Below are 53646 nucleotides of genomic sequence, written 5' to 3' on the forward strand. Positions count from 1 at the left end.
CGGCAAGCAGATCTTGGGCCGAACGTCGAAGATGGGGCAACGGGATATCCGGCGACTACTTATAATCGGCGCAATGTCAGTCATTCGATGGGCAACCCGCAAAGGAACAACCCCGCGCCCCAGTCGTCTAACCTCTATTGCGGAAAGTTCCTTAGCACGTCTTGGCATGCGACCCCACATTCAACCCGCCCAAAAATTTGTAGTTAGTTGCTACGTCATGTGACTGGTCGATACAGCGAAAATACGTAAATACATGTTTTATATTGATATATCATATAGGGTGCTACTAGGTGCTACGTGAGAATGGAGTTCGTCGCCCGCTCTAGCTTTTGCCTGATTATGGCCTTTTCCCCGATCCTGCCCCCTGTGGTCGATCTGCCCCCTTGACCCCGGCGCCTTGCCCGGCCAAGAACCAAACCCAAACGACGAGGGAACCCGACGAATGGCACGAACGCCCAAGGCTGCCGCATTGCAGGACCGCGAAAAATCGAAACGCCTTGGTATTTTGGGCGAGCTTTGGCCGTTTCTGCGCCCCTATCGACCGCTTCTGGCCGGGGCGATCCTGGCACTTGTTCTTACGGCGAGTGTGGCGCTTGTCCTGCCGCTGGCGGTACGCCGCGTGGTCGATAACTTCGGTGGCGAAGATGGCGCCATTCTGGATCAGTATTTCGGCGCGGCGCTGTTGATTGCGGCGCTTTTGGCGGTTGGCACCGGGCTTCGCTATATGCTTGTCACCCGGCTTGGCGAGCGGGTCGTGGCCGATATCCGCAAGGCGGTGTTTGACCGTGTGATCACCATGAGCCCGGCGTTTTTCGAGCGGCTGATGACCGGCGAGGTTCTAAGCCGGATCACCACCGACACCACGCTTATCCTCTCGGTCATAAGCTCGTCTGTCTCGATCGCGCTGCGTAACCTGTTGATTTTCCTCGGCGGTATGGGGCTGATGCTCATCACCTCGCCCAAGCTGACCGGCATGGTCCTGTTGATTGTGCCGCTTGTGATCGTGCCGATCCTGACGCTGGGGCGCAAGATGCGGGTGCTGAGCCGTGAAAATCAGGATTGGATCGCCAATAGTTCCGGCAATGCCTCCGAGGCGCTGTTGTCGGTGCAGACAGTGCAGGCCTTTACCCATGAGGCCGAGAGCCGCGCGCGCTTTGCCGATGTGACCGAGCGCAGCCATGACGCCGCGCGCCGCCGCATCAACACCCGCGCGCTGATGACTGTGATCGTGATCTTTCTTGTGTTTACTGGCGTCGTCGGCGTGCTTTGGATAGGCGCGCGCGATGTGCGGGCGGGCGGGATGACCGCCGGGAGCCTTGTTCAATTCGTGATCTATTCGGTCATGGTCGCCGGGGCCGTGGCCGCGCTGTCGGAAATCTGGGGCGAGTTGCAGCGCGCGGCCGGTGCCACTGAACGTCTTGTCGAACTGCTTCAGGCCGACGACCCGGTCAAAGACCCAAGCGCTCCAAAATCCGTCACCCGCCCGGTCAAGGGCGCGATTGACTTTGAGGGTGTGCGCTTTGCCTATCCGTCGCGGCCCGAAACCCTGGCGCTTGACGATCTCACTCTCTCGATCAGGGCCGGTGAAACCGTGGCCCTTGTCGGCCCGTCGGGCGCGGGCAAGACCAGCGTGATCCAGATGATCCAGCGGTTCTATGATCCCGATGAGGGCCGCGTGACGCTGGATGGTGTGTCGCTTGCGGATATGGCGCGCCATGATTTCCGCCGCGATCTGGCGCTGGTGCCGCAGGACCCGGTGATCTTTGCCGCCTCGGCGCGGGACAACATCCGCTTTGGCCGCCTTGACGCCAGCGATGCGCAGGTCGAAGAGGCCGCCCGTGCCGCCGCCGCTTATGGTTTTATCAAAGCGCTCCCCGAAGGCTTTGACACCTATGTCGGTGAGCGCGGCGTGATGCTCTCGGGCGGTCAGAAACAGCGGATCGCCATTGCCCGTGCCATTCTGCGCGACGCGCCGGTCCTGTTGCTGGACGAGGCGACATCCTCGCTTGACGCGGAAAGCGAGCGCGCGGTGCAGCATGCGGTCGATGCCATGGCGCGCACCCGCACCACGATCATCGTCGCCCACCGTCTGGCCACGGTCAAAAAGGCCGACCGGATCATCGTCATGGATCAGGGCCGGATCGTGGCGCAGGGCACCCACGATAGCCTTGTGTCCGAAAATGGTCTGTACGCCCGGCTTGCGCGCCTGCAATTCACCGATGGCGAGGCCGCCTGAGCGTGGCCATTCGCCCCTTGCCGTGCGCGCGGCAATTTGGGATAACAAGCGAAGAATTGACAGGAGTCGCCGATGTCCGCGCGTATTTACCAACCCGCCCGTAACGCCATGCAGTCCGGCACCGGCAAAACCAAATACTGGGTGCTTGAATATGTCTCGGAGCGCGCGCGCGAGGTTGATCCGCTGATGGGCTGGACCTCGTCGAATGACACCCAGGCCCAGGTGCGCCTGCGCTTTGACACCAAAGAGGCCGCGCTTGATTACGCCAAGGCGCAGGGCATCGACGCGGTGGTGCAAGAGCCCCACAAGCGCAAACCCAACATCCGCCCGGGCGGTTATGGCGACAACTTCGCCACCGCCCGCCGTCAGGTCTGGACACACTGACGCAAGCGGGTTTTGCCGCAAACGAGCCAAGCCGATTTCGGATTTGAAGGCTTTTGCCGGGAATTGCAAAGCATGTTGATGCCGATCAAGGACCGCTGAGCGGTTTTCTTTTATGATTGTGAGAGCAATCTTAAAGGAGACGTTGAATGAGTGTGAAACCCGTTGGCCAGGCGGCCCTGCCGGACAGTGAAAAATCCGACGATCTTGATCAGGTCACCACCCTGCGCCAGTCCTTTGAGAATGGCGAATACCCCTATGATACCAAAATGGGGCGCGCCGAATATGAGGCCATGAAAGCCAAGCTTCAGGCCGAGTTGCTCAAGGTTCAGATCTGGGCGCAAGAGACCGGGCAGAAGTTTGTGCTGCTGTTTGAGGGGCGCGATGCGGCGGGCAAGGGGGGCACGATCAAGCGCTTTACCGAGCATCTCAATCCGCGCGCGGCGCGGGTGGTGGCGCTCAACAAGCCCACTGATACCGAACGCGGCCAGTGGTTTTTTCAGCGCTATATCGAACATCTGCCGACCTCGGGCGAAATGGTGCTTTATGACCGCTCTTGGTATAACCGCGCGGGCGTTGAGCGGGTCATGGGCTTTTGCGAGCCGCATGAATACCTTGAATTCATGCGCCAGACGCCGGAGCTTGAACGGATGTTGGTGCGCTCTGGCATCCGGCTTTACAAATACTGGTTTTCGGTCACGCAGGCCGAGCAGAAGCGTCGCTTTGACAGCCGCGCCACCGATCCGCTGAAACAGTGGAAGCTTAGCCCGATCGACAAGCAGAGCCTTGGCAAATGGCAGGAATATACCGACGCGAAAGAGGCGATGTTCTTTTACACCGACACCGCCGATGCGCCCTGGACCGTGGTCAAATCCAACGACAAGAAACGCGCGCGGCTGAATTGTATGCTGCATTTCCTCAATTCGCTGGATTATCCGGGCAAAGACCTTGAGGTCGCCCATGCCCCCGATCCGCAGATCATCTCGACCGCGCAGCACGTGTTGCACGGCGCCGATCAGATTCTCGGTAAGTCGCTGCACCCCGAAGATCGCAAGGCGCGCTGATTTTCGCGTATCGACGACAGGCGCGCGACGAGTGCTGTTGCCCGCGTGGGCGGGCTTGCGTAAAGATGCAGTTATGACTCTGATCCGCCGCATCGCGCTTGTGCTCTGTCTTTGCCTGCCTGTCGGTGGGCTAGGGGCGCATCCGCATGTTTTCGTGGATGTGGCGCTGACATTCACCGGGGACGGCGCGGGCAATCTGTCCCGCGTCAAGGTGACCTGGAGCTATGACGATTTCTTTTCTCTGCTCATTCTCAGTGACATGGGGATGGACAGCGACGGCGAAGGCGTGCTCACCGAAGAGGAGCTGACCCGCCTCAAGGGCTTTGATCTTGTGGAATGGCCCGAGGGGTTCGAGGGCGATCTTTACATTCACCAGGGTGAGGAAAAGATTGCGCTTGATCACCCTGTACCCACCGCCGTCGCGCTTGAGAACGGCCGGATCGTCGCAACGCACGAGCGCACCTTCGGCCCGGTGCCGGGTGATGGTCTCAAGGTCGAGGCCTATGATCCGACCTATTACGTGGACTACAGGCTGACCGGATCGGTCACTTTGCCGAAGGGATGCAGCTCTGACATTCGCGAACCTGATCTTGACGAGTCGCAACGCGCCTTTCGCGAAATGCTCGGCCAACTCGGCGCAGAAGAGCAATATGACCCTGTCGAGGTCGGCAACCTTTTTGCCCAGACACTTTATCTGTCATGCGCCGCCCCGTCCTGAGCCTTGCCGCACTCGCGCTCATTGGCGTGGTGATGTGGCTCTGGGGTTTTGGCGGGGCCTCTGTGGTTTCCGGCTGGGCAAGGGCCGGGCAGGCCGAGACGCAACAGGCGATGGCGCGGCTTTTGCGCAGTCTGCGCGCCGGTGATCCGGGGGCGCTTGCGGGGCTTTTGGGCCTGTGCTTTGCCTACGGGTTCTTTCACGCGGCAGGGCCGGGTCATGGCAAGATCCTGATCGGCGGTTATGGCATGGCCGCACGGGTCAGCGCGTTGCGCCTTGCGGGGCTCGCGCTTGGCTCCAGCCTCGCGCAGGCCGCCTCTGCGGTGGTGCTGGTCTATGCGGGCGTGTTCTTCTTTGATCTGACGCGGCAGAACATGACCGGGCTGGCTGAGGGTATCATGGCGCCTGCCAGCTATGGTGCTATTGCCGTTGTCGGCGGATGGCTCGCGCTGCGCGGGTTGCGCCGGTTCCTGCGCGCGCCGCGCCCTGCGCCGCATGGGCATGACGGCCACTGTTCCAGTTGTGGCCACCGGCACGGCCCCAGCCCTTCCGAGGCTGCTGCTGTGAACAATTGGCGGGACGGTCTGGCCCTTGTCGCCGCCGTGGCGATCCGGCCTTGTACCGGTGCGCTTTTCCTGTTGATCCTGACCTGGCGTATGGGCTTGGGGATGGCGGGCATTTTTGGCACCTTCGCCATGGGGCTGGGCACGGCGAGCGTGACCCTTGCCGTGGCGCTTGCCTCGGTCACGCTGCGCGAGGGTACGCTGGCGCGGCTTTCTACCTCCGGTCAGGGCCGCGGGCTTGCGCGCGCGCTGCCGCTGCTGGAGCTGACGGCGGGTGTGGTGATCACGGCACTTTCGCTGCAACTGATGCTTGCGGTGCTGTGACGGGGCTTGCGTGCGGGCGCGCGCGCGTCTAACGCCAACCACATGCACCACCGTCTGACATATCGCCAGCACGCGCGCGCGACGCTGCTGCTTGGTCTGCCTCTGATTGGCAGCCACGTGGCGCAATTTGCCATCAACCTGAGCGACGCCGTCATGCTGGGGTGGTATTCGGTCGAGGCCCTGGCCGCCGAGGTTCTGGGCGGGACGCTGTTTTTCGTGCTGTTCATCATGGGCTCGGGCTTTGCCTGGGCGGTGATGCCGATGGTCGCCTCGGCCCAGGCCTCGGGGCAGGAAACACAGGTGCGCCGGGTCACCCGCATGGGGCTTTGGGCCTCGTTGCTTTACGGCGTCACGGTGATGCCGGTGATGATCTGGTCAGAGGCGGTTTTTGCCATGTTGGGGCAAGACCCGGACGTGGCAAACCTGGCCGGGCAGTACCTTGGGATTGCAGGTTGGGCGATCCTGCCCGCCCTTTTGGTGATGGTGCTCAAATCCTATCTCGCGGCGCTGGAGCGGACCGGCGTCGTGCTTTGGGTGACATTGGCCGCCGTGGTACTGAATGTCGGGATCAATTACCTTTTGATTTTCGGCAATTTCGGCTTTCCCGAGATGGGCGTGCGCGGCGCGGCGGTTGCCTCGCTTGTGGTGAATATTGCCGCCCTGCTGGCGCTCTGTGTCTATGTCAGCGCGAGCGCGCCGGAACATGCGCTGTTTCAACGGCTCTGGCGCCCCGACTGGGAGGCGCTTGGCGCGGTGTTCCGGCTTGGCTGGCCGATTGGCATCACCAGCCTTGCCGAGGTCGGGCTATTTGCGGCGGCCTCGGTGATGATGGGCTGGCTCGGGACGCTGTCGCTGGCGGCGCATGGTATTGCGCTTCAGGTGACATCGGTGGTGTTCATGGTGCATCTTGGCCTTTCGAACGTGGCCACGGTGCGCGCGGGCCAGGCCTTTGGGCGTGGCGACGGGCCGGGGCTGCGCGACGGTGCCAAGGTGGTGCTTTGCATGGCTGGCTTGGTCGCACTTGTCACGATGGTGATCTTTCTGGTGTTGCCCGACCCTCTGATCGGGGTGTTTCTCGATCCGCAAGACCCCGATCGCGCGGCGGTGATGGCGGCGGGGCGACATCTTTTGGCGGCGGCGGCGCTGTTTCAGCTGGTCGATGCGGCGCAGGTTTCGGCACTTGGCCTGTTGCGTGGGGTGCAGGACACTCATGTGCCGATGGTGATTGCCGCCCTCAGCTATTGGGCGGTCGGCGTGCCGGTCAGTTATGGTCTGGGGTTCGTCTTTGGCTTTGGAGGCCCCGGCATCTGGCTTGGTCTCGCGGCGGGGCTGGCGCTGGCGGGGGTGTTCATGCTGGTGCGCTTCTGGGGCTGGTCGGCGCGCGGGGTGGGCACGCGGGACAGTTGAGTATTTGGGCCAAGAAGAAGCCCCTCAGCCGTCTTTCAGCAAGCGATCCGCCGTTTTGCGCACCAGCACCGTGCGCAGGTCGTGCATCGCCAGCAACAGAGCATCGGTGACCTCTTCAAGCTGGGACTCGGTGGCGCGCGATTGCGCCCAGTGGGTGGTGGTGTTGAGGTAATCCACCGCCCGCAGAATATCGTCGATATCGCGATGTTCGATCAGTTTGGCCCGCTCGGCCATCCAGTCGCTGATGGCGGCGATATCCTCGTCGCTGAGCGCGCGGTCGCCATGCGGCTTGATTTCGGATTTGCGGATGTTGACGACGGCGATCTGTTCCATGTCGATACGACGCTGGCGGTTCTCGGTATCAACCCGGAACACGAAGGCGCCGTTTTCACGGACCCTGAAATAATAATCTGGCAGGTCGTCCGCCATGGATACCCCTTACCGCAAGTCTGCGCAAAACGTCTGAATGCGGGCACAGGCCTCTTTCAGCGCGTCGTCAGAGGTAGCGTAGCTGACCCGAAAGTTTGGCGAAAGCCCAAAGGCCGCACCGAACACCACGGCAACGCCGGTTTCTTCCAGAAGGGCGGTGGCGAAGGCCTCATCCGTCTCGATCAGCGTGCCGGCCTTGCTTGTCTTGCCGATCAGCCCGGCAATCGACGGGTAGACATAAAAGGCGCCATTCGGGGTCGGGCAGTCGATGCCGTCAATCGCGCTCAGCATGCTGACCACAAGATCGCGGCGGCGTTTGAACATGGCGTTATTGGCGGCGATGAAATCATGGCTGCCGTTCAGCGCCTCGACAGCCGCCCATTGGCTGATGGTGCAGGGGTTCGATGTGCTTTGCGACTGAATCTTGCGCATCGCGCCGATCAGATCCTGCGGCCCCGCCGCATAGCCGATCCGCCAGCCGGTCATCGCATAGGCCTTGGACACGCCATTACAGGTGAGCGTGCGCGCGTAAAGCCCCGGTTCGACCTGTGCCGGGGTGCAGAATTCAAAGCCGTCATAGGTGAGATGTTCATACATGTCGTCGGTCATCACCCAGACGTGGGGGTGGCGCATCAGCACATCGGTGAGCGCCTTGAGCTCGTCCCAGGTATAGCCCGCCCCGGTGGGGTTGCTGGGCGAGTTGAAGATGAACCATTTGGTTTTCGGGGTGATCGCCGCCTCAAGCGCCTCGGGGCTCAGCTTGAAGCCGGTCTCGATGCCCGCGGGCGCGATTACCGGCTCGCCGCCCGCAAGCAGCACCATGTCGGGATAGCTGACCCAATAGGGGGCGGGGATCACCACCTCGTCGCCGGGGTTCAGGGTCGCCATCAGCGCATTGTAGAGGATCTGTTTGCCGCCCGTGCCGACGCTGACCTGCGCCGGGGTGTAATCGAGGCCGTTGTCACGCCTGAACTTGGTACAGATTGCCGCCTTGAGCTCGGGGATGCCATCGACGGCGGTGTATTTCGTCTTGCCCGCCTCAATGGCGCGGATGCCGGCCGCCTTGATGTGATCGGGGGTGTCAAAATCCGGCTCGCCCGCGCCGAGGCCGATGACATCGCGCCCGGCGGCTTTCAATTCCTGCGCTTTGGTGGTCACGGCAATCGTAGGCGAGGGTTTGACCCGCGACAGGCTGGCGGAAAGGATGGACATCACGTACTCCGGTTTGAATTCGCTCGTAAGATGTCATAGGTTGCCGCAAAAGGTTGATCAAGCACGATCACTGGAAAGGAATATCATGACGACCGATACAGACGACAGCTGGTTTGACCCGGACACGACCACGTTTGGCGACCGGGTTGCAGGCGCGCGCGAGCGCAGTGGCATGACCCAGACCGAGATGGCGAAACGTCTTGGCGTAAAGCTCAAGACCCTCAAGGGCTGGGAAGATGACCAGTCAGAACCGCGCGCCAACAAGCTCTCGATGATGGCGGGACTGTTGAATGTTTCGCTGTTGTGGCTGTTGTCGGGAGAGGGCGAAGGCCCCGATGGCCCTGCGGCCGGCGATCTGTCGCCTGATATCAACGAAATGCTGACCGAGATTCGCGATATTCGCGCCCAGCTTAGCCTGTCGACCGATCGCCTGGGGCGTCTTGAGAAAAATCTGCGCTCGAAACTGCGGGAAGAAGCGGGTGAGTGAACGGCCCGAGCATCGCCTGAAACGGCTTCGCATGCGATCCATGCGGCGCGGCATCAAGGAAATGGACATCATTCTCGCCCGCTATGCCGAGGTTCGGCTTGCGGCGATGGATGCGGGCCAACTTGATGAATTCGAAGCGCTTTTGGACGAAAACGACCAGGATCTGTATCAATGGGTGACGGGCCAGGTGCCCCCGCCCGCCCCTTTTACCGGGCTGGTCGGTGATATCGCCGAGGTCGCCTGTTCGGCAAAGTAGATTGCATTTTAGCTGCTATTGCCACAGTTTAACCGATTGTTGTGCATTTTGGGTCAGTTTCCAATCCGAGCAGTATGCACGGAGATGGACATGAGTTTTCACAGCCCCCTGAACGCCCCGACGGATCACAAGACGTTCATCACGGATTATCTTGATGCACTATCACTGGTTGAACGCCTGCACCGGTTGTTGCTTGATGTGATCAAGGATGAATTCGAGCGCGTTGGCGTTCTTGAGATCAACGCGGTTCAGGCGCTGCTGCTGTTCAATATCGGCGACAATGAGGTCACCGCCGGTGAACTCAAGACGCGCGGATATTACCAGGGCAGCAATGTCAGCTATAACCTCAAGAAGCTGGTCGAGATGGGCTATATGCACCATCAGCGCTGCGAGGTGGATCGCCGCTCGGTTCGGGTGCGCCTGACCGAAAAGGGCCGCACGATCCGCGATGTGGTGTCCGGCCTGTTCGAGCGCCACGCCGAAGGGCTTGAGGGGCGCGGTGTGCTTGGCCCTGACGGGCTTGATCAAATTGCCACGTCACTGCGCCGGGTCGAGAGATATTGGACCGATCAGATCCGCTATATCTATTGAGGCGGGATATGCGGGGCAGGGGACAATGCGCCCAGAACGATATCGTTGATCTCGCGGTACAGCTTGCGTGCCATGGCGGATTGAAAATCCTCGAACCCCTGCGCGACCTCGGTAAAGGCACGGGGGCCGCGCACGACCTGGCGTTGGTAATAGTCCAGAACCTCGATGTCATGGCCAAGGATCACGAGACCGTTGACGGTGATCCCATCGAGCGGAAAATGCTGATAGGCAAGATCGGGGCCGAAGCCGTCATTATTGATGCCATCGCCGGAGATGTCGATCACCCGCCGGTCGCAGTCTGGCGCGCGCGCCATCACCTGCGCGCCGTATCCAAGACCCGAGCCAAGCGCGGTAGGGTAATCGGAGGTCCGGCGTGTCATCGCCGCCAGAACAGCGACAGCCCCCGTGATATCGGCGTCTCTGCGCAGCATGGTCCAGTCGAGATGCACCTTTTGCTGAAAGCGGCCACTCCATTCATAGACGCTCAGGGCGACATCGCCGGGGGCGCCACGCAGGATCGCATGGCGCACCTCGGGCGCATCGAGCGCCGAGGCAAGCCCGATCCGTTGAAGATCATATTCGCCGGGGTCCACCGAAGAGGACACATCAAGCGCCAAAACCAGCGCCAGACGACAGGCGGCGGTGGCCTGACCTGTCGTCACCAGCGCCAGAAAAAGGGCGGCGAGCCTTACCAATGACCGATGTTTTCCATGCTCGCCCAAGGTTCTGCCGGGGCCAGCGGGTCGCCCTCTTGCAGCAATTCCACCGAAATATTGTCAGGGCTGCGCACAAAGGCCATGCGGCCATCGCGCGGCGGGCGATTAATCACGACGCCATTGTCCTGCAAGTGCTGGCACATCTCGTAGATATTTTCGACAGAATAGGCCAGATGGCCAAAATTGCGGCTGTCATCGGGCAGCGCCTCATCGCCATCCCAGTTATAGGTCAGCTCGACCGGGCATTCCTCTTGCCCTTCGGGGGCCATGAAAAGCAGGGTAAAGCGCCCGCCTTCATGGTCCATACGGCGGGTCTCTTTCAGGCCAAGCAGGCTGTAGAACGCAACCGAGGCCTCAAGGTCTTTCACCCGAACCATCGTGTGCAGATATCTTACGCGCATCGTTTTCCTCCGATCATTTCTGTTTCGAGCAGAGGATAGTGGCGGCTGCGCGCATGTCGAGGGCAAACCGGGCCTGGGCAACGCCGGATGGTCTAGAAAACCGACTTCAGACCAAGAGTAAGACCGAATTCTTCGCTATCGAACAGTGAGATATTCGAGCTGGTCTGCGTTGCGTTGAATCCGACCGTGGGGGCGAAGCCAAAATAATCCAGATCTGAAAGAAAGACCGATACCCCAAGTGTCTTGCGTCGATCACGTCGCTTAACGGTCGTCAGAAGCGGCTGGTCGAAGTCGCGTGCCAGATAGGCAAGGGAAAACGTCGGCACCACACCGCTGCCGATATCACCGGGCGAGTAATATCCAAATATCTGCGCCGCCTGATGCTCGATCAAGGCCGACCGTGACGCAGTGTCCGACAGCGTGAACTGGACCCCCATCATACCCTTTTTCTTGAGTTTGAAGTGCAGACGTCCGGTCAGGTCGATGATGTCCGCCGAGCGCGCGCTGACGTCCTTGCGCTCTTCATGCTCAAGCCCAAGTTTGAACCCGAGGATCGTTTGCGGTGTCACGCTCATGTCACGCCCAAGCTCAAAGCGGGTGTAATCGGACAACTGATTATTGCCGCTCCAGTTGCGGCCTTGGATCAGGTCATAGGTCATTCGGGCGCGTCCACCGTTCTGGATGTGATCGAGCCCTAACTTAAGCTCAATCGCGCGGAAATCGTAATCGTTGCTGCTTGCGGTGGGCACCTTGCGTTTGGATTTGTCACTCAGGATGAACTGACGCTCGTCCAGATGAACCCCGGCCGAAAAGCGGAGGGTGTTGGTCAGGTCGAAGCGGCGCGTCACCTCGATATCAGTGCCGACTTCATAGCCTGACAAAGGCACCGCCGCCGGGTCGATAAAGACCAACCCGCCAATCTCGAGCTGGTTGGAAGTTGGCCCGTTATTGACGTTGGACGAAGGCGCGAAGCGCAGCCCGATCTGCACATTCCAGGGGTTCGCATTGCGCGCCTGTTGAAATTTTTTCACCGCCGCCTGGCGCATGCTTTCCTTCGGGGCCGCCTCGGCCGAACGGCGCGACCAAAACTGGGCCTGGGTGTATTTTTCGCCAGATATAAGCGCCTGCGAGACGGTATAAGATGAGGTAAAACGATCATTGTCAGTTTCGGCGACACGAAATGCCTGCTTTGCAATCTTTTCGGATTCCTCGGCGTTGCCTAGTGATAACTCGGCCCGCGACAGGATCAGCAGGGCGACATAGTCGTTTTCATTTGATTGGAGGATGCCTCTGGCCACCGCGCGTGCCGCACGTGGACGTCGGTTGTTGAGCAGTTCCGATGCAAAGACCCGTGCCTCCGGGATCGAAAGCCGCTTTTCCTCGGTTTTGGCTGTCGTGCCCGACAGGCCAAAACAGGCGGCCAGAAGGACCGCGGCGATCTGGGGAAGCGGAACGCGTGCCATTCTTGCTTACGGGATAACCTGATCCGCACCTATCACGCCAAGTTCGCGGGCGTTGAAATCACTTCTGAATTCCTGAGTGTCGATCGTGGTCGAGGTGATTACGGCGCCGGTCGGCAGGTCTGCGGCCTGAACCCTTACAACAGGTGTTTCAAAACCTGCGTCAACCAGTGCCTGCACTGTAACTCTGGCTTCTGGTGTCAGTGCGTTCGCGGTGCCAGTGGTCGTTCCGGTGGGGGTCACCACCTCGAATTCGACTGTTTCAAAAGACACAGTTTGAAGCTCTGCAACCCCTTCGATCAGCGTTAACGCACCAATTTCTTCACCATTCACGCCAGCGATCAGACCTTCATAGCTGCCGTTGTCGCGAATATTGCCATCAGGGGTAAACGTGTTAGCGGTTCCGCCCTCAAATACCCCGGTTTCCGTGTTGAAGGTCACGCTGTTTAAGATCAGGTTAGGCAAGCCAGCAAGCGCCGTGCCATCCGGCAGAGTCCGTGTGCGATTTGACACCGAACCGACGATATTTCCCTGAAGGCCGGCGGCCGGGTCAAGATCGTTGATATCCAGCAACAACTCGGCATCACCGGTCACAAGGTGAAGGCCGGTTCTGTCGTCGAATGTCCGCACTCCGGCATAGACGCCAGTGTAAACGTACTCGCCATTGGCCGGCAGGTTAAAGCTGTCGCGTTTGATGTTTGCGCCGCCAAACCCGAAATCGCCCCATTCCGCGCCCGCCGCCGCCGTGGCTTCCAAGTCGTCACGCTTGACGAATACGGCATAATGCTGAATGCGCCCGGTCGTGGGCGTCTTGCGGCTGGCAAAGAATTCCGCCTCGTTGCGGCTCCCGATATTGTCGTAAATCTGTTCTGGGCCGTCGAACGGCAGGTTGTTGATGATAAGCTGGTTGTTGACCTCGTCAAAGGTCACGCTGTTCATTGTCAAGTCTTGACCTGTATCGAACAGGAACCGGGAATTCACGTCGACATTGGGGTCAGTGGGATCAATGTTCGGGTCTTCGGTGGTCGTGTCGGTCGGCTCCGCTGGCGCATCCCCTTCAAAGGGGTTTGATCCGCTGCCACAGCCGCCCAAGAGGGCAGCAGCCGCCAAGCCTGCCACTAGGTATTTCATGATGAGACTGCCCTCAATTTGATCGTTTTTTTGTTCTTTGAGGGCAGACTCAAGTGTAACTGCGCAAAAGTCAATCTTTGATGCGACCCGAGGTTGCAGAAAACACGGGACTGTGGCCAGCACACATATACCCGATATTGGCTTCCCACGGGGCCTATCCGCAAGATATAGTTGGCTCCGACTCATTCTAGTGATGGAAGGCCCCAGCATGCCCCTTAGCAAAGACCAACAGGCAGAAATCGACGCCCAACGCGAGACGTCCCATTCCACCCTGCGCGCCACCGCTCCGGGGATGGAAAAGCACCTTTATACTGCCCATCCGGTTCTGGATCACGGCTTCGTGCGGGTGATTGACTACATGGGCGACGACAACGCCATCACCCAGGCCGCACGCGTTTCTTACGGCAAGGGCACCAAATCGGTACAGAACGACGAGGGCCTGATCCGCTATCTCATGCGGCACTGGCATTCGACCCCGTTTGAGATGTGCGAGATCAAGCTGCACGTCAAACTGCCGGTTTTTGTCGCCCGCCAGTGGATCAGGCACCGCACCGCCAACGTCAACGAATATTCCGCCCGCTACTCTATCCTTGACCGAGAGTTTTATATTCCCGCCCCCGATGCGCTCAACGCGCAATCGGTGGTCAACAATCAGGGTCGCGGCGAGGCGCTCTCGGGGGACGAGGCGCAGCGCGTGCTGAAATACCTGACCGACGACGCGATGCGCTGCTATGACCACTACGAAGAGATGATCTCGGACGAGGGCCAACAGGGGCTCGCGCGCGAGCTGGCGCGGATGAACCTTCCGGCCAATATCTATACGCAGTGGTACTGGAAGGTCGATCTGCACAACCTGCTGCACTTCCTGCGCCTGCGCGCCGATGCCCACGCCCAATACGAGATCCGCGTCTACGCCGACGCCATCTGCAAAATCACCGCCGACTGGGTGCCCTATGCCTATAAGGCCTTCGAGGATTACCGCATGGGGGGAGCGAATTTGTCCGCCACCGCCCTTGAGTGCGTGCGCCGGATGCTGAAGGGTGAGGCGGTGACGCAGGAGACCTCGGGCATGTCGAAGGGGGAATGGCGAGAGTTTGAGGGGGTTATTGGGTGAGGCTTTGAGTAGCCATAAATACCATGGAACCAACGCAGTTAGCATATGAATTATCCGTCAAGCAGCTCAATTTGCAAAGAGAGGATTTGCGGAATATTAGAAATCAAGCAGCATTTGCCGCTGCGATTTCTGGACTGATTGCAACAGTATTTTCCAGCATGATGGGATCAGAAAACGTATCGAGATTGTTAGTTGGAGATGCGTTTTTAGGGCTTAACGTAGAAAGCGTCTTGCTATTCTTCACTTTTGGGGGATCGCTAGCTTTCGCAATACGTGTGCAAATCAATTGGCAAAAAGTTACGTTCGATCTCAACCCACTATATATTCTATCCTCTTTTGATGAGGGGATAACGGCTGAAGCAATCCAATGTACGCTAGCAAAAGATGCCGACCGTTTTTTTAATGAAAATGAGTCCGTCGTCGATGATGCAAAGTTTAATTTGCGAATGAGTTTAATTTTGTCGTGGTCACAAATTCCTGCTTGGCTACTGCTGATCTACTAAACAGAATAAGAGGTTTGAGAATGGCTGAAACAGAAAAGAAACCAATTGAGCAACCGATTTCGTCTGGAAAGCCGACATATCGCGAAATCATCAAAGAAAATGACAATAGCCTGTCTAGGAAAATGCCAAAGGATCAAGACAACTGATCTCACGTTTGAGCATTTAAGTAAGCGTAGGGTGGGTGAAACCCACGCGTTTTGCGGATGACTGGATTCGCATCGCGTGGGTTTCACCCACCCTACATGAACCCGCCCGGCAATGCCGGGCCGCGCCCGATCCACCCCATGGGCGGGCGCGTTTGCGGCGTTGCCTACGTAAAACCCATCCAATCCCCGGCCCCCTGCGTAACCCGTACAAACACCCAAACGGACCGGACACATGCAAATCCTTATCCTCTACCTCGTCACCGCGCTCGTCTTTCTTGGCCTTGATGCCATAATGCTCAAAACCGTGATGCGCCCGCTGTTTGAGGGGCATATCGGCGATATGTTGGCCGACGATCTGCGGCTGGTGCCCGCGGCACTTTTCTACCTTTTCTATGTCGCGGGCGTCCTGTGGTTTGTCTCACTCCCCGCCCTGCGCGCGGGTGCGCCGCTCAATGCGCTTTTGGCCGGCGCCTTTCTGGGCGCGCTGGCTTACGGCACCTACGAGTTCACCAACCTCGCCACCCTGCGCGGCTGGCACTGGCAGATGGTCGCGGTTGACGTGACATGGGGCGCGGTTCTGACCGGCGTGTCGGCCTTCGCCGGGGTCATCGCGGCGCGCGCCTGGGGTTAGGGCGGGCGCGGTGTTCTGTGCAAACTGCACCGATTTAAACGTAGGGTGGGTGCACCCCACGCGTTTCTCTGCCAAGGTTCTGAGAATGGTGCCACCGGATACGAACTCATGCCACCATCCGGAAGGACCGAAATAAAAACGCCGGAATCTAACCTCAAGGAGTTCAGCGCCAGGGCGCTGTTGCGGCCGCCTCTAAAATGCTCCCGTCGGATAAGGACCAGCCGCGCCCTGAACGCCTTGGCGCAGATGGCGGCTAAGTATCTGAAGTTTAAAGCGTTTTGGAAAAGTGGCAGCCCGTAGGGTTGTTGCAGTTTCCAGCGAAAACAACGGCGTAGGTTGTCCAACCGGCCCCAAGTCCCCCATTGATAACAAAGCGGAAAAGCCCGCTTTGTCCAACGCAAAAAAGCGGTCCAGTTTCAGCCAATTCATGAAGCCGGAACACAAGCGCATGTCGCGCATGATCGGCTACACCCTGACCCTCGGCGATGCTGACGCATGGGCCGGTTTCACGACCGTGGCAATGGCGCGCCTGACCGTCGAAGAGCGCGCCGCGTTGGCATGGGCGGCACTCCGGGCGCTCGATACCCCGGAACAGGCCGAGCAGGTCGCAGAAGCGGTCCTGTCCTTCGCCGATTACCCCCTGCCGACCTTCCTCAATCCGATGGACGATGCGCGCTGGTGGGCTTCTTTCGCTTCTCTGAAAGAGCGCAAGGCGTATGCGCTGGCAGCCTATGAGGCCCTGCCCATGCGCGAGCAGATGGCGTTCCGCAACCATATCTCGGAAGTGGAGATCGCCGCATGAAGATGCTTGTTCACCGGACTGCGGACGGCGCGGCTCTGCCCTTCATCCTCGATGACTTGAAGCTGCACCTTCGGGTTCCCGATGACGCCGAAGATACGGCGGTGCAGAACATCGGCCTGACGGCGGCGGCAGAGATCGAGCAATTCGCCCAGATCGCCCTGCTGACCCAGACGATCCGCGTCACGATCTTCAACCCGGCGCAAGAGTATGGCTTGAGCCTGCCCATCGGCCCTGTGGCGGACGATGACCTGCCGACCGTGACCATCGACGGCGAGGCGTTCACCGCCTTTGACTTTGTGGGCGGCAACCGTCCCTACATCCGATGGCTGGCGAGCTACTACGACCTGACCCCCAGCCGCATCATCATCGAATATCAGGCCGGGTTCGGCGCGGGCGCATCGGACGTTCCGCCCGACCTCGCTCAAGCCCTCATGGATCAGGCCGCGCTGCACTATGACGGCAGGTCGCCGATGGACGCCAAGTCCCTGACGACATCGCCGCACATGGCCCGCGTGGGCGCTCGCTATCGCGGGGTGCAGGTATGACCGACCGTGAGCTTGATGAACTGCTGACGATCCGCTGGCCCATGGTCATGCGGCGCGTGATGGCGGACGGCACGGACGAATGGCTCAAGGGCTTTGTCCGGTCCATCGCCAAACACGGGAAGCGCGCGTCGTGGCGTCCCACGGGGAAGCAAGAGCAGATCATGCGGCGGCTGGTGTCCGAGCTGGGCACCGCCCCCGAGCGTGATGTTGAGCTGATCGAGAGGTGAGAAAGACGAAGCCCGCCGTTGGCGCGGCGGGCTATGCGGCAGTCGGCGTTCACGGGTTAGCCGGGGCTGACGCATCACAGTGCTACCGGGTAACGGGCCAAAGCACAAGGGCAGCTATTCCGCGTCGTGCGGTCTCTCCAAGCCCTAAGGCCCCACTGCCACCCTCTACGGCGGTGAACATGGGAGAGCGGACCGAGCCGAGGGAAAGGCAGGTCTGGCCTAAGCGGCGGCCCGGCTCCGGTGAGCAGGCAAGATCGCGGCGGTCAGGGCGGGAGGCGGGTTTTCAACCCCGCTGGAGTAACCCGCTTTCTGACCGTCACAGCAACCCTCACCAGTGAGCAGAGGGCAGAGAGAGCAACGATTGAACGAAGAGATACACGCGAGAGTGAACACGATGACCGAGGCAGCGAAGAAAGAAAGATCATGGCGCAAGGCGGATGGCTCGATCCTTCCGCCCGCGCCGCGTCGTTCGCAGGATCACACGCCCGACCTCTTCGCATCTGGTTCCAATGCCGCGACTTTGGCCCGCCCGTGTAACCGTGTGTCTGACTCTTCAATTTTCGCGCCCGGCGCAGAGCTGGAAAACGCGGCCCCGGCAGAGAGAGCTATGCAATTCATGCATAGCCTTCATATCCCCGAGGGGCCGAACGCCGGAAAGCCCGTCACCCTCGCACCCTTTCAGCGCCAATTCATCGAAGGCGCGATGGCCGACACGACCGCCAACGCCATTCTAAGCATCGGGCGCGGCAACGGGAAATCCGCGATCACGGCGGGCCTTGCGCTCGGCGGTCTGATCGGGGTTTGGGATCGCCAGCCCCGCCGCGAGATCATCGCAGCCGCGCGGACCCGCGATCAGGGGCGCATCATCTGGGACTTTGTGGCGGGCTTCATCGCCAGCCTGCCCATGGAAATCCGGCGGCACTTCATTTTCCGGCGCGCCCCCCGGCTTGAGATCGAATATGAGGGCGACGGCGGCGGGCATATCCTGCGCGTGATCGCGGCGGACGGGAAATCGGCCCTCGGCGGCGCTCCGACGATGGCGATCCTTGACGAGCGCGGGCACTGGGCACTTGATCGCGGCGACGAGCTGGAACACGCGCTGCTGTCCGGTTTGGGCAAGCGCGAGGGCCGGGCTTTCCTGATCAGCACCAGCGCCAGCGACGACACGCACCCCTTTTCCCGCTGGATCGACGATCCTTCGCCCGGCTCCTACGTCCAAGAGCATCGGCCCGCGCCCGGCCTGCCCGCCGACGACGCCGAAAGCCTGCTGATCGCCAACCCCGGCGCGCCTCATGGCATCGGCGGTTCTCTGGAATGGCTGGAAGCTCAAGCCAAGCGGGCCATTGCGCGGGGCGGTTCCAGCCTCACGAGCTTCCGGCTCTACAACCGCAATGAACGCGTGTCCGGGGAATCGCGTGACCTGCTGATCACCCTGGACGAATGGCTCGGCTGCGAAACCTCGGCACTGCCGCCCCGCGAAGGCGGCGTCGTGATCGGGATCGACCTCGGCGGCTCGGCCTCGATGACGGCGGCGGCGTTCTACTGGCCCGAGACGGGGCGGCTTGAATGCCTCGGCACCTTCCCGTCCATGCCCAGCCTCTTGGATCGCGGCCAGACGGACGGCGTGGCCGGACGCTATGTCGAGATGCATGACCGGGGCGAGCTTTCCGTTCTCGGCGACAAGACCGTGCCCGTCGCGCCGTGGCTGGTCGAGGTGATGCGCCATGTCGAGGATCAGCCCGTCATCGCGATCACGATGGATCGCTACAAGCAGGCCGAGCTGGGGGAAGCGATCAGCCGGGCGGGCATCCGCGCGCCGCTGGTCTGGCGCGGTCAGGGCTTCCGGGACGGCGGCGAGGATGCAGAGCGGTTCCGCCGCGCCGCCTTCGACGGGCTGGTGAAGGCCAAGCCGTCCCTGCTGCTGCGCTCCGCCTTCGCGGACACGGTGTGCCTGCGCGACCCGGCAAACAACATCAAGATTGCGAAGGCCCGATCCACGGGCCGGATCGACGCGGCGGCGGCATCGGTTCTGGCCGTTGCCCAAGGCGCGCGGATCGCAGCTCAACCCAAAGCGAAAGCGAGGATGCAATGGTTCTGAACGCCGGTAGCCTCAACCGCCGCATTCAGCTCAAGCGCGCGACGACGACACAGGATGGTTTCGGCGGAACCATCTACGAATGGCACGACCACGGCCCGCCGATCTTCGCCAGACGGCGCGATGTGTCTGACGCCGAGCGCCTGAGCGCCGCCGCTTGGGACAACAAGCTGGTGGTTCGTTTCGTCATCAGGTCCACCAGCTTTTCGCGGGGCCTCAAGCGCACAGACATGATCGCGCATGAGGGCGTGCCCTACGGGATCGACGGCATCAAGGAGGTTCCCGACAACCGGGGCTTTCTAGAAATCACCGCGATCACGTCCGAGGGCTTGGAAGTCAATTCACCATTCGAGGTTTGAGCCTGTGAGCATCCGCAAAGAACATCATCGCCATTCCCGGAAGATCACCCGGACGAAACGCTGGAAGGCGCTGCGGGCCGAGATCCTCGAACGGGACCGCTACCGCTGCCGGTCCTGCGGCTGCGGCGGGCGGCTCGAAGTGGATCACGTCAAGCCGGTCAGAACACACCCCGAGCTGTCCTATGAACCGCGCAACCTTCAGGCGCTTTGCCCCGGTTGCCACACCAGAAAGACAAGGATCGAGTGCGGGCATCCCCCGCCCCGAGAGGACCGCCAGAACTGGCGGGAAGCAGTCGAGGCGCTTGAGCGGCCCGGCACCCCTATTGAGCAGAAAGGATAAACCATGCTCGAATCTGTGAAGATCGCCCGGCGGCAAAGCGAAATCCGCCAGAACCTCGCCGAGCTGGCGGGCAAGGAAACCCCGTCCGAGGACGAAATCCGGTCCATGGAAAAACTGGACCTTGAATATCGGTCCAACGAAACCCGGTATCGCGCGGCCCTGATCGCCGAGGACACCGAACGCCGGGACGCGGGCGGCGAGCTGGAAACCCGCACGGCGCAGGAATGGGCCAACCTCATGGCCGGTTTCGAGATGCGTCAGGTGGCGCTGGCCCTTGATGAGGGGCGGCAACTGGACGGCCACACGGCGGAAATCGTGTCCGAGCTGCGCAGCGCGGGCGGTTTCCGGGGCATCCCCGTTCCGTGGCAGGCGCTCGAAGTCCGGGCCGGTGAAACCGTCGCCAGCGGCACCCCGAACCCGATCCAGACCCGCCCGATCATCGACCGCCTCTTCCCGGACAGCGTGGCGGCGCGCATGGGCGCGCAGATGATCAGCATCGACGCGGGCGCGCTGGAATGGCCCGTGACCACCTCGGCAGTGACGGCAGGCTGGGCAGACGGCGAGACGGCCAACGTGGCAGGCCCGACCACCTATGCCACGACCGACCGGGCCATGTCGCCGGACCACAACCTCGGCATTCAGATGCGCATCACCCGCAAGACCCTGAAACAGTCGGGCGCGGCGCTGGAACAGGCGGTGCGGCGCGATATGAGCGGGGCCATGGGCGCGGCGATGGATCAGGCCGCGTTCCTCGGCACCGGGGCCAACGGCCAGCCGCTCGGCGTCATCACCGGCGCGGCCACCTACGGCATCACGTCCACGGCGGTGGATGCACTGGCGAGCTGGGGCGCGTTCCGCTCGGCTGTCACCCGGTTCATGACCGCCAATGCCGCCGGTTCGCCGGACGCCGTGCGGGCGCTGATCCGGCCCGAGCTGTGGGACTATCTGGACAGCGTTCTGATCAGCGGCACGGCGGTTTCCGAGTGGGACCGGCTGGTGAAAAACCTGCCCTCGGCCAACATCGCCATGACGAACAACGCGCTTGCCGCGCCGTCCGGCACCCCCGAGGCAACCTCGGCCCTGCTGACCACCGCGGCGGGCGGCGTGGCCCCGCTCTTCATCGGCGCATGGGGCGCGGTGGACATGATCCGCGACCCCTACAGCGATGCACAGTCCGGCGGGCTGCGGATCACTGCCCTTGCCACCATGGACGTGACCGTGGCGCGCCCGGCCCAGCTCGAACTGCTGACCGGCCTCGAACTGGCAGCGTCGTAATGCTCTGGGGCGCTCATGTCGGCAGCCTTGAGCTGCGCACCGAGGGCGGGGAAACCCGCCTTCGGGCAACCTTCCCATATGGCCGGGAAACCGTTCTGGCCGAGCGCGTGGGGGCAGGGCGTGAGCGTCGTGAGATGATCGCGGCCCGTGCCTTCGCGGATCGGCTCGAACGCGGCGAGGACGTGCATTTTCTGGCCGGTCACGACTTCAACAAGCCGCTGGCGTCACGTTCCGCCGGCACTCTGACCCTGACCGAAACCGATGACGCGCTGACCGTTGAAGCAACGATCAGCGCCGATATGAGGCAGGTCAGCTATGTGCGGGACTTCCTGTCCGCCCATGCGGCCGGGCTGGTGCGAGGGCTGTCCCCCGGCTTCCGCGTCCGGCCGGGCGGCGAGACGGTCGAGGAACGCGGCACCGCGATCCTGCGCACGATCCGGGCGGCTGACCTGATCGAGATCAGCGCCGTCACGAAACCCGCCTATCCGCAAGCCCAGATCGAGGCCCGGAACTGGCAGCCCATCGGCGAGGTGGCAAAGCGCATGACGCACCGCCCCGCCGCAATTCGGTGGAGGTGACAATGCTCGGATGGCTCATGAATAAGCTGCGCCCGATCGAGGCGCGGTCCAGCGGCTCGGGATACACCGCGCAAGTGATGGCGGCGCGTGACAGCTTCATCAGCGGGCGGCGCGGCGTGGCCGAGCTGACGGCGACGGTGCAGAGCTGCGTCAGCCTCTGGGAAGGCGGCTTTGCCATGGCTGACGTGACCGGCACCGACCTGCTGACCCGGCAGACCATGGCGATGATCGCCCGAGGGATCGCGCTGAACGGCGAGGCGGTCTATCTGATCACAGAGCTGGGCCTTGTCCCGGCAACGGATTGGGACGTGACCACCCGCGACGGCAAGCCCCGCGCCTATCGCCTGTCCATCCCCGAGGCGGGCGGCGGGCGCACTGTCACGGCCCTTGCCGCCGAGGTTCTGCACCTGCGAATCGGCTCGGACAACCTGACGCCATGGATCGGCACCGCACCGCTGCGCCGGTCCAGCCTCACGGGCGGGATGCTTCATGCGGTCGAGGCCGCGCTTGCAGAGACCTTCGAGAACGCCCCGCTCGGCTCGCAGATCGTGCCCTTGCCCGACACTGGCGCCGATGACATGGCCACCATGCGCGGCGCATTCAAAGGGCGTCGCGGTTCAACGCTGGTGATCGAAGGTGTCGCCCAGGCGACGGCGGCGGGCATGAACCCGACCATCGGCCAGAAGCCCGATCAGCTTTCGCCAGACCTGTCCAAGAGCATGACAGACGAGACGCTGGCAGCGGCGCGCGAGGGAATCGGCATGGCCTACGGCGTCCTGCCGTCATTCTTCAACCGTGCGGCCACCGGCCCCGTGATCCGTGAGGCGCAACGCCAGCTCGCAATCTGGACCTTGCAGCCCATCGCTGCGATGCTGGCAGATGAGGCGACGGCCAAGCTCGGGGCCGAGGTGACGATTGACACGATCCGGCCCTTGCAAGCCTTCGACGCTGGCGGACGTGCCCGTGCCCTTTCGGCGATCATCAAGACGCTGGCCGAGGCGAAGGAAGCGGGCATCCCGCCCGGCGACGTGTCCGGCGCGATGCGCATGGTTGATTGGGAACGGTAAGGCGATCAGTCGCCCTTCAAGCTGGCCTCGAAATCAGAGTGCAGCTTGGCAAAGTAGGCTTTCTGGCCCTCGGCGTCGATCAGGGAGTGAAACAGGGGGGATGCGGTGTTGATGACCTCGCATCCGTTCACCTCGATCAGGTTGCCTTCCCGGCCCGTGACCGTCACGCTGATTGACCCCTTGTCATAGCCAGCGTCGGTCAGCTCAAGCATGACCAGCGTATATTTCTTTCCGACCTCAATCATCACTCGCACCTTCCTTCAATCTGACCCCGACGCCACCGCCGTTTTTCGCGATGAACTGCACCCCGGCGTCCTCAAGGGCTTTCTGCACCTTCATCAGCGTGTCGAGCCTGACCCGGACCACCTGTCCGCCCTTCGCTTCCATATTCCGAACGGTGTTGATGCTGACCGAGGCGCGCTCGGCCAGCTCGGCTTGCTCCATCTCAAGCAGCACCCGCGCGGCGCGGATTTGGGTTCCGGTCATACTCATGTGGTGATGATACCCAAGGAAGTGGTTGACAGCAATAAAATAGTAAATATGGTGATGATACCCAAATTGAAGGGCTAAACCCACAAGAAAGGGGAGATCATGACCAACATTGATGACCGTATTGAGCCGGTGACGGTATGGGAAAACGAGGAAGCCAAGGGCCACGCACTTTGCGCGGAATATCTCTTTCGTGAGCATGTCGAGCATACACAGGCTATGCGGGACCGCCACGCGGCCTATCTCGCCAGCCTGCCGACCGATCCGCAAGAGGTGATCCGCGCCGCGCTTAAGCTCATGCATCCGACCGGCGACGACTACCCAGACGGGATCGAGGAAGCCTTGCACCTGTCCTATGCACTTGAGGCGCTGGTGAAGGAAGGCGACTTGGACGCCAAGGGGCGAAGCCGGGACGCGGCGCTCTACGTCGCTTCGCAAGTGTCCTACGCGATGCACCGCGCCACCCGCCAGCTTGACCGCATTTCCGACATTCTGGGCAACCCCGGACGGATCGAGCGGGACAGGTAGGTCTGCTAACGGACCTTCAAACATTTAGGCTTGACGCCTCACCTAAGAGAGCGGTAATCATTTAGCATGAAACAGGCTCAATTCATCACCCTCATGTCCGAAAGCCTCGGAGTCGAGGAAAAGACGATCAAGATGATCGTCCGCATCCTGCGCGAAGCCGGTCTGTTCACGACTGGTGCCCGAGGCGTGAATGCCCCTGACATCACACCGCTGGATGCAGTGCGCGTCGTCATCGCGGTTGTGGCTTCCACGTCGCCCAGCCGCGCGGTGCGGGACGTTAGGTATTTCGGCGCGCTCAAACCAGACCGCCGGGATGAAGAGTCGGCTTCCATTTGGGGACTGGCTTGGGTCGATGCGAACAAGACGCTAGAAGATACTCTTTTGGACTGTCTTTCAAATCGGGTGCCTTACGAAGAAATTTCTATGGGAGTGTTGAGCCTTTCCGAAAGGGGCGAAGCGCACATCGCCACCGATAACGGACGGCAGGACTACCACCAGCGCGAACAATGGCAGGCGGTCATGGCCGAATATTCGGCCTCGAACGACAGCCCTAAGAACAAGGCGGTTCTTGAGGCATGGGAAGCCATGCACCGCATCTCGAACACGAAAGTGAACCGTTCCGCTGAAATATCGTTGGAAGAGTTGCACCAAATCGGTTTCGAGATTTTGGGCTGGGAGGTGGACTGATGGCTGCCCGTCCCGCCCTTGTCTCGCAGACCGAAATCAAGCGCACCCTGCAAGCGGCTCTGTCCGCTGGCCTGCGCATCGGCAGGGTCGAGGTGGATCACGCCACGGGCCGGGTTGTCGTGTTCCCCGAGGGCGCGGCGGCGCAAACTGCTGGCCCCGATCCTGACGAGCTTCTGCGATGACGCGGCGCAAGAACCCATATCCCGGCGTTCGCAAGAACGTGGTCAAGGGGCGCATCTACTGGAAGTTTGAGCGCGGTGACTTCCGCATCAATCTGCCCGGCCCCTACGGGTCGGCGGACTTTCTGGCGGCATACGAGGCCGCGCTTGCCGGTTCCAAGCCCTCGAACGCATCGACGGCCCTTGCGGGCACCCTCGCATGGCTGATCGAGCAATACTTGCGCAGCCTGCGGTTTCAGAACCTTTCCGACAGCCGCAAGCGGACGATCCGCCTAGAGCTGGATTGGCTGCGGAAAGAGGCGGGCAAGTATCAATTCGAGCGGCTGGAAGTCCGGCACGTCGAAGCCCTCATGTCGAAGAAGAAAGGCCCGACCGCCGCGAACACGGTCAAAAAGAACATGTCGATGCTGTTCAACTTCGCGGCCAAGAAGCTCGGCTACACCGGCCCGAATCCGGCGCGCCATGCCGAACGGATGAAAACGAACCCGGACGGCTTCCACACATGGACAGACGCCGAGGTGAGCCGCTTCCTTGATCGGCACGGCCCGACCACTAAGGCGCGGCTGGTGATGCTGCTGGCCCTCAACACTGGCATGGCGCGGCAAGACCTCGCCCGCGTCGGTCGCCAGCACGTCAAGGCGGGCCGGATCGCCTATCGCAGGCACAAGACCGCCGTGGCGGCTGACATGCCGATCCTGCCCGAGCTGGCCGAGGAGCTGCGCCACGTCCCCAAGGACCGGCTGCTGTTCGTCACGCAGGACAAGAGCGACAAGCCCTATGCCGTCGCATCGCTGGGCAACTGGTTCCGCGACAGGTGCGCCGAGGCCGGTGTTCCCGGATCGCTGCATGGCCTTCGGAAGGCCGGGGCCACCAGACTTGCGGACGCCGGGGCGTCGGAATGGGAGATCGCGTCTTACCTTGCGCACTCCGACACGACGCAGGCAGCAGTCTACACCAAGAAAGCCAACCGGGCGCGCCTCGCCGACAGCGGATTTGCGAAGCTGAATGCGGGGAAAGTGTCCAACCTATCCGATGAGTTGGACAGGAAGGAAGGAAAAGCCAATGAATAACAACGCACTAGCGCAAGATGTGGCAGCCCGTAGGGGAATCGAACCCCTCTTTCCAGGTTGAAAACCTGGCGTCCTAACCGATAGACGAACGGGCCAGCGTTGGCGTGTCGCGGTACTAGGCAAAACCGGCGGGCTGCGCAAGGGGGATTTTGTAAAAACTTCGCCTTGGCCAAAGAAAATTCGGCTGGCTTGTGATGCCGGCTACGCGCGGGCGGATTTCAGGGGACAAGAGCGGCCGGGGCGGCGTCTTCGAGGCGCAATTGCACCGACTGTCGGCCATTCCAGGTGTTGATCTCAAGCCGCCCGGCGAGATGAAAGCGCGCGCCGCCATGAGCCATCAGGGCAGGGCCCAGAGGGCCGTCGAAGGCGCCAAAGGCAATCGCATCAAGGCTGGCCCCCATGCCATCGCCAAAGCGCAATTTCAGATGGCTGTCGCCGACCTGTTTGGCAAAAGTGATCTGACAGTCGGGAAAGACATAGCGTGGCCCCGGCGCGCCTGCGCCAAACGGGCCGGCGGCGTCGATCTGGGTGACCAAGTCGAGTATCGCGGCGCCGGGCATAAGTACCCCGTCAAGCCTGAGATCTGCGGGCCCAAAACTGCCCGCGCCCTGCTTTTCCAACAGTTCGGACAGACGCGCCATTGCCGGTTCAAGCTTGTCGCGCGCCACGCTCAGACCGGCAGCCATCTTGTGCCCCCCGCCCTTGATCAACAGCCCCTCGGCGGCGAGCCGCTGAATGGCGGCGCCAAGATCAATGCCCGCGACCGAGCGCCCCGAGCCTTTGCCCTCATCGCCATCAAGACCGATCACGATGGCGGGGCGGTTGGCGGCCTCTTTCAGGCGGCTGGCGACAATGCCGACAACGCCGGGATGCCAGCCTTCGTCGGCGGCCCAGACCAGCGGTGCGTCAAAGCCGCGTGTTTCGGCCTGTTCCATTGCGGCGGCGCGCACCTCTGCTTCGACGTCGCGGCGTTCTGTGTTGAGCTGATCAAGGCGTTCGGCCATTGCGCGGGCCTCGACCGGGTTATCACAGGCCAGAAGCCGCGCGCCAAGATCGGCGCGCCCGATCCGCCCGCCGGCATTCACCCTTGGCCCAAGAAGGAACCCAAGGTGATAGGCGTTGGGCGTGGCATCCATTCGCGCCACATCGGCCAGGGCCACAAGGCCGGCCCGTTCGCGCCGTGCCATGATCCGAAGACCTTGGCGGACAAAGGCGCGGTTGACGCCAATCAGCGGCGCCACATCGGCCACCGTGGCCAAAGCCACCAGATCGAGACACCCCATAAGATCCGGCCCGCTCTTTCCCGCCTCGCGCAATTGGCGCCCGGCTTCGACCAGCATCAGGAACACGACGCCGGCGGCACAAAGATGCGCCAGATCGCCGGTTTCATCCTGGCGGTTGGGGTTTACCACCGCCCAGGCCTCGGGCAGGGTTTCCCCGCCAAGATGGTGGTCAAGGATGACCACATCGGCGCCCTTTGCGGCGGCCACTGGCGCGTGGCTGAGGGTGCCGCAATCAACGCAGATGATCAGGTCATGACTCGCCGCAAGATCGGCCATGGCGGGCTCGTTGGGCCCATAGCCCTCGTCGATGCGATCGGGGATATAAAGCGTCGGGGCGGGCTGCTCCATCTGGCGCAGCCAGTCGATCAACAGCGCCGCCGAAGACCCGCCATCGACATCATAATCGGCAAAGATCGCGATTTTCTGACGCTTCTCAACGGCCAGCAGAAACCGTTCGGCGGCCCTTTGCATATCGCGCAGGCTGCGTGGGTCGGGCAAGAGATCGCGCAACGCAGGCGTGAGATAGGCCTCGGCCGCCTCTGCCGCGACCCCAAGCCGCGCCAGCGTCTGACAGAGCGGGCGGGGCAGGGACGTGGCCTGCGCCATCGCTTCGGCCTGGCGGTCACGCTCAATTCCGGGGCCGCACCATTGCCGACCGCTAATCGAAGTCTCGACACCAAGAAAACCGGTCATATCACGCGCGCCTGTTTCTTCTGGCCGGAAATATCCCGGGGGAGTCGCCCATCGGGCGACGGGGGCAGCGCCCCCGAGATGAACCCGCGATCAAGCAATCGGGTTGCGATAGATCATCCGGCGCAACGATCCGGTGCGCGAGCGCATGAGCACGGTTTCGGTTTCCACGTAACCGGGGCGGCGTTTGACCCCTGCGGTGATTGATCCGTCGGTCACCCCGGTGGCGGCAAAGATCACGTCACCGGTCACCATTTCATCGCGGGCATAGATGCGGTCGAAATCGGTGATGCCGGCCTTGCTGGCGCGGGCTTTTTCGTCGTCATTGCGAAACACGAGGCGGCCCCACATCTGCCCGCCCATGCATTTAAGGGCACTGGCCGCCAGTACGCCTTCGGGGGCGCCGCCGGTGCCCATGTACATGTCGATGCCGGTGCGTTCGGCCTCGGCGCAATGGATCACGCCGGCCACATCGCCGTCAGGGATAAGGACCACCGCCGCGCCGGTTTCGCGCAACTCGGTGATCATCTCCTGGTGGCGCGGGCGTTCAAGCACGCAGACGGTGATTTCCGAAGGGCGGCAATCGCGCGCCTTCGCCAGGGCCTCGACCCGCTCGCGCGGCGACATCGCAAGCGACACCACATCGGTGGGATAGCCCGGCCCGATCGCCAGCTTTTCCATATAGGTATCAGGGGCGTGCAACAGCGTGCCGCGCGGCGCCATGGCAATCACGGTCAGGGCGTTCGGCATCGCCTTGGCGGTCAGGGTGGTGCCTTCCAGCGGGTCAAGCGCGATATCGACGCCGGGGCCATCGCCGGTGCCGACCTCTTCGCCGATATAAAGCATCGGCGCCTCATCCCGCTCGCCTTCGCCAATCACGACCACGCCCTTGATGGCCAGCATGTTAAGCTGTTCGCGCATGGCATTTACGGCGGCCTGATCGGCGGCTTTCTCGTCGCCGCGCCCGATCAGATCGGCACAGGCCAGAGCGGCCGCCTCGGACACGCGCGCCAGCCCAAGAGACAGCATCCGGTCATTAAAAGCAGGCTCATTGGTCATGATAAGCGGGTCCTTGTAAAACGGGGGTCGAAAAACACTAGCGCCCGCCCCTGCGCCACACAAGGGTGGGCGCGGCGGGGCCGGGGGGGGGGGGGGGGGGGGGGGGGGGGGGGGGGGGGGGGGGGGGGGGGGGGGGGGGGGGGGGGGGGGGGGGGGGGGGGGGGGGGGGGGGGGGGGCGATTATACGGTTTCGATACGCAGCGCGACCGGCTCGGCGGCCAGAACGTCAAGCTTGTTGATGCCCGATAGGGCGGTATCAAGCGCGTTGCGGGTTGTCTTGTGGGTGACCACAAGCACCGGCGCGGTTGTGTCATCGTGGCGATACTGGCGCATCCGGTCGATCGAGATCCCGGCCTCGCCCAGAAGGGTGGCGACTTTGGCAAGCGCGCCGGGCTTGTCGTCAAGCGACATGCGCAGATAATAGGGCGCCGGAGTTGCGCTGCTGGCGGCGGTGGCCCTGACAAGGCCTGCGGCGGGTTGTCCAAAGGTCGGCATGCGAAAGCCGCGCGCGACATCCATCACATCACCCATCACCGCGCTTGCGGTGGGGCCCATGCCGGCACCGGGCCCGCGCAGAACGATCTGTTCGACATTGTCGCCCTCAAGCACCACCATATTGGTGCCGCCTTCAAGCTGTCCAAGCGGGCTCTTGGCGGGGACAAGGCAGGGCGACATGCGCTGTTCGAGGCCGCGGCCGGTCATCTGGGCCACCCCCAGAAGCTTGATCCGATAGCCCATATCGGCGGCGTGGCGGATATCCTCGATGGTGACTTTCTCGATGCCCTCAAGGGCAACCGCGCCGAAATCGACCTGGACCCCAAAGGCAATCGCCGAAAGCAGCGAAAGCTTGTGCCCGGCGTCGATGCCGCCCACGTCAAGCGTCGGGTCGGCCTCAAGATAGCCAAGCTTGTCGGCCTCTTCAAACACCGTCTGATAGGGCAGGCCGGCCGAAAGCATGCGCGTCAAGATATAGTTGCAGGTGCCGTTCATCACCCCCATCACGCGGGTGATGTCATTGCCGGCAAGCCCTTCGGTCAGGGCCTTGATCACCGGAATGCCGCCCGCGACAGCGGCCTCGAAGCGGATCACGCGACCGGCCTCTTCGGCGGCAAGCGCAAGGGCGTGACCGTGATGCGCGAGCATCGCCTTATTGGCGGTGACCACATCCTTGCCTGCGGCAATCGCGGCCTCGGTCGCGGCCTTGGCGGGGCCGTCGCTTCCACCCATCAACTCGACAAAGACATCGACATCATCGCGCTTGGCCAGGGCGACGGGATCGTCTTCCCAGGTGTAATCGGCCAGGTTGACGCCACGATCCTTGTCGCGGGTGCGCGCCGAGACGGCGGTTATCACGACAGGGCGGCCCGCGCGGGCGGCCAGAAGCTCTGCTTTCTGGCGGATGATCTTGACGACACCGGTGCCGACCGTGCCCAATCCGGCGATGCCAAGGCGCAGGGGTGTGTTCATGGGGCTCTCCGATTGTCACTGTAAGGGTTTGGATGCGCGATGTAACGGGTTCGCGGGGGCCTTGCAACGCGGCTTGGGCGGATTAAGCGGTGGATTTCGCTATTTAACGCCGGTTTGCATGCGTTTCCGGGTTTCTGCGTCGACAACGCTCCCGCCAAGGCGGGCCGCGCGCGCCTTGAGACGCGCGGCGCGCCCGGCAAGGTCGGATGAGGTTTCAGGCGCGATGGTCTCTGCGGGAACCTGGCCGGTGATCGCTTCGACCGGTACAAGCGCCGGGTAGGCCGCAGCGCGGGCGCTTTCGCTGACCTCAAAGGTCGGGAAGGGCTCGCAGCCCGCGATCAAACCCATGGCCAGGGCGGCCAAAAGGGGGGCAGGGCAAAGGCGCATCCCGAATATGTCCTTTCGCAAAGGGCAGGTTTGATCCCTATTGCCATTCTTTTGGGGTGCAGGGCAAGCAAGGGCTTTGATTTGAACGTATGTTCAGTTAAATCTTGCGTATGGCACGTACCCAAGGCTCTCATTCCGATATCACCGGCCCCCGCGTTCGCGATGCGGCACTTTCGCTTTTTGCGCGCCATGGCTATGCGGCAGTGTCGATGCGCCAGATTGCCGGCGCGGTCGGGGTGCAGGCGGGGGCGCTTTACAACTATACCCCCGACAAGCAGACATTGCTTTACGAGTTGATGAAGGCGCATATGGATGAGCTGCTGGCCGCGCGCGGGGGCGAGCCTTGGCCGGGCGATCCGATGGCAGCACTTGAGGCCTTCACCCGGTTTCACATCCGCTTTCACGCGCGCCGTCCCGAGGCGGTGTTCATTTCCTACATGGAATTGCGCAACCTGAGTCCGGAAAACTTTGCGGTGATCGAAGGGCTGCGCAAGACCTATGAAACCCAGCTTCAGGACATCCTGCAACGCGGCGTGGCAGAGGGCCGCTTTGCGGTGACGGACGCACGGATCACCAGCATGGCGCTGATTGCGATGCTGACCGGGGTCAACACCTGGTTTCGTGACAAGGGACGGCTAAGCCTGCCCGAGGTCGAAGAGATTTACTGCGACATGGTGCGCAAGGCGGTGGCGGTCTGACAGGCTCTGCCTGCCGCCCGCCACCGGGCCCCGGATTATTCGGCGAATATTCTGGGGCGATACGCCTAATGCGCGGGTTTGATGAAGGTGCCGTTGCGCAGATCGGCCATGGCGGTGCGCAGCTCGTCCTTGGTATTCATCACGATCGGCCCGTGCCAGGCGACCGGCTCGGCGATCGGCGCGCCTGAGATCAGCAGAAAGCGGATGCCCTCGGGGCCGGCCTGCACCGTGACCTCGTCGCCGGTGCCAAAGCGGATCAGGGTGCGGTTGCCCGACAGGTCGCGAATATTCACCTCTTGCCCGGCCACCTCCTTTTCCAACAGCACGCCCTCGGGCGTACTGGCATCGGCAAAGGCACCCGCACCCTCGAAAACATAGGCAAAGCTGCGTCTGTAGGTATCGACGGGAAAAGTCTTTTTCACCCCCGGCGGCACCGAGATATCAAGGTATTGCGGATCGGCCGCGATCCCATCGACCGGGCCGCGCTTGCCCCAGAATGCGCCGACGATGACGCGTACGGCGGTGCCGTCGTCATCGACGACTACGGGGATATCAGGCGCGGTGACGTCCTGATAGCGCGGCGCGGTCATCTTGAGCGAAGAGGGCAGGTTCGCCCAAAGCTGAAAGCCGTGCATCTGGCCTTTGGCGTTTCCTTTCGGCATTTCCTGATGCAGGATGCCCGATCCGGCGGTCATCCATTGCACATCGCCCGCGCCAAGGCGGCCCTGATTGCCAAGGCTGTCGCCATGTTCAACCTCACCGGCCAAAACATAGGTGATGGTCTCGATGCCGCGATGCGGATGCCAGGGAAAGCCCTGCGCGTAATCGGCCGGATTTTCATTGCGAAAATCGTCAAACAGCAGGAACGGGTCAAGCTCGGTCGGGTCGTGAAACCCGAAGGCGCGGTGCAGATGCACACCGGCCCCTTCCATCGTTGCCTTGGCTTTGCGGGTTTCCAGAACGGGTCTGATCGACATGGTATATCTCCTTTGCACAAGGATATAGGCGCTTGTGGCGCGGGCGTCATGGCCTGGCTCTGTTCAGCGCCGAACGCCGTTTGTGCATTTTTGAGAGGGTTTGGGGGGCCGCCCCTCGCCAAAGCCGCGCCGCCGGGGTAAAGCCGGTCCAAAGGGAGACTGGCAATGCAAGATAATGACGTTCTGGCGGTACTGCGGGCTTCGACCCCGCGCCGGGTAATCGGTGTGCTGGCGCTTGGCTCGCTTGGTGTGTTGCTGCTTTATCTGGCGCTGGTTCAGCCGCCGGCCATGGGCTGGCAATTGGTCATGGTTGCGCTTGGCGCGCTTGTGATCTGGCTGGCCGAGCGGATGTGGCGGGCCACCGCCCGCACGCTTGAGTTGACCCGTGAAGGATTGCGCAGCGACGATGGTGTGATGATCGCGCGGATCGCCGATCTCGCAAGCGTCGAGCGTGGGGTTTTTGCCTTCAAGCCGTCAAACGGGTTCTCGATCCGGCTCAAGAGCAAAGCCCCGGCCGCATGGCAGCCGGGGCTCTGGTGGCGTGTCGGGCGCCGCATCGGGGTTGGCGGTGTGACGGCAAGCGCCAATGCCAAGGTCATGGCCGAAATCATGGAAGACCAGATGAACCGGCAGAGCCCGCCCGACTAGGGCGTGCAGACCCCAGTGTAGCAGAGTTGCGGGGCAAAGCGTAGGTTCATGAACATGCTGGTCGTGACTGGCGTACCCGCGAAAAACCCAAGGGTGATTCCCGGATCATAGGTTGACTGGGTTTCCACCACGATCAGATCCTGGCCGTCGACCATGTTCGGAAAGGCAGCATGCGCATTTTTCACATCGGTGTCGGTTAGTTCCGTGAGGTCCCCGGTGCCCCGCACCTCGGACCAACGCAGATCGAATTCGTCGATATTCTGGTCCGGATCGTTGTGATAGCGCACCACCGATGTCCTGATCTGGTTTATGCCCCGGTTTCCGGTGAGCGTGTCATATAGAACCTTGGTGTTGTCGATATAGGTGTCGGTCACAACAGCAGTTTCACGCGACAGCATGTCTGCGATCGTATAGGTTGCCTTTTCGCGCGTATTCTTGAACTGGAAGATGTCGAAAAAATCATACATCATGACCAGCCCGGTAAAGAGAAACGGCAGCATGATTACCGTTTCCATCGTGGCGGTCCCGTGTTCGGATTTGCGAAAGCGGCGCAGGGCGCGTCTTATATCGGAAATAAACATCTTATTTGGGCTCCTGAACAAAGGCGGTCATGGCGATCATCTCGACCTGCCCGCTGTCGTCTTTGCGCAATGCAGATCCGAGAACTTCCTCCGGAAAGAGAGGATTGTATTTCAGGCAGGCCCGCAGCAGCATCAGCTCGTTCTCATCGCCGGCTTCGAACTTTCGCAACGGCTTAGCAGGCTCCGCGTTGTCATTGCAGTCGGCCTCTGGGTCAAGCGCGTTGAAGGCGCGAATATCGGTCGACCTCATCTCGAGGCGCAGATTTCCCATGCAGTCATTGATCACCACCGTGTTGTCGCAGATGATCTGCTTGATCGCGTCATGTTGCGGTGCGCTGCCCGTGCCAAGCCGGATTTCTCGTACTGCAATATCCATACCGCGTTCGAGCATGGTATTGCGTACGGTGACGAAACCAAGTTCGATCGACATGATCAGAAGCGAGATGAACACCGGAGCCACAAGCACGAATTCAAGTGATGCGGTGCCGTCTTCGCAGCGCCGGAAGTGGCGCAGGATGTTCTTGACTGAGAGTCTCATTGGGTCAACCTCAGGTGTTTCACGTTGGATGCGATGGAGCTGAATGCACTTTTGATGTTCACTTTGGTCGCATTGTAGTGGTGAGTGCCCTCATCCGAGTCAGTGGAACAATTGGCGATTTTTTCAGCGGCAGTCGTGCCTCCCCCCATCTCGAAGGCGATGGTGAAGATGATAATATTATCGTTGGCTTTGGCGGCCGCGCAGATATTCTGCATACGCGTGTCTTTGTCCGACCTGGTAATGGCGTTGTTTGCGTAGTTGTTCTTTGGACCACTGTTGCCGGTTATGGTTCTGTAAAAGTCCGGCGACATCAACCCCCACGCTTCCTCCCAGTCGAGGCGCCTTACAGTCTCGCCGTCGTCTTCGACCAAGTCATCCACTATATTCCAAAAGCTTGACCAAGACATTGAACCGCCGTCGGTGACGTTGTACATCCGACTGTCGGAAGGACGGCGCAGGTAATAAGACGATGTGACGTCGCCAGTAGACACGTAGACGCATTCAAGCCAGTCCAGATAGCAGTACTGTTCATATTGGGCACCATGCCACTGGCGGCTCGAGTCGTACATATCGAAGGCGTAAGAGAATTCCTCTTCGCTGTGCGTCAGTTCGTACAAATCCGAATTCGGGCCGCGATAGGAATTGCTGGAGAAGAAATAGGATGTGTCGTTGGCGCCATCGCCCATCAATACGATAACTTTGAGCGTATCGCTGGTCTTGAACTGTGCGGGCAGGTTTGCCAGAGAGGAATCCACCTCATGAACTTCCACCGTCGAGCCATCGTCCTGAGTCACTTCCCCCACCACGTTTTGTTGCAGTTCGGTGACGACCGAAGCGAACGCAGGGTCAAGCAAGGCTGACGCCCATTTGATACCTTCATCGCCCGACGTACTTCCGGCTGCCTGCAAGCCATCAATCTTGTCATGCAGGGCAGTTTCACTGATCGAATATGGCAAGATGCTGAAATACTCATCAGTATAGCACGACCGATAGTAGGTGTCGCCAAAACTGCCGAGCGGCGTCGTGGTCAGGTCGCCAAAGGTGTTGCCCAATTTCGAGGTGTAAATCTGTTGGTCATAGGCAACATTCGGGTTGATCGTCGTGGTCGTGAAGTCAGCATCTTTCAGCTTGATGCACCATGAATAGTCATGTGTCTTGTTCACGGTCAGTGCATCAAATATCGACTTTGGAGGAGAGACACCCCAGCTATAGGGTACAATCGAGATGACTGCATCGCCCGGTTCGGTACTGCTCATGATAGAGGTCACGAACTCCTTGGCGGCGGGTTTCAGCTTGGCAAGGCGGTCGCCGGCCATCGAGCCGGAAACGTCGAGCGCCATAACAATTTCCAGTTTGGGAATCCTGACCTCGGCGGTCGAACCGCCCCTGGTGCTAAGGGTGTCGACGCCAGCCAATTTCATCAGATAGGTGTCGATTGTCATCGAGGCGTTGGCGCTCACCTTGGCCGAGTTCAACGAAACCTCGATATCGCCTTCCTGTTCCGCTTCGAGGTACGCGGACATGCCGGCCTTGGCGAAATAATCTTCGACAACAGCGCGCGCGCCCTCTTTGGACCCGGCAGTGGCCCCTGCAAGTACGGCCCGATCAAGTGTGGCTTGCAATTGGGATCGCATCATTTCTTGGCGCATCGTATCAATTCCGAGCCCGCCCATGAGCAGGAAGGTAACGAAGATGAAAAAGGCCAGTACTGTTACTGTCCCATCTTCCTCATGCACAAACCGTTCCGCCCAAGCGGGCATTGGGTTTTGTCCATTGTGCCCATTGGCATCGGGACCGGATCGTTTCTTACACTTTACACGCATTCCATCACCTCTATCGAGACTGCCGGGCCAGCGGGCCACACATTCCACCATCCTTATCTATCGGCGTGACCTGTGGCAGAATTAGGGCAGGAAAATGGCGAAATGCTAAAAATTTAGCAAATGAATTCAACAATATACCTACCTTATAGGTATTGTCCTTCAGGTGGAAACGAAAACCGCGGATATATGTCCCCTGCAGATGAATTTCGCCTGAGATTCTGTGTTGGGTGGACAAAATCGTCGCGACACTTAACCATGTTTCAAGATTCTGGGTCCAATGATCTGCACCAACGCAGATGGCCGCGGGTCGCATAAGGGAGAGGATGATGAACGCTGTAAAAGAGCCAAGCTTTCGCGAGAGTGTAGATTTGATGTTCAACCGTGCGGTTGCGCTGATGGACTTGCCGCCGGGACTTGAAGAGAAAATCCGCGTCTGCAACGCCACCTATACGGTGCGTTTCGGGGTGCGGCTGCGCGGGCAGATCCATACCTTTACCGGCTATCGCAGCGTGCATTCCGAACATATGGAACCGGTCAAGGGCGGTATCCGCTATGCCATGGGCGTCAATCAGGACGAGGTCGAGGCACTGGCGGCGCTGATGACCTATAAATGCGCACTGGTCGAGGCGCCGTTTGGCGGCTCGAAGGGCGGTTTGCGGATTGATCCTCGCGACTGGGAAGAGCACGAGCTTGAGATGATCACCCGGCGGTTTTCCTATGAGTTGATCAAGCGCGACCTGATCAACCCGGCGCAAAACGTGCCGGCCCCCGACATGGGCACCGGCGAGCGCGAAATGGCCTGGATGGCCGATCAGTACAAGCGCATGAACACCACCGATATCAATTATCGCGCCTGCGTGACCGGCAAGCCGATCAACGCGGGCGGCATTCAGGGAAGGGTCGAGGCGACCGGGCGCGGGGTGCAATATGCCTTGCAGGAGTTTTTCCGCCACCCCGAGGATATCGCGGCGGCCGGTATGAGCGGCTCGCTTGATGGCAAGCGTGTCGTGGTGCAGGGGCTTGGCAATGTGGGCTATCACGCGGCCAAGTTTCTGCAGGACGAAGACGGCTGTCTGATCACCGGCATCATCGAACGCGACGGCGCGCTTTACAGTGAGACGGGCCTGGATGTCGAGGCAGTGCGGGATTGGATGCAGAAACATGACGGCATCAAGGATTATCCCGATGCCAACCACAGCGCCGAGGGGGCCGTGGTTCTTGAAGCCGATTGCGATATTCTGATCCCGGCCGCGATGGAGGGGGTGATCAACATGCAGAACGCCGCCCGCATCAAGGCCCCGCTGATCATCGAGGCCGCCAACGGGCCGGTCACTGCGGGGGCAGATGACATTCTGCGCGAAAAGGGGACGGTGATCATCCCCGATATGTATGCCAACGCAGGCGGTGTGACGGTGTCTTATTTCGAGTGGGTCAAGAACCTGAGCCATATTCGGTTTGGCCGGATGGGGCGACGCCAGGAAGAAGCGCGCCATCAGCTTATCGTCGATGAATTGCAGCGTCTCGATCATCACCTCGGCGACGCCTGGGTGATGTCGCCCGGCTTCAAGCAGAAATACCTGCGCGGCGCGGGCGAGCTTGAGCTGGTGCGCTCGGGGCTCGACGACACCATGCGCATTGCCTATCAGGCGATGCGCGAGGTCTGGCATGGCCGTCAGGATGTGACCGACCTGCGTACGGCCGCCTACCTTGTGTCGATCGCCAAGGTGGCGGCGAGCTATCGCGCGATGGGGCTTTGACCGGGGGCTCGTCAGCCCCTTGCGTGGCAGCCTCGCGAGGCCGACACGTGAGGGGCGGATGAGCGCCGGAATGGCACAGGCGCGATGATCGCGTGAAAAAGTTGACAGAGCGCTTGCTCTGCCATTGCTATCCCCGCCGCGACTTGGTTCACTCGGACCAATGCATAATGAGGGGGGTTACATGCGGTTCTCGGGCTGGCGTGTTCTTAAAGAGGGTCTGACCGGCAACAAGGGCTGGCAAGCCCATTGGCGCGACGCTGCTCCTAAAGCCGAGTATGACGTCGTGATCATCGGCGGCGGCGGGCATGGGCTTGCCACGGCCTATTACCTGGCCAAGAAGCACGGCATCACCAATGTCGCCGTTCTTGAGAAGGGCTATCTTGGCGGCGGCAATGTGGGGCGCAACACCACCATTGTGCGCGCCAATTATTTCCTGCCCGGAAATTCGGAATTCTACAGCCACTCCCTGAAGCTCTGGGAGGGGCTTGAGCAGGACCTGAATTACAACGTCATGCATTCGCAGCGTGGCCAGATCGTGCTGTTTCATTCCGACGGACAACGCGATGCGATGGCGCGGCGCGGCAATGCGATGATCAATCAGGGCGATGATGCCGAATTGCTGGACCGGCGCGCGCTGCGCCGGATGGTGCCTTACCTCGATTACGACAATGCCCGGTTCCCGATCTATGGCGGCGTGCTTCAGCGCCGGGCCGGCACGGCGCGCCATGATGCGGTTGCCTGGGGCTATGCGCGCGGCGCAAGTGAGCGCGGTGTTGACCTTATCCAGAACTGCGAGGTGACCGGGATCGACATCGAGGGTGGCGTCGTCAAAGGCGTGCAGACCACGCGCGGTGCGATCCGGGCAAGAAAGGTCGCCATGGTTGTGGCCGGGCGATCAAGCCAGGTGGCGGCGATGGCGGGTATGCGGCTCCCGATTGAAAGCCACGTGTTGCAGGCCTTTGTGACCGAGGGGCTAAAGCCGGTGATCGACCATGTGATCAGCTTTGGCATGGGTCATTTCTATATCAGCCAGTCGGACAAGGGCGGTCTGGTTTTCGGGGGCGATCTTGACATGTATGCCTCTTACGCGGCGCGCGGCAACCTGCCGCTTGTCGAGCATGTGATGGAGGCGGGCACGGCCTTGATGCCGATGATCGGCAAGGCAAGGGTGCTGCGCAGTTGGGGCGGGATCATGGATATGTCGCCCGACGGCTCGCCGGTGATTGATCGCACCCATGTTGACGGGCTCTATCTCAATTGCGGCTGGTGTTATGGCGGATTCAAGGCGGTGCCGGCCTCGGGCGATGTGACGGCGCATCTGATTGCCACCGACACACCGCACGCCGCCGCAGCGCGATTTCGGCTTGATCGGTTCCGAACCGGGCAGGGGTTGATGGATGAAGAAGGCACCGGCAGCCAGCATAACCTGCATTGAGGCGCGTGGGACAAGGGACGCAAGAATGAGTATTTATGGAAAGATGAAAGAGCGGGTGCGATGAGGCTTACCTGTCCGGTTTGCGGCGAGCGTGATCGGCGTGAGTTCACCTATAGCGGGGCCGCCGTGGCCTTGGAGCGGCCCGGCGCAGAGGCCATGCCGGAGGCGTGGGACGATTATTTGCACAATCGTGACAATCCGGCCGGGGTGACGCGCGATCTTTGGTATCATGAACAGGGCTGTGCCGCCTGGATTGTGGTGACGCGCAATACGATCACGCATGAGGTGTTGGGCGCGACGCTGGCAAGCGAGGCGGCGCGCGCCGGGGGCGGGCGATGAGGATTGAGGGCAAGGGGTTGATCGAGCGCGGGACCCCGGTCAGTTTCACCTTCGATGGCGCGCGCTATCAGGGGTATGAGGGCGACACGCTCGCCTCGGCGCTTTTGGCGAATGGCGTGCGCATGGTGGGGCGGTCGTTCAAGTATCACCGTCCGCGCGGTGTGATGACGGCTGGCAGCGAAGAGCCGAACGCCCTTGTCACCATCGGCCTTGGCGCCGCGCAGGAGCCCAATCTGCGTGCCACCACGGTCGAGGTGCGAGAGGGGCTTTGGGCCCGCAGTCAGAACCGCTGGCCGACGCTCGGGTATGATCTGCTGGCGCTCAACGATCTGGCGGCGCCTTTCCTTGGGGCCGGGTTTTATTACAAGACCTTCATGTGGCCGCGCCGCTTTTGGGAGCGGGTTTATGAGCCGATCATCCGGCGGGCGGCTGGCCTGGGGGCGCTGTCGGGCGCGCCGGACGAGGATCGCTATGAGCGGGCGTTTGCGCATTGCGATCTTCTCGTGATCGGCGCGGGGCCGACCGGACTTATGGCCGCCCTCGGTGCCGCCAAGGCCGGGGCCGATGTCATTCTGGCGGATGAGGATACAACGCCCGGCGGGCGGCTTTTGGCCGAGACGATCGAGGTTGATGGTGTGGCTGGCGCCATCTGGGCCAAGGAGATGGTGGCAGAGCTTGCCGCGATGCCAAACGTTCGGGTGATGACGCGCACGGCCATTACCGGCGCCTATGATCAGGGCACATATGCTGCGCTTGAGACACGCCCTTACGCGATGGCGCGCCGCCCCGGCGCGACGGTTGGCACCTTCTGGCGGCTCGTGGCGCGGCGCACAGTGCTGGCGGCGGGCGCGCTTGAGCGTCCGATAGCATTCGCCAATAACGACCGCCCCGGCGTGATGATGGCGGGGGCGGTGCGCGCCTATGTCAACCGCTGGGGCGTGGCGCCGGGGGGGAGCGTGGTGGTTTTTGGCAATAATGACAGCGCCCATCGCACCGCCGCCGATCTGCTTGAGGCGGGGGTGCATGTGGCCGCGCTAGTGGATTCTCGCCATTACGCGACATGCGACCTCGACCTGCCGTTTTATCCCGGCGCCGAGGTCTGCGGCACGCAGGGGCGGCGCGCGCTTGAATCGGTCACCATCCGCTCGGCCAGGGGCGAAGTGCGGATCAGGGCCGATTGCCTGGCCGTCTCTGGCGGCTGGAACCCAAGCATGCATCTGGCCTGTCACATGACTGCGCGACCTGTTTGGAACGCCGACCTGCTGGCGTTTTTGCCGCCCGATGGGGCCGTGCCGGGGATGGTGGCCGCCGGGGCCGCCGCGGGGGAGTTTTCGACCCGCGCCTGTCTGGCTGCGGGGCTGCGCGCCGGGCAAGAGGTCGCGCGTGACCTTGGGTTCAAGACGGGTGATCTTGCCGTGCCGATGGCCGAGGATGCGCCCTATGACATCTTTCCGCTCTGGCAGGTGCCGGGGCGCGGGCGGGCCTGGCTTGATTTTCAGAATGACGTCACGGTCAAGGATGTGGAACAGGCAGCGCTCGAAAACTTTCGCTCGGTCGAGCATATGAAGCGTTACACGACCCAAGGCATGGCCCCCGACCAAGGCAAGAATTCCAACGTGGCCGCGCTTGCGGTGCTGGCCGATGCAACAGGGCGCGGCATTCCCGAGACCGGGACGACAACCTTTCGCCCGCCCTATGTGCCGGTGCCGATTGCGGCCATGGGGGCAGGCGCAAGCGGCAAGGGATTTGCCCCCGAGCGCCACACCACATCGCACGCCGAGACAGAGCAACGGGGCGCGCCGATGATCGAGGCGGGGCTTTGGTATCGGCCAAGCTATTTCTCGCGACCGGGTGAAACCCATTGGCGCCAATCGTGCGACCGCGAGGTCAATATGGTGCGCCATGCGGTCGGAGTTTGCGATGTCTCGACCCTTGGCAAGATTGACATTCAGGGGCCGGATGCGGGCGCGTTTCTGGATTTCGTCTATACCAGCATGATGTCGACGCTGGCGGTCGGGCGGGTGCGTTATGGTCTCATGCTGCGAGAAGACGGGCATGTGATGGATGACGGCACCTCTGCGCGGCTCGCAGAGAACCACTATCTGATCACCACCACAACGGCGGCGGCGGGGCAGGTGATGCGGCATCTGGAATTCGTGCATCAGGCCCTGCGCCCTGATCTTGACGTGCGGCTTGCCTCGGTCACCGAAACCTGGGCGCAGTTTGCTGTGGCCGGGCCGAAATCGCGCGCGCTTTTGAATGGCTTGCTGGATGCGCCGGTTGATGACGCGCGTTTTCCCTATATGGCCTGTGGCACTGTACACATTGGCGGCATTAGTGCGCGGCTGTTTCGGATTTCGTTTTCGGGCGAGCATGCCTATGAGATCGCCGTGCCGGCCCGCTATGGTGCCGCTCTTTTCACCGAGCTGGTGAGCCGGGCCGAGGCGATGGAGGGGGGCGCTTACGGGATGGAGGCGCTCAATGTGTTGCGCATCGAGAAGGGCTTTATCACCCATGCGGAAATTCACGGGCGCACCACCGCCTTTGACATTGGCATGCAGCGGATGATCAGCGCCAAGAAGGATTGCATTGGCAAGGCCGCCGCCGCGCGCCCCGGTCTTGTGGATGAGGCCCGCGAACAGCTTGTGGCGCTGAAACCCGTGGGAGCGGTCAAAGAGATACTGGCAGGCGCGCATTTGTTCAACGCGGGCGATCCGGCGACACGTGACCATGATCAGGGCTATGTTACCTCGGCGTGCTATTCGCCGACGCTTGGCCATGTCATCGGCCTTGGATTTCTAAAGGCCGGACGCGCGCGGATGGGCGAGAGGGTGCGCATGGTCGATCATCTGCGCGGCTCGGATACGCTCTGCGAGGTGATTGAGCCGGTGCAGTTTGATCCGGACGGAGGGCGCTTGCGTGGTTGATCTGAAATCCCAAACCCCCTGTGCGGGGCGTGTGCCACTGCGCGTCGGGCCGCTATCCCTGACGGAAGATACGCCAGAGCATATGACCGCGATCGCGCCCTACATCGGCCAGGATCAGGCGCTTTCGGATGCTCTGAAATCTGCCCATGGTATGGCCGCGCCGGGGACCGGGCGGATGACCGGGAAAAGTGGTGCGCGCGCGCTCTGGTTCGGGCAACGGATGATCTTGCTGATCGGGCCCGAACCGGAGGCCGGGCTTGCAGAATTCGCCGCGCTTAGCGATCAGTCGGATGGCTGGGCGGTTCTGCGCCTTGAGGGGGCGGGCGCGCGCGATGTGCTGGCCCGGCTTACGCCGCTCGATCTGCGCCCCGCGCAGTTCAGGCGCGGCCACACGGCGCGCAGCGACTGTGCGCATATGGCCGCCTCGATCACCCGGCTTGGCGATGAAGCCTATCAGATCATGGTGTTTCGCTCGATGGCGGCGACGCTTGTGCATGAGGTGAAAATCGCCATGGGCCGGGTTGTGGCTCAGAAATAGGCGCCTTGGGGGAATTTTCCGCATGACCGCCCCCTTACATTGCCGCGCGAACATATTAGGTTGGGCGGAACCCACAATTTGCTTACGAGGTTTCCCATGCGCCGACTTGCCCTGATCACCAGCCTGCTTGCCCTGCCGATGGCCGCGCAGGCCGAGACCTCGATCTGCGACACCTCTGGCGCAATTGTTCAGGCCGGTATCGACGCGCGCGTTGCGGGCACCGCCGCGCCCGAGGCGATCAAGACGATCAGCGCCGGTTATACCGGCGACATGGAGCGGTATCAGGGCGCCGTTCAGCCGTTGGTCGATTGGGTCTATTCCCTGCCCGAGGAGCAGCTTGATGATGGCGTGGCCGAGGCTTATGTCGCGGCCTGCCTTGCGCAATAGCGCGGCGCGCGATCTTATCCCCAGCGAAATCTACTGTGGCCACTGGACAGTGACGCGCATGCGCCCGATATATAGTGTATGAGCCTGCCACCCGGATTTCTCGAAGAATTGCAAAGCCGCATCTCGCTTAGTCAGGTGGTCGGTCGCAAGGTCATGTGGGATACGCGCAAGTCCAATCAGGGCAAGGGCGACATGTGGGCGCCATGCCCGTTTCATCAGGAAAAATCCGCCTCGTTTCACGTCGATGACCGCAAGGGGTTTTACTATTGCTTCGGCTGTCACGCCAAGGGCGATGCGATCTCCTTTGTGCGCGAAAGCGAGAATGTCGATTTCATCGAGGCGGTGAAAATTCTCGCCGCAGAGGCCGGGATGCAGATGCCCGAGCGCGACCCCCAGGCCCAGGCCAAGGCCGACCGGCGCACAGAATTGGTCGCGGTGATGGATCTTGCGGTCAGGTTTTTCGCCCTGCAACTGCGCACCGGCGCCGGGGCGGCGGCGCGTGATTATCTTGACGGGCGCAAGCTGAGCGCGGACACACAGGCGCGCTTTGAAATCGGCTTTGCACCCGATGCCTGGCAGGGGCTATGGGATCATCTGATCGGCAAGGGCGTCAGCGAAGAGATGATCTTGGCCTGCGGTCTGGCCAAGGCCAGCCAGAAGGGTGGCAAGCCCTACGATACCTTTCGCAACCGGATCATGTTTCCGATCCGTGATGCGCGCGGGCGCTGCATTGCCTTTGGCGGGCGCGCGATGGACCCCAATGACAACGCCAAATACCTCAATTCGCCGCAGACCGAGCTGTTTGACAAATCCCATTCGCTTTACAATCACGGCCCCGCGCGCGAGGCGGCCGGCAAGGGCCAGCCGCTGATCGTGGCCGAGGGCTATATGGATGTGATCGCGCTTGTCGCGGCGGGGTTTGGCGCGGCGGTGGCGCCGCTTGGCACGGCGGTGACCGAGCATCAGCTTCAGATGCTCTGGCGGATCGCACCCGAGCCGATCATCGCGCTTGATGGCGACAAGGCGGGGCTGAACGCCGCCTATCGGGTGATTGATCTGGCGCTGCCGCTGCTTGAGGCCGGGAAATCGCTGCGCTTTGCGCTGATGCCCGAGGGCAAAGACCCCGATGACCTGTTGCGCGCCGAGGGGCCGGGGGCGGTGCAGGCGCTTTTGGACAAGGCCCTGCCGATGGTGCAGGTCCTGTGGCAGCGCGAAACCGATGGGCGCGATTTCGACAGCCCCGAGCGCAAGGCGGCCTTTGACAAGGTGTTGCGCGAAAAGATCAAACTGATCCGTGATCCGTCGATCCGGGGGCATTATGGTCAGGCGATCAAGGATCTGCGCTGGCAATTGTTCAACCCGCGCCGCAGTGCGCCGAATGCGCCGCGCTTCAAGGCGGGCAAATGGCCCCCGCCGCCGACGGCGCGCGCCAGCACCAAATCCTCGCTTCTTGTGGCCTCAGGCGATCACGCCGAAACCCACATGCGCGAGGCGGTCATTCTGGCCACGCTGATTGTCTGCCCGTCGGTGACTGAGGCGTTCGAGCCAAGGCTTGAGCGGATGGAATGCCTTGATCCGACCCATGCCCGGCTGCGCGACCTTCTCCTGCGTCACGGTGCGTCGGGGCCTGAGACCCTCACGGCGCAGATTGAGGCCGATCTTGGCCCCGAGCCCCTTGAAAAGCTGATGGCACTGCCCCACGTTGCGATTGCTCCGCCTGTGCGTCACCCCGGTGAGGCCGGGATCGCGCATATGACGCTGGCCGAAGAACTGGCCAAGCTGGAGGCGCAGCGCGGGCTGAGCGCCGAGGTGTCAGAGGCCAGCGAAGACATGAGTGGGCTGGCCGATGAGGCGATGACATGGCGCCTTGGACAGGCGGCAGAGGCGCGCAATCGCGCCGTGCGCAGCGAACAGGAAGACCGCGCCGAATACGATCTGGGCGAAAATGGCGCGCGGATCAAACGAGACGAGAAAGAGCAGTTTGACGAGCTGCTTGGCAAGATAACTTTTTCCAAACCGGGACGTTGATCAATTTTGGTGAGGAAGCGGTAAAGAAATCAGGGTAAACGGGTGTGCGAATCACTTTATCGCGCTAATGATTCGGTAACAGCGAATCACCCGCCCCGTTCATAGATCAGGAGTCTTTCATGGCCGCCAAGGATGCCGAGGATCAAAAGCCCGACGATTCTGAAACCGAAGTCTCGCTCGACATGAGCCAGGCCGCGGTCAAGAAAATGATCGCCGAGGCGCGGGAAAAGGGCTTTATCACCTATGACCAGCTGAACGAGGTTCTGCCCCCCGATCAGGTTTCTTCGGAACAGATCGAAGATGTGATGTCGATGCTCAGCGAAATGGGCATCAACATCATCGAGGCGGAAGAGGCGGAAGACGAAGAGCGCACAACCGCCCTCGCCGAAGTGGGCAAGCGCGGCGAAATCACGCTTGGCTCTGGCAAAGAGGAAAAGCTGGATCGCACCGACGATCCGGTGCGCATGTACCTGCGCGAGATGGGCAGTGTCGAACTTCTGAGCCGCGAGGGCGAGATCGCGATCGCCAAGCGGATCGAGGCCGGGCGCAACACGATGATCGCGGGCCTGTGTGAAAGCCCGCTGACCTTTCAGGCGATCACCATCTGGCGCGACGAACTCTTGGGCGAAGACATTCTGTTGCGCGATGTGATCGACCTGGATGCGACATTCGGTACTCAGCTTGGCGATGAAGAAGGCAGCGAACCCGTCGTGGAAGCCGCCAATGTGACAAGCGCGCCGACCGCCGCCGCGCCTGCAGCGGAGCAGCCCGAAGTCGATGCCGATGGCAACCCGATTGCCAGTGACGATGACGACGACGAAGACGAGGCGGCCAACATGAGCCTGGCGGCGATGGAAGCCGCCCTCAAGCCGCGCGTGCTTGAGACGCTGGACCGGATTGCGGATGATTATGTCAAGCTGTCGGAAATGCAGGACAGCCGGATTTCGGCCACGCTGAACGAGGATGGATCGTTCAGCAAGGGGCAGGAGATGACCTATCAGACGCTGCGCTCCGAGATTGTCGAGCTGGTGAACGAGCTTCACCTGCATAACAACCGGATCGAGGCGCTGATTGATCAGCTTTACGGCATCAACCGGCGGATCATGCAGATCGACAGCGCAATGGTGAAGCTCGCCGATCAGGCGCGCATCAACCGCAGCGAATTTGTCGAGGCCTATCGTGGTCGCGAGCTTGATCCGAACTGGATCGACGACATGGCGAAAAAGCCGGGCCGTGGCTGGCAGATGTTCATGGAACGCTCGCCGGAAAAAGTGGCTGAGCTGCGCTCGGACATGGCGCAGGTCGGGCAATATGTCGGCCTTGATATCCCTGAATTCCGCCGCATCGTGAATCAGGTCCAGAAAGGCGAGAAAGAGGCGCGTCAGGCCAAGAAGGAAATGGTCGAGGCAAACCTGCGTCTGGTGATCTCGATTGCCAAGAAATACACCAATCGCGGGCTGCAATTCCTTGATCTTATTCAGGAAGGCAACATCGGCCTGATGAAGGCGGTGGACAAATTCGAATATCGCCGTGGCTATAAATTCTCGACCTATGCGACATGGTGGATCCGTCAGGCGATCACCCGCAGCATCGCCGATCAGGCGCGCACCATCCGCATTCCGGTGCATATGATCGAGACGATCAACAAGCTGGTGCGCACCGGCCGTCAGATGCTGCATGAAATCGGCCGCGAGCCGACGCCCGAAGAGCTTGCCGAAAAGCTTCAGATGCCGCTTGAAAAGGTTCGCAAGGTGATGAAGATCGCCAAGGAGCCGATTTCGCTTGAAACCCCGATTGGCGATGAAGAAGACAGCCAGCTTGGCGACTTCATCGAAGACAAGAACGTGATCCTGCCGCTCGACAGCGCCATTCAGGACAACCTCAAGGAAACCACGACGCGGGTTCTGTCCTCGCTCACCCCGCGCGAAGAGCGGGTGCTGCGGATGCGCTTTGGCATCGGCATGAACACCGATCACACCCTTGAGGAAGTCGGCCAGCAATTCAGCGTGACCCGCGAACGTATCCGTCAGATCGAGGCCAAGGCCCTGCGCAAGCTCAAGCATCCGAGCCGGTCGCGCAAGCTTCGCTCATTCCTGGATCAATAGGGGGGCGTATGTCGCTTTTGTCCCGACTGTTTGGCGGTGGCGGCACAACGCCAGAGCCGAAGGTGGAAACCTACAAAGGGTTCCGCATCTTTCCCGAACCGCAGTCAGGCGAGGGCGGCTACAGGGTTGGTGCGCGCATCGAGAAAGAGATCGCGGGCGAGGTTAAGGTGCATCACCTGCTGCGTGCCGATGCGATTCTGAACATTGAGGATGCAGAGGCGTTTTCGGTGCGCAAGGCGAAACAGGTGATCGACGAGCAGGGCGACAGGATTTTCCGCTGATCCGAGGCAATCGTAGGGTGGGTGTCAACCCACGCCGAAGCGGCCAGCGAGGATCACGCTTGAGCCTGATCAAAAACTGGCGCAGCTTGAAGATATGCACAACACATTTCACATCCCGACCCATGGCCCCGGCCTATATGACTTCACCGATCAGCTGGCGGGTTGGGTGCGCGGCGAAGGATTGCTGACGCTGTTCATTCGCCACACCTCTGCCAGCCTCCTGATTCAGGAAAACGCCGACGCGCAGGTACAGACCGATTTGCGCAATTTCTTTCACCGGCTGGTGCCGCCGACAAATGATCCGTCGATGGCCTATCTCACCCATACCTATGAGGGCCCCGATGACATGCCCGCCCATATCAAGGCGGCGATGATGCCGGTCAGCCTGTCGATTCCGGTGATTTCCGGGCGGATGCAACTTGGAACCTGGCAGGGGATCTATGTGTTTGAGCACCGCAATGCGCCGCATGACCGGCAGGTTATGGCGTATCTGACGGGCTAACGCCCTCAGGCCGGAACCAGCAGGGCGTGATCCATCGGTATATCAAACCGATGCGGGTGGATCGTTTCCATCCGCTGCATGTCATAGCCCACGCCGATCACTGTCGGATTGGCGCCGGTGGCCCGGATTGCCGCAATTGTGCGGTCGAAAAAGCCGCCGCCATAGCCCAGTCTGTACAATTGTGCATCCAGCCCCACCACCGGGGCCAGGACGATGTCGGGGGTCACGGTGGCCGCTTCGGCGGGCGGGATCGGGATATTCCAGACGCCTTTATCAAGCTTGGTGGTCGCGTCCCAATCTCTGAAAATCAGCGGGGTGGCCTTGGCCACGACGACGGGCAGGGCGGTTTTCGCCCCGGATTTACGGCAGGCTGCGGCCCAGTGCCTTAGGTCCGGCTCGCCCCGAAAGGGCCAGTAGAGCGAAATCATGCGTCCGGATATGTCACCGAGCAGCGCATCAAGTTGCTGCGCCAATTCGATATCGGCGGCCTGGCGCGCCGAGACCGGAATTTTCTGCCGGGCGTTGATCAGGCGTGCCCGTTCGGTTTGGCGCCATTGGGCAAGGTCGTCGGGCGGGCAAGGAAGATCGGTCATTGGCGAAGCCTTCTCGGGGATCACGATGACTCTAGCATGGGCATTTCCCATGTTGCCGTCCTGTGCAAGGGCGACATCCTACTATGAAATGCGACAGGAGCAGGGGCAACCAAGGGCCTATCTAGCGGTGCAAATTCCCCTCTACCCAAAACCTTGCGGCTGTCCTATAGTGACTGTGGATAACTTGGGCATGAGACCCATGATCAAAGAGGCAAGGACAGAAAAGGGGGACGGCCGATGCGCTGCCCGTTTTGCGGAAATATTGACACCCAGGTAAAAGATTCACGCCCCGCCGAGGATCATGTTTCGATCCGGCGCAGGCGGTTTTGCCCGGCCTGTGGGGGGCGTTTCACGACCTATGAGCGCGTGCAGCTGCGCGATTTGGTGGTGGTGAAAACCAATGGTCGTCGCGAAGATTTTGACCGTGACAAGCTGGAACGTTCAATTCGGATCGCATTGCAGAAGCGCCCGATAGAGCCCGATCGCATCGAACAGATGATAAGCGGCATCGTGCGGCGGCTAGAGAGCATGGGCGAGACCGATATCCCCTCGAAAACCGTGGGTGAGATTGTCATGGAAAGCCTGGCGCGGATTGATACCGTCGCCTATGTGCGCTTTGCTAGCGTCTATAAGAACTTTCAAGCGGCGGATGATTTTGACAAGTTTGTCAGTGAGTTGCGCCCCGAAGATGCGGCCACCAATCCCAAACCGGACGCGTGAGCGGGTCTGACGCGCGCTTTATGGCTTTGGCCCTGTCGCTTGGCCGACGGGGGCAAGGCCAGTGTTTTCCCAACCCTGCCGTTGGCTGTGTGATCGTGCGCGAGGGCCGGATTGTCGGGCGCGGCTGGACCGCGCCGGGCGGACGCCCGCATGCCGAGCCACGCGCGCTTGCGCAGGCCGGCGCAGCGGCGCGCGGCGCGACCGCCTATGTCACGCTTGAACCCTGTTCGCATCACGGGCAAACGCCGCCCTGCGCCGAGGCATTGATCACTGCGGGCATCGCGCGTGTCGTGGCGCCGTTTGATGACAACGATGCGCGGGTTTCGGGGCGCGGTTTTGCGATGCTGCGCGCGGCGGGCATCACGGTCACGACCGGCGTGATGGCGTCAGAGGCGGGGCGCGATCTGGCCGGGTTTCTTTTGCGCAACGAGGTTGGGCGGCCCTGGGTCACGCTCAAGCTTGCGAGTTCGTTTGACGGGCGGATTGCCACCGCCACGGGACACAGCCAATGGATCACCGGCCCGGCGGCACGGCGCGCGGTGCATGGCCTGCGGGCGCGTCATGATGCGGTGATGGTGGGGGCCGGTACGGCGCGCGCCGATGACCCGACATTGACCGTGCGCGACATGGGCGCGCGCCGCCAGCCGGTGCGGGTGGTGGTGTCGCGCCGTCTTGACCTTCCGCTGATGTCAAATCTGGCACGTACCGCCAGCGATGTGCCGCTCTGGCTGTGTCACGGCCGCGAGACCGACGCGGCCCTGACAGAGGCCTGGCGCGGTATCGGGGCGCGGCTTCTGCCCTGTGACGTGCGGGCGGGACAAATGGATATGGCCTCGGTTCTGCGCGAACTCGGGGCGCAGGGCCTGACGCGGGTGTTTTGCGAAGGCGGCGGATCGCTGGCTGCTTCGCTGTTATCAGCGGGGCTTGTGGACGAATTGGTCGGCTTTACCGCCGGGCTTGCGATCGGGGCAGAGGGCCTGCCCGGTGTGGCCGCGATGGGGCTGGCGCGGCTCGAAGAGGCGGCGCGCTTTGACCTGATCGAGACGCGCGACGTGGGGGGCGATGTCATGCATCGCTGGCGGCGCGTTCAATCCTGACCGCCGTGCACTCTGCGACAGGTGTTGCGCGAGACCACGGCTATATCACAGCTATTGCGTTGAATTTCGGTGCTTTCCTTGGTCACCAGCCGGGCAAGCTCGCGCCCGGCCAATTCGCCGATGGTGCGGGCGGGCAGGCGGACGGTGGTCAATCCCGGCTCCATCTCCCGTGAGCCCTTGAAATCGCCGATCCCGATGATGGAAATATCGTCCGGCACCCTGAGGCCGCATCGCATCGCCGCATAGATCGCCCCGACCGCCAGAACATCGTTGCCGCACAAAAGCGCCGTTGGCAGCACGCTCTGGCTCAGGATGCGCGTGACCGCCTCTTTGCTGTCCGAGATGCTATAGGGGGTCTCGGCGATCCACTCTTTCGGCGTGGCCCGCGGCAGGGTGGCGAGCACCGACATCGCGCCCTTCTGGCGGTCGCGGGCGCGGTCGTTATCGGGCGTCGGGGGAAAGATCATGCCGATATCACGATGCCCGAGATCAACAAGGTGGCGCGCCGCCAATTCCCCGGCGTGTCGGTTGTCGGCACCGATGCAGGGCAGGATCGAGGCCTTGTCATAGTTCCAGATCGAGATCGCGGGAATGTCCTGACGCTGGATCAGGTTGTAACTTTCGGCCGAATGATCAAGCCCGATCAGGGCAACCCCATCGACCCGGTGTTCGAGAAATTTCCGCAACACGCCATATTCGCGCTCAAGGTCATAGCCGTGCGAGGCCACCAGAAGCGTAAAGCCGTAGGGCTCGACCGCGTCCGAGAAGGCCTGAACCACCTCGGCAAAGATGGCATGGTCAATCGTCGGCACCACCAACCCGATGGTGCCGCTGCGAATACCGTGGATCGTCTGGGCGGCGCGGTTGCGGATATACCCCAGCTTGCGCACTGCGGCATCGATCTTTTTGCGAGTCGCGGGGTTAACCAGTTCAGGGTGGTTATAGCTACGCGATACGGTCGAGATCGACACCTTCGCGGCCTTGGCAACAGCGACGATATCTGCATTTTGATTTTGTTTATCAGCCATTTGAAGCGCCTGATTGACAATTTTATGAAAACGTTTGCAAAACTATTTTCATCCCCTAGCCTAAGAAGTCAACACTTGTCCAAACGGGTTGGGAGGCCTTGATGGAATTCCTCTATTATTTTGGTGACGTCTTCACGCCGATCAATTTCGGGCTGCTGATGCTTGGCACCATCGGGGGGCTCATACTTGGGGCGACACCCGGCCTGTCGCCGACCATGGCGGTGGCGCTTTTGATCCCCTTCACCTTTCAGCTTGACGCGACGCAGGGGCTTGTTCTGCTGGGGGCGGCCTATACCTCGACCGTTGCCGGCGGGGCGGTTTCGGCGATCCTGCTCAAGATTCCGGGCGCGCCGGCCAATATCGCCACCACCCTTGACGGGCACACGATGGCGCAAAAGGGCGAGGGGGCCAAGGCGCTTCAGCTTAGCTTTCTGGCCTCTGCGGTTGGCGGCGTGTCGGGCGTGTTGTTGCTGATCTTCCTGACGCCGGTGCTGGCGAAATGGGCGCTTGCCTTTGGGCCAAGTCACCTCTTTTGGCTGGCCATCCTCGGCGTGACGGTGATCGGCTCGCTTGATAGCCGCTCGGTGGTCAAGGGGTTGCTCTCGGGCTGTATCGGGCTTTGGTTGGCGACCATCGGCTTTGACGACATCATGGGCGCGCAGCGCTTCATTTTTCACCCGGCCCTTGGCGGCGGCATCAACATCATCGCCGCGCTGATCGGGTTGTTCGCGATCCCGCAGGTGCTCACCATGTTCGCCAAGGGGCGGCGCGATGACGGGGCCGAGGTGATCGAGGTGCAAAAACACTCGATCCTGAATGCGATGAAAGAGCTGTTTCGCAACAAGCGCGCGATGGGCATCGGCACGGTCACCGGGTCGGTGATCGGCCTTATTCCCGGTGTCGGCGGCCAGATTGCGGGCCTCGTTGCCTATGATCAGAGCAAAAAGTTCAGCCCGCACCGCGAAAAATTCGGCAAAGGCCATCCCGAGGGCGTAATCGCCGCCGAAGCCGCCAATAATGCCATGGTCGGGCCGAGCCTTGTGCCGCTCCTGACCCTGTCGATCCCCGGATCGCCGACCGCCGCAGTCTTGCTTGGTGGGCTGTTGATCCATGGGATTTTTCCGGGCTCGGACCTGTTTGACAACCACCCCGATGTGGCCTGGACCTTCATCAATTCGATGCTGATCGGTCAGATTCTGATGTGCATCTTCGGGCTTTATGTTGCGGGCATGGCGGCGCGGGTGGCGCAGGTGCCGCAATCGGTGATGGCGGCTGTGGTGCTTGGGCTTGCGGTCTTCGGAAGCTATTCGGTGCAATCCAGCATGGGCGATGTCTATGTCATGGGCGCGCTTGGGGTGATGATGTATTTTCTTGAACGCTTCGGCTTTTCCGCTGCGCCGCTTGTGCTGGGGCTGATCCTCGGGCCGATTGCCGAGGCCAACTTTATCCAAGGCTCGATGATCGCCCGCGCTTCGGATGGTCTCGGGCCCTATTTCCTTGCCGGGCCGCTCAACATCTTCCTGATCGCGGTGGTGATCCTGTCGATCCTGTATTCCGCCTATATGGAGCTGCGCACGCGCCGCTATACCAGCAAAGAGGAGATCATGGCATGACCCCATCCTTGCCGCGCCTTCAGCATGTTATCGGTTCGGGCATTGTTGCCGCTGTCGGGCTTTCGGTCGCCTACATCAGCTATACCCAACAGCCCGCCGAGGCGTTCCTGTTTCCGCGGCTGATCGCGACGGTGTTC

At 61.5% G+C, this 53646-nt stretch carries 61 protein-coding genes, 1 tRNA gene and 1 pseudogene (1 of these 63 only partly in view); 43 read left to right on the forward strand and 20 right to left on the reverse strand.

The genetic code is table 11. The annotated features are described in order from the left end of the window. From BMZ91_RS22045 to BMZ91_RS03005, 7 genes and pseudogenes are all read left to right on the forward strand, one after another. Positions 1–106, forward strand: a pseudogene (locus BMZ91_RS22045) (IS110 family transposase); the annotation flags it as partial. A 336-nt stretch (positions 107–442) separates the two neighbouring features. Then, positions 443–2236: an ABC transporter transmembrane domain-containing protein gene (locus tag BMZ91_RS02980; protein ID WP_092834166.1), complete on the forward strand. Its 1794-nt coding sequence runs from the start codon at positions 443–445 to the stop codon at positions 2234–2236. A 72-nt stretch (positions 2237–2308) separates the two neighbouring features. Beyond that, on the forward strand, positions 2309–2620 hold the full coding sequence (locus tag BMZ91_RS02985; RefSeq protein ID WP_092834168.1) for an ETC complex I subunit: 312 nt from the start codon (positions 2309–2311) through the stop codon (positions 2618–2620). Between the two features lie 146 nt (positions 2621–2766). Beyond that, positions 2767–3681 carry a polyphosphate kinase 2 gene (gene ppk2 / locus BMZ91_RS02990; RefSeq protein ID WP_092834170.1) on the forward strand — a complete coding sequence of 305 codons (915 nt, stop codon included), beginning with the start codon at positions 2767–2769 and terminating at the stop codon, positions 3679–3681. A gap of 73 nt (positions 3682–3754) precedes the next feature. Then, positions 3755–4399, forward strand: coding sequence for a DUF1007 family protein (locus BMZ91_RS02995; protein ID WP_092834172.1), 645 nt, complete (start codon positions 3755–3757; stop codon positions 4397–4399). Then, positions 4381–5283 (forward strand): nickel/cobalt transporter, encoded by a 903-nt coding sequence (locus tag BMZ91_RS03000; protein ID WP_092834174.1) that lies wholly within the window; start codon positions 4381–4383, stop codon positions 5281–5283. The genes BMZ91_RS02995 and BMZ91_RS03000 overlap by 19 nt, the downstream gene beginning before the upstream one ends. Before the next feature lie 42 nt (positions 5284–5325). Beyond that, entirely contained in the window at positions 5326–6690 is a 1365-nt protein-coding gene (locus tag BMZ91_RS03005; protein ID WP_092834176.1) for an MATE family efflux transporter, read from the forward strand. Positions 6691–6714: 24 nt separating this feature from the next. Here BMZ91_RS03005 and BMZ91_RS03010 read toward each other — a convergent pair whose 3' ends face one another. Both BMZ91_RS03010 and BMZ91_RS03015 read right to left on the reverse strand, forming a co-directional pair. Beyond that, positions 6715–7119: a hypothetical protein gene (locus tag BMZ91_RS03010; protein WP_092834178.1), complete on the reverse strand. Its 405-nt coding sequence runs from the start codon at positions 7117–7119 to the stop codon at positions 6715–6717. A 9-nt stretch (positions 7120–7128) separates the two neighbouring features. Next, on the reverse strand, positions 7129–8331 hold the full coding sequence (locus BMZ91_RS03015; protein ID WP_092834180.1) for a pyridoxal phosphate-dependent aminotransferase: 1203 nt from the start codon (positions 8329–8331) through the stop codon (positions 7129–7131). Between the two features lie 85 nt (positions 8332–8416). On the opposite strand from BMZ91_RS03015, the gene BMZ91_RS03020 reads away from it, so the two are divergent. The 3 genes from BMZ91_RS03020 to BMZ91_RS03030 all read left to right on the forward strand — a co-directional run bounded on the left by BMZ91_RS03020 (position 8417) and on the right by BMZ91_RS03030 (position 9665). Then, the gene (locus BMZ91_RS03020; RefSeq protein WP_092834182.1) at positions 8417–8818 is read left to right on the forward strand and encodes a helix-turn-helix domain-containing protein; all 402 of its coding nucleotides are present in this window, start codon (positions 8417–8419) and stop codon (positions 8816–8818) included. Then, positions 8811–9074, forward strand: a complete 264-nt coding sequence (locus BMZ91_RS03025; RefSeq protein ID WP_092834184.1) for an FAD assembly factor SdhE — start codon at positions 8811–8813, stop codon at positions 9072–9074. The genes BMZ91_RS03020 and BMZ91_RS03025 overlap by 8 nt, the downstream gene beginning before the upstream one ends. Before the next feature lie 90 nt (positions 9075–9164). After that, positions 9165–9665, forward strand: coding sequence for a MarR family winged helix-turn-helix transcriptional regulator (locus tag BMZ91_RS03030; protein WP_092835085.1), 501 nt, complete (start codon positions 9165–9167; stop codon positions 9663–9665). Here BMZ91_RS03030 and BMZ91_RS03035 read toward each other — a convergent pair. From BMZ91_RS03035 to BMZ91_RS03050, 4 genes are all read right to left on the reverse strand, one after another. Further along, complete coding sequence (locus BMZ91_RS03035; protein WP_245736190.1) at positions 9659–10360, reverse strand: DUF1194 domain-containing protein; 702 nt, start codon at positions 10358–10360, stop codon at positions 9659–9661. The genes BMZ91_RS03030 and BMZ91_RS03035 overlap by 7 nt on opposite strands. Then, on the reverse strand, positions 10354–10782 hold the full coding sequence (locus BMZ91_RS03040; RefSeq protein WP_092834188.1) for a VOC family protein: 429 nt from the start codon (positions 10780–10782) through the stop codon (positions 10354–10356). The genes BMZ91_RS03035 and BMZ91_RS03040 overlap by 7 nt, the downstream gene beginning before the upstream one ends. A 92-nt stretch (positions 10783–10874) precedes the next feature. Next, the gene (locus BMZ91_RS03045; protein WP_092834190.1) at positions 10875–12245 is read right to left on the reverse strand and encodes a surface lipoprotein assembly modifier; all 1371 of its coding nucleotides are present in this window, start codon (positions 12243–12245) and stop codon (positions 10875–10877) included. A 6-nt stretch (positions 12246–12251) separates the two neighbouring features. Beyond that, the gene (locus BMZ91_RS03050; protein WP_092834192.1) at positions 12252–13373 is read right to left on the reverse strand and encodes a hypothetical protein; all 1122 of its coding nucleotides are present in this window, start codon (positions 13371–13373) and stop codon (positions 12252–12254) included. A gap of 208 nt (positions 13374–13581) precedes the next feature. Between BMZ91_RS03050 and thyX the strand changes: the two genes are divergently transcribed. The 4 genes from thyX (at position 13582) to BMZ91_RS03065 (ending at position 15767) form a co-directional block, all read left to right on the forward strand. Further along, positions 13582–14487, forward strand: a complete 906-nt coding sequence (gene thyX, locus BMZ91_RS03055; RefSeq protein ID WP_092835087.1) for an FAD-dependent thymidylate synthase — start codon at positions 13582–13584, stop codon at positions 14485–14487. A 23-nt stretch (positions 14488–14510) separates the two neighbouring features. Continuing rightward, positions 14511–14990 carry a hypothetical protein gene (locus BMZ91_RS03060; protein ID WP_143076288.1) on the forward strand — a complete coding sequence of 160 codons (480 nt, stop codon included), beginning with the start codon at positions 14511–14513 and terminating at the stop codon, positions 14988–14990. Between the two features lie 20 nt (positions 14991–15010). Then, on the forward strand, positions 15011–15136 hold the full coding sequence (locus BMZ91_RS21930) for a hypothetical protein (protein ID WP_281243331.1): 126 nt from the start codon (positions 15011–15013) through the stop codon (positions 15134–15136). A gap of 232 nt (positions 15137–15368) precedes the next feature. Next, positions 15369–15767 (forward strand): DUF2177 family protein, encoded by a 399-nt coding sequence (locus BMZ91_RS03065; RefSeq protein WP_092834196.1) that lies wholly within the window; start codon positions 15369–15371, stop codon positions 15765–15767. Between the two features lie 192 nt (positions 15768–15959). Here the strand turns inward: BMZ91_RS03065 and BMZ91_RS21035 are convergent, their stop codons facing one another. After that, positions 15960–16226, reverse strand: a complete 267-nt coding sequence (locus BMZ91_RS21035; RefSeq protein ID WP_143076289.1) for a hypothetical protein — start codon at positions 16224–16226, stop codon at positions 15960–15962. Between BMZ91_RS21035 and BMZ91_RS03070 the strand changes: the two genes are divergently transcribed. The 9 genes from BMZ91_RS03070 to BMZ91_RS03110 all read left to right on the forward strand — a co-directional run bounded on the left by BMZ91_RS03070 (position 16216) and on the right by BMZ91_RS03110 (position 23055). After that, the gene (locus BMZ91_RS03070) at positions 16216–16569 is read left to right on the forward strand and encodes a hypothetical protein (protein WP_143076290.1); all 354 of its coding nucleotides are present in this window, start codon (positions 16216–16218) and stop codon (positions 16567–16569) included. The genes BMZ91_RS21035 and BMZ91_RS03070 overlap by 11 nt on opposite strands. Next, positions 16566–17114 (forward strand): head-tail connector protein, encoded by a 549-nt coding sequence (locus tag BMZ91_RS03075; RefSeq protein WP_092834200.1) that lies wholly within the window; start codon positions 16566–16568, stop codon positions 17112–17114. Before BMZ91_RS03070 ends, BMZ91_RS03075 begins: the two co-directional genes overlap by 4 nt. Then, complete coding sequence (locus BMZ91_RS03080) at positions 17111–17341, forward strand: hypothetical protein (protein ID WP_092834202.1); 231 nt, start codon at positions 17111–17113, stop codon at positions 17339–17341. The genes BMZ91_RS03075 and BMZ91_RS03080 overlap by 4 nt, the downstream gene beginning before the upstream one ends. A 394-nt stretch (positions 17342–17735) precedes the next feature. Beyond that, positions 17736–19439, forward strand: coding sequence for a terminase TerL endonuclease subunit (locus BMZ91_RS03085; RefSeq protein WP_092834204.1), 1704 nt, complete (start codon positions 17736–17738; stop codon positions 19437–19439). Further along, positions 19430–19795, forward strand: coding sequence for a phage head closure protein (locus tag BMZ91_RS03090; RefSeq protein ID WP_092834206.1), 366 nt, complete (start codon positions 19430–19432; stop codon positions 19793–19795). The genes BMZ91_RS03085 and BMZ91_RS03090 overlap by 10 nt, the downstream gene beginning before the upstream one ends. A gap of 4 nt (positions 19796–19799) precedes the next feature. Further along, on the forward strand, positions 19800–20135 hold the full coding sequence (locus BMZ91_RS03095) for an HNH endonuclease (RefSeq protein ID WP_092834208.1): 336 nt from the start codon (positions 19800–19802) through the stop codon (positions 20133–20135). Between the two features lie 3 nt (positions 20136–20138). Continuing rightward, positions 20139–21410, forward strand: coding sequence for a phage major capsid protein (locus BMZ91_RS03100; protein WP_092834210.1), 1272 nt, complete (start codon positions 20139–20141; stop codon positions 21408–21410). After that, the gene (locus BMZ91_RS03105; protein WP_092834212.1) at positions 21410–21988 is read left to right on the forward strand and encodes an HK97 family phage prohead protease; all 579 of its coding nucleotides are present in this window, start codon (positions 21410–21412) and stop codon (positions 21986–21988) included. Before BMZ91_RS03100 ends, BMZ91_RS03105 begins: the two co-directional genes overlap by 1 nt. A 2-nt stretch (positions 21989–21990) precedes the next feature. Continuing rightward, positions 21991–23055, forward strand: a complete 1065-nt coding sequence (locus tag BMZ91_RS03110; RefSeq protein WP_092834214.1) for a phage portal protein — start codon at positions 21991–21993, stop codon at positions 23053–23055. Between the two features lie 5 nt (positions 23056–23060). Here the strand turns inward: BMZ91_RS03110 and BMZ91_RS03115 are convergent, their stop codons facing one another. Next, the gene (locus tag BMZ91_RS03115; protein ID WP_092834216.1) at positions 23061–23300 is read right to left on the reverse strand and encodes a hypothetical protein; all 240 of its coding nucleotides are present in this window, start codon (positions 23298–23300) and stop codon (positions 23061–23063) included. Further along, a complete protein-coding gene (locus BMZ91_RS03120) occupies positions 23293–23541 on the reverse strand; it encodes a helix-turn-helix domain-containing protein (protein ID WP_218145637.1) in 249 nt (82 codons plus the stop codon). Before BMZ91_RS03120 ends, BMZ91_RS03115 begins: the two co-directional genes overlap by 8 nt. 105 nt (positions 23542–23646) lie before the next feature. On the opposite strand from BMZ91_RS03120, the gene BMZ91_RS03125 reads away from it, so the two are divergent. From BMZ91_RS03125 to BMZ91_RS03140, 4 genes are all read left to right on the forward strand, one after another. After that, positions 23647–24072, forward strand: coding sequence for a hypothetical protein (locus BMZ91_RS03125; protein ID WP_092834220.1), 426 nt, complete (start codon positions 23647–23649; stop codon positions 24070–24072). A 66-nt stretch (positions 24073–24138) separates the two neighbouring features. Next, entirely contained in the window at positions 24139–24759 is a 621-nt protein-coding gene (locus BMZ91_RS03130) for a hypothetical protein (protein WP_092834222.1), read from the forward strand. Next, positions 24759–24941 carry a hypothetical protein gene (locus BMZ91_RS03135; protein ID WP_092834224.1) on the forward strand — a complete coding sequence of 61 codons (183 nt, stop codon included), beginning with the start codon at positions 24759–24761 and terminating at the stop codon, positions 24939–24941. The genes BMZ91_RS03130 and BMZ91_RS03135 overlap by 1 nt, the downstream gene beginning before the upstream one ends. Further along, on the forward strand, positions 24938–26008 hold the full coding sequence (locus tag BMZ91_RS03140; protein WP_092834226.1) for a tyrosine-type recombinase/integrase: 1071 nt from the start codon (positions 24938–24940) through the stop codon (positions 26006–26008). The genes BMZ91_RS03135 and BMZ91_RS03140 overlap by 4 nt, the downstream gene beginning before the upstream one ends. A 20-nt stretch (positions 26009–26028) precedes the next feature. On the opposite strand, the gene BMZ91_RS03145 is transcribed toward BMZ91_RS03140, so the two are convergent. The 5 genes from BMZ91_RS03145 to BMZ91_RS03170 form a co-directional block, all read right to left on the reverse strand. Continuing rightward, positions 26029–26103 (reverse strand) — tRNA-Glu (locus BMZ91_RS03145). Between the two features lie 123 nt (positions 26104–26226). After that, complete coding sequence (recJ, locus tag BMZ91_RS03150; RefSeq protein WP_092834228.1) at positions 26227–27984, reverse strand: single-stranded-DNA-specific exonuclease RecJ; 1758 nt, start codon at positions 27982–27984, stop codon at positions 26227–26229. A 90-nt stretch (positions 27985–28074) separates the two neighbouring features. Next, entirely contained in the window at positions 28075–29040 is a 966-nt protein-coding gene (gene glpX / locus BMZ91_RS03155; protein WP_092834230.1) for a class II fructose-bisphosphatase, read from the reverse strand. A gap of 180 nt (positions 29041–29220) precedes the next feature. Next, the gene (locus tag BMZ91_RS03165) at positions 29221–30507 is read right to left on the reverse strand and encodes a homoserine dehydrogenase (RefSeq protein ID WP_092834232.1); all 1287 of its coding nucleotides are present in this window, start codon (positions 30505–30507) and stop codon (positions 29221–29223) included. Positions 30508–30606: 99 nt separating this feature from the next. After that, positions 30607–30894: a hypothetical protein gene (locus tag BMZ91_RS03170; protein WP_092834234.1), complete on the reverse strand. Its 288-nt coding sequence runs from the start codon at positions 30892–30894 to the stop codon at positions 30607–30609. 110 nt (positions 30895–31004) lie between these two features. Here BMZ91_RS03170 and BMZ91_RS03175 point away from each other — a divergent pair, with 110 nt between their 5' ends. Beyond that, positions 31005–31592 carry a TetR/AcrR family transcriptional regulator gene (locus BMZ91_RS03175; protein ID WP_092834236.1) on the forward strand — a complete coding sequence of 196 codons (588 nt, stop codon included), beginning with the start codon at positions 31005–31007 and terminating at the stop codon, positions 31590–31592. Between the two features lie 65 nt (positions 31593–31657). Here the strand turns inward: BMZ91_RS03175 and BMZ91_RS03180 are convergent, their stop codons facing one another. Next, the gene (locus BMZ91_RS03180) at positions 31658–32569 is read right to left on the reverse strand and encodes a pirin family protein (protein WP_092834238.1); all 912 of its coding nucleotides are present in this window, start codon (positions 32567–32569) and stop codon (positions 31658–31660) included. A 165-nt stretch (positions 32570–32734) separates the two neighbouring features. On the opposite strand from BMZ91_RS03180, the gene BMZ91_RS03185 reads away from it, so the two are divergent. Further along, entirely contained in the window at positions 32735–33217 is a 483-nt protein-coding gene (locus BMZ91_RS03185; RefSeq protein WP_092834240.1) for a hypothetical protein, read from the forward strand. Here BMZ91_RS03185 and BMZ91_RS03190 read toward each other — a convergent pair. The 3 genes from BMZ91_RS03190 to BMZ91_RS03200 are packed head-to-tail and all read right to left on the reverse strand — an operon-like array spanning position 33214 to position 36096. Further along, positions 33214–33798, reverse strand: a complete 585-nt coding sequence (locus BMZ91_RS03190) for a TadE/TadG family type IV pilus assembly protein (RefSeq protein WP_092834242.1) — start codon at positions 33796–33798, stop codon at positions 33214–33216. The genes BMZ91_RS03185 and BMZ91_RS03190 overlap by 4 nt on opposite strands. 1 nt (position 33799) lies before the next feature. Further along, the gene (locus BMZ91_RS03195; protein WP_092834244.1) at positions 33800–34336 is read right to left on the reverse strand and encodes a TadE/TadG family type IV pilus assembly protein; all 537 of its coding nucleotides are present in this window, start codon (positions 34334–34336) and stop codon (positions 33800–33802) included. Next, positions 34333–36096 carry a TadE/TadG family type IV pilus assembly protein gene (locus tag BMZ91_RS03200; protein WP_092834246.1) on the reverse strand — a complete coding sequence of 588 codons (1764 nt, stop codon included), beginning with the start codon at positions 36094–36096 and terminating at the stop codon, positions 34333–34335. The genes BMZ91_RS03195 and BMZ91_RS03200 overlap by 4 nt, the downstream gene beginning before the upstream one ends. A gap of 389 nt (positions 36097–36485) precedes the next feature. Between BMZ91_RS03200 and BMZ91_RS03205 the strand changes: the two genes are divergently transcribed. The 10 genes from BMZ91_RS03205 (at position 36486) to BMZ91_RS03250 (ending at position 48458) form a co-directional block, all read left to right on the forward strand. Continuing rightward, positions 36486–37916: a Glu/Leu/Phe/Val family dehydrogenase gene (locus BMZ91_RS03205; RefSeq protein WP_092835089.1), complete on the forward strand. Its 1431-nt coding sequence runs from the start codon at positions 36486–36488 to the stop codon at positions 37914–37916. A 181-nt stretch (positions 37917–38097) separates the two neighbouring features. Then, complete coding sequence (locus tag BMZ91_RS03210) at positions 38098–39351, forward strand: sarcosine oxidase subunit beta family protein (protein WP_092835091.1); 1254 nt, start codon at positions 38098–38100, stop codon at positions 39349–39351. Between the two features lie 60 nt (positions 39352–39411). After that, a complete protein-coding gene (locus tag BMZ91_RS03215; RefSeq protein WP_092834248.1) occupies positions 39412–39690 on the forward strand; it encodes a sarcosine oxidase subunit delta in 279 nt (92 codons plus the stop codon). Further along, positions 39687–42617 (forward strand): sarcosine oxidase subunit alpha family protein, encoded by a 2931-nt coding sequence (locus BMZ91_RS03220; RefSeq protein ID WP_092834250.1) that lies wholly within the window; start codon positions 39687–39689, stop codon positions 42615–42617. Before BMZ91_RS03215 ends, BMZ91_RS03220 begins: the two co-directional genes overlap by 4 nt. Then, positions 42610–43155: a sarcosine oxidase subunit gamma gene (locus BMZ91_RS03225; protein WP_092834252.1), complete on the forward strand. Its 546-nt coding sequence runs from the start codon at positions 42610–42612 to the stop codon at positions 43153–43155. The genes BMZ91_RS03220 and BMZ91_RS03225 overlap by 8 nt, the downstream gene beginning before the upstream one ends. Before the next feature lie 96 nt (positions 43156–43251). Beyond that, positions 43252–43542, forward strand: coding sequence for a hypothetical protein (locus BMZ91_RS03230; RefSeq protein ID WP_092834254.1), 291 nt, complete (start codon positions 43252–43254; stop codon positions 43540–43542). A 78-nt stretch (positions 43543–43620) separates the two neighbouring features. Then, on the forward strand, positions 43621–45570 hold the full coding sequence (gene dnaG / locus BMZ91_RS03235) for a DNA primase (RefSeq protein WP_092834255.1): 1950 nt from the start codon (positions 43621–43623) through the stop codon (positions 45568–45570). Positions 45571–45689: 119 nt separating this feature from the next. Next, positions 45690–47675, forward strand: a complete 1986-nt coding sequence (rpoD, locus tag BMZ91_RS03240) for an RNA polymerase sigma factor RpoD (protein WP_092834257.1) — start codon at positions 45690–45692, stop codon at positions 47673–47675. 8 nt (positions 47676–47683) lie between these two features. Further along, a complete protein-coding gene (locus tag BMZ91_RS03245; protein WP_092834259.1) occupies positions 47684–47956 on the forward strand; it encodes an HlyU family transcriptional regulator in 273 nt (90 codons plus the stop codon). Positions 47957–48050: 94 nt separating this feature from the next. Then, positions 48051–48458, forward strand: a complete 408-nt coding sequence (locus BMZ91_RS03250; RefSeq protein WP_092834261.1) for a secondary thiamine-phosphate synthase enzyme YjbQ — start codon at positions 48051–48053, stop codon at positions 48456–48458. 5 nt (positions 48459–48463) lie between these two features. Here the strand turns inward: BMZ91_RS03250 and BMZ91_RS03255 are convergent, their stop codons facing one another. Further along, a complete protein-coding gene (locus BMZ91_RS03255; protein WP_092834263.1) occupies positions 48464–49051 on the reverse strand; it encodes a 5-formyltetrahydrofolate cyclo-ligase in 588 nt (195 codons plus the stop codon). Positions 49052–49288: 237 nt separating this feature from the next. Here BMZ91_RS03255 and nrdR point away from each other — a divergent pair, with 237 nt between their 5' ends. After that, positions 49289–49771: a transcriptional regulator NrdR gene (gene nrdR / locus BMZ91_RS03260; protein WP_092834266.1), complete on the forward strand. Its 483-nt coding sequence runs from the start codon at positions 49289–49291 to the stop codon at positions 49769–49771. A 20-nt stretch (positions 49772–49791) separates the two neighbouring features. After that, positions 49792–50868, forward strand: coding sequence for a bifunctional diaminohydroxyphosphoribosylaminopyrimidine deaminase/5-amino-6-(5-phosphoribosylamino)uracil reductase RibD (gene ribD / locus BMZ91_RS03265; protein ID WP_092835093.1), 1077 nt, complete (start codon positions 49792–49794; stop codon positions 50866–50868). Here the strand turns inward: ribD and BMZ91_RS03270 are convergent. After that, a complete protein-coding gene (locus BMZ91_RS03270; protein ID WP_092834268.1) occupies positions 50859–51896 on the reverse strand; it encodes a LacI family DNA-binding transcriptional regulator in 1038 nt (345 codons plus the stop codon). The genes ribD and BMZ91_RS03270 overlap by 10 nt on opposite strands. A 101-nt stretch (positions 51897–51997) precedes the next feature. On the opposite strand from BMZ91_RS03270, the gene BMZ91_RS03275 reads away from it, so the two are divergent. Together BMZ91_RS03275 and BMZ91_RS03280 are read left to right on the forward strand one after the other, a co-directional pair. Then, positions 51998–53509, forward strand: a complete 1512-nt coding sequence (locus BMZ91_RS03275) for a tripartite tricarboxylate transporter permease (RefSeq protein ID WP_092834270.1) — start codon at positions 51998–52000, stop codon at positions 53507–53509. Continuing rightward, positions 53506–53646 carry the start of a tripartite tricarboxylate transporter TctB family protein gene (locus tag BMZ91_RS03280; protein WP_092834272.1) on the forward strand. Its footprint extends 327 nt past the window's final position, so the window shows 141 of its 468 coding nt (coding positions 1–141); its start codon is at positions 53506–53508; its stop codon lies off the right edge, out of view. The genes BMZ91_RS03275 and BMZ91_RS03280 overlap by 4 nt, the downstream gene beginning before the upstream one ends.

The sequence above is a fragment of the Roseovarius lutimaris genome (genome assembly GCF_900115165.1).
GTDB lineage: Bacteria > Pseudomonadota > Alphaproteobacteria > Rhodobacterales > Rhodobacteraceae > Roseovarius > Roseovarius lutimaris.

What these genes read in the sequence shown, in the direction of transcription:
- BMZ91_RS03210 (WP_092835091.1), top strand. Translation starts at nt 38,098, where the DNA reads ATGCGGTTCTCGGGCTGGCGTGTTCTTAAAGAGGGTCTGACCGGCAAC.
- BMZ91_RS03090 (WP_092834206.1), top strand. Translation starts at nt 19,430, where the DNA reads ATGGTTCTGAACGCCGGTAGCCTCAACCGCCGCATTCAGCTCAAGCGC.
- BMZ91_RS02980 (WP_092834166.1), top strand. Translation starts at nt 443, where the DNA reads ATGGCACGAACGCCCAAGGCTGCCGCATTGCAGGACCGCGAAAAATCG.
- BMZ91_RS03180 (WP_092834238.1), bottom strand. Translation starts at nt 32,569, where the DNA reads ATGTCGATCAGACCCGTTCTGGAAACCCGCAAAGCCAAGGCAACGATG.
- BMZ91_RS03205 (WP_092835089.1), top strand. Translation starts at nt 36,486, where the DNA reads ATGAACGCTGTAAAAGAGCCAAGCTTTCGCGAGAGTGTAGATTTGATG.
- BMZ91_RS03130 (WP_092834222.1), top strand. Translation starts at nt 24,139, where the DNA reads ATGAAACAGGCTCAATTCATCACCCTCATGTCCGAAAGCCTCGGAGTC.
- ppk2 (WP_092834170.1), top strand. Translation starts at nt 2,767, where the DNA reads ATGAGTGTGAAACCCGTTGGCCAGGCGGCCCTGCCGGACAGTGAAAAA.
- BMZ91_RS03000 (WP_092834174.1), top strand. Translation starts at nt 4,381, where the DNA reads ATGCGCCGCCCCGTCCTGAGCCTTGCCGCACTCGCGCTCATTGGCGTG.
- ribD (WP_092835093.1), top strand. Translation starts at nt 49,792, where the DNA reads ATGGCTTTGGCCCTGTCGCTTGGCCGACGGGGGCAAGGCCAGTGTTTT.
- BMZ91_RS03275 (WP_092834270.1), top strand. Translation starts at nt 51,998, where the DNA reads ATGGAATTCCTCTATTATTTTGGTGACGTCTTCACGCCGATCAATTTC.
- BMZ91_RS03175 (WP_092834236.1), top strand. Translation starts at nt 31,005, where the DNA reads ATGGCACGTACCCAAGGCTCTCATTCCGATATCACCGGCCCCCGCGTT.
- recJ (WP_092834228.1), bottom strand. Translation starts at nt 27,984, where the DNA reads ATGACCGGTTTTCTTGGTGTCGAGACTTCGATTAGCGGTCGGCAATGG.
- BMZ91_RS03115 (WP_092834216.1), bottom strand. Translation starts at nt 23,300, where the DNA reads ATGATTGAGGTCGGAAAGAAATATACGCTGGTCATGCTTGAGCTGACC.
- BMZ91_RS03110 (WP_092834214.1), top strand. Translation starts at nt 21,991, where the DNA reads ATGCTCGGATGGCTCATGAATAAGCTGCGCCCGATCGAGGCGCGGTCC.
- BMZ91_RS03140 (WP_092834226.1), top strand. Translation starts at nt 24,938, where the DNA reads ATGACGCGGCGCAAGAACCCATATCCCGGCGTTCGCAAGAACGTGGTC.
- BMZ91_RS03120 (WP_218145637.1), bottom strand. Translation starts at nt 23,541, where the DNA reads ATGACCGGAACCCAAATCCGCGCCGCGCGGGTGCTGCTTGAGATGGAG.
- BMZ91_RS03220 (WP_092834250.1), top strand. Translation starts at nt 39,687, where the DNA reads ATGAGGATTGAGGGCAAGGGGTTGATCGAGCGCGGGACCCCGGTCAGT.
- dnaG (WP_092834255.1), top strand. Translation starts at nt 43,621, where the DNA reads ATGAGCCTGCCACCCGGATTTCTCGAAGAATTGCAAAGCCGCATCTCG.
- BMZ91_RS03075 (WP_092834200.1), top strand. Translation starts at nt 16,566, where the DNA reads ATGAAGATGCTTGTTCACCGGACTGCGGACGGCGCGGCTCTGCCCTTC.
- BMZ91_RS03195 (WP_092834244.1), bottom strand. Translation starts at nt 34,336, where the DNA reads ATGAGACTCTCAGTCAAGAACATCCTGCGCCACTTCCGGCGCTGCGAA.
- BMZ91_RS03230 (WP_092834254.1), top strand. Translation starts at nt 43,252, where the DNA reads ATGCGCCGACTTGCCCTGATCACCAGCCTGCTTGCCCTGCCGATGGCC.
- BMZ91_RS03060 (WP_143076288.1), top strand. Translation starts at nt 14,511, where the DNA reads ATGGAACCAACGCAGTTAGCATATGAATTATCCGTCAAGCAGCTCAAT.
- BMZ91_RS03070 (WP_143076290.1), top strand. Translation starts at nt 16,216, where the DNA reads ATGTCGCGCATGATCGGCTACACCCTGACCCTCGGCGATGCTGACGCA.
- BMZ91_RS03050 (WP_092834192.1), bottom strand. Translation starts at nt 13,373, where the DNA reads ATGAAATACCTAGTGGCAGGCTTGGCGGCTGCTGCCCTCTTGGGCGGC.
- BMZ91_RS03170 (WP_092834234.1), bottom strand. Translation starts at nt 30,894, where the DNA reads ATGCGCCTTTGCCCTGCCCCCCTTTTGGCCGCCCTGGCCATGGGTTTG.
- BMZ91_RS03270 (WP_092834268.1), bottom strand. Translation starts at nt 51,896, where the DNA reads ATGGCTGATAAACAAAATCAAAATGCAGATATCGTCGCTGTTGCCAAG.
- BMZ91_RS03200 (WP_092834246.1), bottom strand. Translation starts at nt 36,096, where the DNA reads ATGCCCGCTTGGGCGGAACGGTTTGTGCATGAGGAAGATGGGACAGTA.
- thyX (WP_092835087.1), top strand. Translation starts at nt 13,582, where the DNA reads ATGCCCCTTAGCAAAGACCAACAGGCAGAAATCGACGCCCAACGCGAG.
- BMZ91_RS02995 (WP_092834172.1), top strand. Translation starts at nt 3,755, where the DNA reads ATGACTCTGATCCGCCGCATCGCGCTTGTGCTCTGTCTTTGCCTGCCT.
- BMZ91_RS03135 (WP_092834224.1), top strand. Translation starts at nt 24,759, where the DNA reads ATGGCTGCCCGTCCCGCCCTTGTCTCGCAGACCGAAATCAAGCGCACC.
- BMZ91_RS03005 (WP_092834176.1), top strand. Translation starts at nt 5,326, where the DNA reads ATGCACCACCGTCTGACATATCGCCAGCACGCGCGCGCGACGCTGCTG.
- BMZ91_RS03245 (WP_092834259.1), top strand. Translation starts at nt 47,684, where the DNA reads ATGTCGCTTTTGTCCCGACTGTTTGGCGGTGGCGGCACAACGCCAGAG.
- glpX (WP_092834230.1), bottom strand. Translation starts at nt 29,040, where the DNA reads ATGACCAATGAGCCTGCTTTTAATGACCGGATGCTGTCTCTTGGGCTG.
- BMZ91_RS21035 (WP_143076289.1), bottom strand. Translation starts at nt 16,226, where the DNA reads ATGCGCGACATGCGCTTGTGTTCCGGCTTCATGAATTGGCTGAAACTG.
- BMZ91_RS21930 (WP_281243331.1), top strand. Translation starts at nt 15,011, where the DNA reads ATGGCTGAAACAGAAAAGAAACCAATTGAGCAACCGATTTCGTCTGGA.
- BMZ91_RS03190 (WP_092834242.1), bottom strand. Translation starts at nt 33,798, where the DNA reads ATGTTTATTTCCGATATAAGACGCGCCCTGCGCCGCTTTCGCAAATCC.
- rpoD (WP_092834257.1), top strand. Translation starts at nt 45,690, where the DNA reads ATGGCCGCCAAGGATGCCGAGGATCAAAAGCCCGACGATTCTGAAACC.
- BMZ91_RS03040 (WP_092834188.1), bottom strand. Translation starts at nt 10,782, where the DNA reads ATGCGCGTAAGATATCTGCACACGATGGTTCGGGTGAAAGACCTTGAG.
- BMZ91_RS03250 (WP_092834261.1), top strand. Translation starts at nt 48,051, where the DNA reads ATGCACAACACATTTCACATCCCGACCCATGGCCCCGGCCTATATGAC.
- BMZ91_RS02985 (WP_092834168.1), top strand. Translation starts at nt 2,309, where the DNA reads ATGTCCGCGCGTATTTACCAACCCGCCCGTAACGCCATGCAGTCCGGC.
- BMZ91_RS03045 (WP_092834190.1), bottom strand. Translation starts at nt 12,245, where the DNA reads ATGGCACGCGTTCCGCTTCCCCAGATCGCCGCGGTCCTTCTGGCCGCC.
- BMZ91_RS03100 (WP_092834210.1), top strand. Translation starts at nt 20,139, where the DNA reads ATGCTCGAATCTGTGAAGATCGCCCGGCGGCAAAGCGAAATCCGCCAG.
- BMZ91_RS03065 (WP_092834196.1), top strand. Translation starts at nt 15,369, where the DNA reads ATGCAAATCCTTATCCTCTACCTCGTCACCGCGCTCGTCTTTCTTGGC.
- nrdR (WP_092834266.1), top strand. Translation starts at nt 49,289, where the DNA reads ATGCGCTGCCCGTTTTGCGGAAATATTGACACCCAGGTAAAAGATTCA.
- BMZ91_RS03165 (WP_092834232.1), bottom strand. Translation starts at nt 30,507, where the DNA reads ATGAACACACCCCTGCGCCTTGGCATCGCCGGATTGGGCACGGTCGGC.
- BMZ91_RS03080 (WP_092834202.1), top strand. Translation starts at nt 17,111, where the DNA reads ATGACCGACCGTGAGCTTGATGAACTGCTGACGATCCGCTGGCCCATG.
- BMZ91_RS03105 (WP_092834212.1), top strand. Translation starts at nt 21,410, where the DNA reads ATGCTCTGGGGCGCTCATGTCGGCAGCCTTGAGCTGCGCACCGAGGGC.
- BMZ91_RS03015 (WP_092834180.1), bottom strand. Translation starts at nt 8,331, where the DNA reads ATGTCCATCCTTTCCGCCAGCCTGTCGCGGGTCAAACCCTCGCCTACG.
- BMZ91_RS03085 (WP_092834204.1), top strand. Translation starts at nt 17,736, where the DNA reads ATGACCGAGGCAGCGAAGAAAGAAAGATCATGGCGCAAGGCGGATGGC.
- BMZ91_RS03215 (WP_092834248.1), top strand. Translation starts at nt 39,412, where the DNA reads ATGAGGCTTACCTGTCCGGTTTGCGGCGAGCGTGATCGGCGTGAGTTC.
- BMZ91_RS03185 (WP_092834240.1), top strand. Translation starts at nt 32,735, where the DNA reads ATGCAAGATAATGACGTTCTGGCGGTACTGCGGGCTTCGACCCCGCGC.
- BMZ91_RS03255 (WP_092834263.1), bottom strand. Translation starts at nt 49,051, where the DNA reads ATGACCGATCTTCCTTGCCCGCCCGACGACCTTGCCCAATGGCGCCAA.
- BMZ91_RS03030 (WP_092835085.1), top strand. Translation starts at nt 9,165, where the DNA reads ATGAGTTTTCACAGCCCCCTGAACGCCCCGACGGATCACAAGACGTTC.
- BMZ91_RS03020 (WP_092834182.1), top strand. Translation starts at nt 8,417, where the DNA reads ATGACGACCGATACAGACGACAGCTGGTTTGACCCGGACACGACCACG.
- BMZ91_RS03125 (WP_092834220.1), top strand. Translation starts at nt 23,647, where the DNA reads ATGACCAACATTGATGACCGTATTGAGCCGGTGACGGTATGGGAAAAC.
- BMZ91_RS03010 (WP_092834178.1), bottom strand. Translation starts at nt 7,119, where the DNA reads ATGGCGGACGACCTGCCAGATTATTATTTCAGGGTCCGTGAAAACGGC.